The organism is Caballeronia sp. LZ034LL, assembly GCF_031451215.1.
Lineage (GTDB): Bacteria > Pseudomonadota > Gammaproteobacteria > Burkholderiales > Burkholderiaceae > Caballeronia.
Map to the genome: position 1 here is coordinate 1,096,562 of NZ_JARUXR010000001.1, position 54,673 is coordinate 1,151,234.

Annotated in this window: 59 protein-coding genes and 2 tRNA genes (2 of these 61 cut by a window edge); 35 read left to right on the plus strand and 26 right to left on the minus strand. The window is 65.9% G+C overall.

Annotated features, from left to right (window positions below; all coding sequences use genetic code 11):
• From acs to QCE83_RS05005, 4 genes are all read left to right on the plus strand, one after another.
• On the plus strand, positions 1-778 hold the 3' portion of the coding sequence (gene acs / locus QCE83_RS04990) for an acetate--CoA ligase (protein WP_309807955.1). Its footprint begins 1,205 nt before the window's first position; the window shows 778 of its 1,983 coding nt (coding positions 1,206-1,983); the start codon falls outside the window, past its left edge; its stop codon occupies positions 776-778.
• Positions 779-871: 93 nt separating this feature from the next.
• Positions 872-1,210 carry a DUF4212 domain-containing protein gene (locus tag QCE83_RS04995; RefSeq protein WP_309807956.1) on the plus strand — a complete coding sequence of 113 codons (339 nt, stop codon included), beginning with the start codon at positions 872-874 and terminating at the stop codon, positions 1,208-1,210.
• Positions 1,207-3,231, plus strand: coding sequence for a sodium:solute symporter family protein (locus tag QCE83_RS05000; protein WP_309807957.1), 2,025 nt, complete (start codon positions 1,207-1,209; stop codon positions 3,229-3,231). Before QCE83_RS04995 ends, QCE83_RS05000 begins: the two co-directional genes overlap by 4 nt.
• A gap of 43 nt (positions 3,232-3,274) precedes the next feature.
• Positions 3,275-3,364: transfer RNA gene (locus tag QCE83_RS05005), tRNA-Ser, on the plus strand.
• A 160-nt stretch (positions 3,365-3,524) separates the two neighbouring features.
• Here the strand turns inward: QCE83_RS05005 and QCE83_RS05010 are convergent.
• From QCE83_RS05010 to QCE83_RS05020, 3 genes are all read right to left on the minus strand, one after another.
• Positions 3,525-4,073: a hypothetical protein gene (locus QCE83_RS05010; RefSeq protein WP_309807958.1), complete on the minus strand. Its 549-nt coding sequence runs from the start codon at positions 4,071-4,073 to the stop codon at positions 3,525-3,527.
• Between the two features lie 151 nt (positions 4,074-4,224).
• Complete coding sequence (locus tag QCE83_RS05015; RefSeq protein WP_309807959.1) at positions 4,225-4,557, minus strand: hypothetical protein; 333 nt, start codon at positions 4,555-4,557, stop codon at positions 4,225-4,227.
• 155 nt (positions 4,558-4,712) lie between these two features.
• Complete coding sequence (locus tag QCE83_RS05020; RefSeq protein WP_309807960.1) at positions 4,713-4,937, minus strand: hypothetical protein; 225 nt, start codon at positions 4,935-4,937, stop codon at positions 4,713-4,715.
• Between the two features lie 84 nt (positions 4,938-5,021).
• On the opposite strand from QCE83_RS05020, the gene QCE83_RS05025 reads away from it, so the two are divergent.
• Positions 5,022-5,264 (plus strand): hypothetical protein, encoded by a 243-nt coding sequence (locus QCE83_RS05025; RefSeq protein ID WP_309807961.1) that lies wholly within the window; start codon positions 5,022-5,024, stop codon positions 5,262-5,264.
• Positions 5,265-5,297: 33 nt separating this feature from the next.
• On the opposite strand, the gene QCE83_RS05030 is transcribed toward QCE83_RS05025, so the two are convergent.
• A complete protein-coding gene (locus QCE83_RS05030; RefSeq protein WP_309807963.1) occupies positions 5,298-5,804 on the minus strand; it encodes a PRC-barrel domain-containing protein in 507 nt (168 codons plus the stop codon).
• A gap of 165 nt (positions 5,805-5,969) precedes the next feature.
• Between QCE83_RS05030 and QCE83_RS05035 the strand changes: the two genes are divergently transcribed.
• Positions 5,970-6,650, plus strand: a complete 681-nt coding sequence (locus tag QCE83_RS05035) for a ribonuclease HI family protein (RefSeq protein WP_309807964.1) — start codon at positions 5,970-5,972, stop codon at positions 6,648-6,650.
• 16 nt (positions 6,651-6,666) lie between these two features.
• On the opposite strand, the gene QCE83_RS05040 is transcribed toward QCE83_RS05035, so the two are convergent.
• The gene (locus QCE83_RS05040) at positions 6,667-7,422 is read right to left on the minus strand and encodes an SDR family oxidoreductase (RefSeq protein ID WP_309807965.1); all 756 of its coding nucleotides are present in this window, start codon (positions 7,420-7,422) and stop codon (positions 6,667-6,669) included.
• A gap of 87 nt (positions 7,423-7,509) precedes the next feature.
• Positions 7,510-7,740, minus strand: coding sequence for a hypothetical protein (locus QCE83_RS05045; RefSeq protein ID WP_309807966.1), 231 nt, complete (start codon positions 7,738-7,740; stop codon positions 7,510-7,512).
• Here QCE83_RS05045 and QCE83_RS05050 point away from each other — a divergent pair.
• Positions 7,739-8,833 carry a porin gene (locus tag QCE83_RS05050; RefSeq protein ID WP_309807967.1) on the plus strand — a complete coding sequence of 365 codons (1,095 nt, stop codon included), beginning with the start codon at positions 7,739-7,741 and terminating at the stop codon, positions 8,831-8,833. The genes QCE83_RS05045 and QCE83_RS05050 overlap by 2 nt on opposite strands.
• A gap of 64 nt (positions 8,834-8,897) precedes the next feature.
• On the plus strand, positions 8,898-9,590 hold the full coding sequence (locus QCE83_RS05055; protein WP_309807968.1) for a LysE family translocator: 693 nt from the start codon (positions 8,898-8,900) through the stop codon (positions 9,588-9,590).
• 96 nt (positions 9,591-9,686) lie between these two features.
• Here QCE83_RS05055 and QCE83_RS05060 read toward each other — a convergent pair whose 3' ends face one another.
• Entirely contained in the window at positions 9,687-9,992 is a 306-nt protein-coding gene (locus tag QCE83_RS05060; RefSeq protein WP_309807969.1) for a hypothetical protein, read from the minus strand.
• Positions 9,993-10,072: 80 nt separating this feature from the next.
• On the opposite strand from QCE83_RS05060, the gene QCE83_RS05065 reads away from it, so the two are divergent.
• A complete protein-coding gene (locus QCE83_RS05065) occupies positions 10,073-11,611 on the plus strand; it encodes an oligopeptide:H+ symporter (protein ID WP_309807970.1) in 1,539 nt (512 codons plus the stop codon).
• 39 nt (positions 11,612-11,650) lie between these two features.
• Positions 11,651-11,727, plus strand: a tRNA-Met gene (locus QCE83_RS05070).
• A 340-nt stretch (positions 11,728-12,067) separates the two neighbouring features.
• Here QCE83_RS05070 and rpsU read toward each other — a convergent pair.
• The 4 genes from rpsU to QCE83_RS05090 form a co-directional block, all read right to left on the minus strand.
• Positions 12,068-12,280, minus strand: coding sequence for a 30S ribosomal protein S21 (gene rpsU, locus QCE83_RS05075; RefSeq protein ID WP_006999077.1), 213 nt, complete (start codon positions 12,278-12,280; stop codon positions 12,068-12,070).
• A 163-nt stretch (positions 12,281-12,443) separates the two neighbouring features.
• Positions 12,444-12,746, minus strand: a complete 303-nt coding sequence (locus tag QCE83_RS05080; protein ID WP_309811464.1) for a 2Fe-2S iron-sulfur cluster-binding protein — start codon at positions 12,744-12,746, stop codon at positions 12,444-12,446.
• 38 nt (positions 12,747-12,784) lie between these two features.
• Positions 12,785-13,378 (minus strand): YigZ family protein, encoded by a 594-nt coding sequence (locus QCE83_RS05085; RefSeq protein WP_309807971.1) that lies wholly within the window; start codon positions 13,376-13,378, stop codon positions 12,785-12,787.
• A gap of 33 nt (positions 13,379-13,411) precedes the next feature.
• Positions 13,412-13,972, minus strand: a complete 561-nt coding sequence (locus tag QCE83_RS05090; protein WP_309807972.1) for an N-acetyltransferase family protein — start codon at positions 13,970-13,972, stop codon at positions 13,412-13,414.
• A 304-nt stretch (positions 13,973-14,276) separates the two neighbouring features.
• Between QCE83_RS05090 and QCE83_RS05095 the strand changes: the two genes are divergently transcribed.
• From QCE83_RS05095 to astE, 12 genes are all read left to right on the plus strand, one after another.
• Positions 14,277-15,884 (plus strand): EAL domain-containing protein, encoded by a 1,608-nt coding sequence (locus QCE83_RS05095; RefSeq protein ID WP_309807973.1) that lies wholly within the window; start codon positions 14,277-14,279, stop codon positions 15,882-15,884.
• A 95-nt stretch (positions 15,885-15,979) separates the two neighbouring features.
• Positions 15,980-16,378, plus strand: a complete 399-nt coding sequence (locus QCE83_RS05100; protein ID WP_404984729.1) for a hypothetical protein — start codon at positions 15,980-15,982, stop codon at positions 16,376-16,378.
• Positions 16,379-16,619: 241 nt separating this feature from the next.
• On the plus strand, positions 16,620-17,309 hold the full coding sequence (locus tag QCE83_RS05105; RefSeq protein ID WP_309807975.1) for a histidine ABC transporter permease HisQ: 690 nt from the start codon (positions 16,620-16,622) through the stop codon (positions 17,307-17,309).
• 45 nt (positions 17,310-17,354) lie between these two features.
• A complete protein-coding gene (locus QCE83_RS05110; protein ID WP_309807977.1) occupies positions 17,355-18,086 on the plus strand; it encodes an ABC transporter permease in 732 nt (243 codons plus the stop codon).
• 41 nt (positions 18,087-18,127) lie between these two features.
• Positions 18,128-18,955, plus strand: coding sequence for an ABC transporter ATP-binding protein (locus QCE83_RS05115; RefSeq protein ID WP_309807978.1), 828 nt, complete (start codon positions 18,128-18,130; stop codon positions 18,953-18,955).
• A gap of 61 nt (positions 18,956-19,016) precedes the next feature.
• Positions 19,017-19,985, plus strand: a complete 969-nt coding sequence (locus QCE83_RS05120; RefSeq protein ID WP_309811466.1) for a GlxA family transcriptional regulator — start codon at positions 19,017-19,019, stop codon at positions 19,983-19,985.
• A 108-nt stretch (positions 19,986-20,093) separates the two neighbouring features.
• Complete coding sequence (locus QCE83_RS05125; RefSeq protein WP_309807979.1) at positions 20,094-21,320, plus strand: aspartate aminotransferase family protein; 1,227 nt, start codon at positions 20,094-20,096, stop codon at positions 21,318-21,320.
• A gap of 16 nt (positions 21,321-21,336) precedes the next feature.
• Entirely contained in the window at positions 21,337-22,389 is a 1,053-nt protein-coding gene (aruF, locus tag QCE83_RS05130; protein ID WP_309811468.1) for an arginine/ornithine succinyltransferase subunit alpha, read from the plus strand.
• Positions 22,386-23,417, plus strand: a complete 1,032-nt coding sequence (astA, locus tag QCE83_RS05135; RefSeq protein WP_309807981.1) for an arginine N-succinyltransferase — start codon at positions 22,386-22,388, stop codon at positions 23,415-23,417. The genes aruF and astA overlap by 4 nt, the downstream gene beginning before the upstream one ends.
• Positions 23,418-23,429: 12 nt before the next feature.
• Positions 23,430-24,902, plus strand: coding sequence for a succinylglutamate-semialdehyde dehydrogenase (gene astD, locus QCE83_RS05140; protein ID WP_309807982.1), 1,473 nt, complete (start codon positions 23,430-23,432; stop codon positions 24,900-24,902).
• Positions 24,903-24,966: 64 nt separating this feature from the next.
• On the plus strand, positions 24,967-26,331 hold the full coding sequence (astB, locus tag QCE83_RS05145; RefSeq protein WP_309807983.1) for an N-succinylarginine dihydrolase: 1,365 nt from the start codon (positions 24,967-24,969) through the stop codon (positions 26,329-26,331).
• Positions 26,315-27,355: a succinylglutamate desuccinylase gene (gene astE / locus QCE83_RS05150; protein ID WP_309807984.1), complete on the plus strand. Its 1,041-nt coding sequence runs from the start codon at positions 26,315-26,317 to the stop codon at positions 27,353-27,355. The genes astB and astE overlap by 17 nt, the downstream gene beginning before the upstream one ends.
• A 30-nt stretch (positions 27,356-27,385) precedes the next feature.
• Here astE and QCE83_RS05155 read toward each other — a convergent pair whose 3' ends face one another.
• The 5 genes from QCE83_RS05155 to QCE83_RS05175 all read right to left on the minus strand — a co-directional run bounded on the left by QCE83_RS05155 (position 27,386) and on the right by QCE83_RS05175 (position 32,518).
• Entirely contained in the window at positions 27,386-27,631 is a 246-nt protein-coding gene (locus QCE83_RS05155) for a hypothetical protein (RefSeq protein WP_309807985.1), read from the minus strand.
• Between the two features lie 93 nt (positions 27,632-27,724).
• Positions 27,725-28,588 carry an HlyD family secretion protein gene (locus QCE83_RS05160; RefSeq protein WP_309807986.1) on the minus strand — a complete coding sequence of 288 codons (864 nt, stop codon included), beginning with the start codon at positions 28,586-28,588 and terminating at the stop codon, positions 27,725-27,727.
• A gap of 43 nt (positions 28,589-28,631) precedes the next feature.
• Positions 28,632-28,835: a DUF1656 domain-containing protein gene (locus QCE83_RS05165; protein ID WP_309807987.1), complete on the minus strand. Its 204-nt coding sequence runs from the start codon at positions 28,833-28,835 to the stop codon at positions 28,632-28,634.
• Complete coding sequence (locus QCE83_RS05170) at positions 28,822-30,984, minus strand: FUSC family protein (protein WP_309807989.1); 2,163 nt, start codon at positions 30,982-30,984, stop codon at positions 28,822-28,824. The genes QCE83_RS05165 and QCE83_RS05170 overlap by 14 nt, the downstream gene beginning before the upstream one ends.
• 10 nt (positions 30,985-30,994) lie before the next feature.
• On the minus strand, positions 30,995-32,518 hold the full coding sequence (locus QCE83_RS05175; protein ID WP_309807990.1) for an efflux transporter outer membrane subunit: 1,524 nt from the start codon (positions 32,516-32,518) through the stop codon (positions 30,995-30,997).
• 168 nt (positions 32,519-32,686) lie between these two features.
• Between QCE83_RS05175 and QCE83_RS05180 the strand changes: the two genes are divergently transcribed.
• Together QCE83_RS05180 and QCE83_RS05185 are read left to right on the plus strand one after the other, a co-directional pair.
• Positions 32,687-33,625 (plus strand): LysR family transcriptional regulator, encoded by a 939-nt coding sequence (locus QCE83_RS05180; RefSeq protein ID WP_309807991.1) that lies wholly within the window; start codon positions 32,687-32,689, stop codon positions 33,623-33,625.
• A 128-nt stretch (positions 33,626-33,753) separates the two neighbouring features.
• Positions 33,754-33,918: a hypothetical protein gene (locus tag QCE83_RS05185; RefSeq protein WP_309807992.1), complete on the plus strand. Its 165-nt coding sequence runs from the start codon at positions 33,754-33,756 to the stop codon at positions 33,916-33,918.
• Between the two features lie 14 nt (positions 33,919-33,932).
• On the opposite strand, the gene QCE83_RS05190 is transcribed toward QCE83_RS05185, so the two are convergent.
• From QCE83_RS05190 to wrbA, 5 genes are all read right to left on the minus strand, one after another.
• Complete coding sequence (locus QCE83_RS05190; RefSeq protein WP_309807993.1) at positions 33,933-34,643, minus strand: SOS response-associated peptidase; 711 nt, start codon at positions 34,641-34,643, stop codon at positions 33,933-33,935.
• Between the two features lie 68 nt (positions 34,644-34,711).
• Positions 34,712-35,515: a metallophosphoesterase family protein gene (locus QCE83_RS05195; RefSeq protein ID WP_309807994.1), complete on the minus strand. Its 804-nt coding sequence runs from the start codon at positions 35,513-35,515 to the stop codon at positions 34,712-34,714.
• Positions 35,512-36,966, minus strand: coding sequence for an FAD-binding oxidoreductase (locus QCE83_RS05200; protein WP_309807995.1), 1,455 nt, complete (start codon positions 36,964-36,966; stop codon positions 35,512-35,514). Before QCE83_RS05200 ends, QCE83_RS05195 begins: the two co-directional genes overlap by 4 nt.
• Before the next feature lie 160 nt (positions 36,967-37,126).
• Positions 37,127-37,522 (minus strand): DUF2069 domain-containing protein, encoded by a 396-nt coding sequence (locus QCE83_RS05205; protein WP_309807996.1) that lies wholly within the window; start codon positions 37,520-37,522, stop codon positions 37,127-37,129.
• Between the two features lie 8 nt (positions 37,523-37,530).
• Entirely contained in the window at positions 37,531-38,148 is a 618-nt protein-coding gene (gene wrbA / locus QCE83_RS05210) for an NAD(P)H:quinone oxidoreductase (RefSeq protein WP_309807997.1), read from the minus strand.
• 140 nt (positions 38,149-38,288) lie between these two features.
• Here wrbA and QCE83_RS05215 point away from each other — a divergent pair, with 140 nt between their 5' ends.
• Entirely contained in the window at positions 38,289-39,596 is a 1,308-nt protein-coding gene (locus QCE83_RS05215; RefSeq protein WP_404984147.1) for a YihY family inner membrane protein, read from the plus strand.
• Positions 39,597-39,609: 13 nt separating this feature from the next.
• Here the strand turns inward: QCE83_RS05215 and QCE83_RS05220 are convergent, their stop codons facing one another.
• The 3 genes from QCE83_RS05220 to QCE83_RS05230 all read right to left on the minus strand — a co-directional run bounded on the left by QCE83_RS05220 (position 39,610) and on the right by QCE83_RS05230 (position 42,225).
• Positions 39,610-39,930, minus strand: coding sequence for an Mpo1-like protein (locus tag QCE83_RS05220; protein WP_309807999.1), 321 nt, complete (start codon positions 39,928-39,930; stop codon positions 39,610-39,612).
• 124 nt (positions 39,931-40,054) lie between these two features.
• The gene (locus QCE83_RS05225) at positions 40,055-40,897 is read right to left on the minus strand and encodes an alpha/beta hydrolase (protein WP_309808000.1); all 843 of its coding nucleotides are present in this window, start codon (positions 40,895-40,897) and stop codon (positions 40,055-40,057) included.
• Positions 40,894-42,225, minus strand: a complete 1,332-nt coding sequence (locus QCE83_RS05230) for an O-acetylhomoserine aminocarboxypropyltransferase (RefSeq protein WP_309808002.1) — start codon at positions 42,223-42,225, stop codon at positions 40,894-40,896. The genes QCE83_RS05225 and QCE83_RS05230 overlap by 4 nt, the downstream gene beginning before the upstream one ends.
• Before the next feature lie 350 nt (positions 42,226-42,575).
• On the opposite strand from QCE83_RS05230, the gene QCE83_RS05235 reads away from it, so the two are divergent.
• From QCE83_RS05235 to aroC, 3 genes are all read left to right on the plus strand, one after another.
• Positions 42,576-43,028, plus strand: a complete 453-nt coding sequence (locus QCE83_RS05235; RefSeq protein ID WP_309808003.1) for a CBS domain-containing protein — start codon at positions 42,576-42,578, stop codon at positions 43,026-43,028.
• A gap of 198 nt (positions 43,029-43,226) precedes the next feature.
• The gene (locus tag QCE83_RS05240) at positions 43,227-45,167 is read left to right on the plus strand and encodes an MFS transporter (RefSeq protein ID WP_309808005.1); all 1,941 of its coding nucleotides are present in this window, start codon (positions 43,227-43,229) and stop codon (positions 45,165-45,167) included.
• 77 nt (positions 45,168-45,244) lie between these two features.
• Complete coding sequence (gene aroC / locus QCE83_RS05245; protein ID WP_309808006.1) at positions 45,245-46,351, plus strand: chorismate synthase; 1,107 nt, start codon at positions 45,245-45,247, stop codon at positions 46,349-46,351.
• 91 nt (positions 46,352-46,442) lie between these two features.
• On the opposite strand, the gene QCE83_RS05250 is transcribed toward aroC, so the two are convergent.
• Positions 46,443-48,116: an electron transfer flavoprotein-ubiquinone oxidoreductase gene (locus QCE83_RS05250; protein ID WP_309808007.1), complete on the minus strand. Its 1,674-nt coding sequence runs from the start codon at positions 48,114-48,116 to the stop codon at positions 46,443-46,445.
• Positions 48,117-48,324: 208 nt separating this feature from the next.
• Between QCE83_RS05250 and QCE83_RS05255 the strand changes: the two genes are divergently transcribed.
• Together QCE83_RS05255 and QCE83_RS05260 are read left to right on the plus strand one after the other, a co-directional pair.
• Positions 48,325-49,098, plus strand: a complete 774-nt coding sequence (locus QCE83_RS05255; RefSeq protein ID WP_309808008.1) for an SDR family oxidoreductase — start codon at positions 48,325-48,327, stop codon at positions 49,096-49,098.
• A gap of 59 nt (positions 49,099-49,157) precedes the next feature.
• Positions 49,158-49,595: a thioesterase family protein gene (locus QCE83_RS05260; RefSeq protein ID WP_309808009.1), complete on the plus strand. Its 438-nt coding sequence runs from the start codon at positions 49,158-49,160 to the stop codon at positions 49,593-49,595.
• A 9-nt stretch (positions 49,596-49,604) separates the two neighbouring features.
• Here QCE83_RS05260 and QCE83_RS05265 read toward each other — a convergent pair whose 3' ends face one another.
• Positions 49,605-50,150 carry a LuxR C-terminal-related transcriptional regulator gene (locus QCE83_RS05265; RefSeq protein WP_309808010.1) on the minus strand — a complete coding sequence of 182 codons (546 nt, stop codon included), beginning with the start codon at positions 50,148-50,150 and terminating at the stop codon, positions 49,605-49,607.
• Positions 50,151-50,444: 294 nt separating this feature from the next.
• Here QCE83_RS05265 and QCE83_RS05270 point away from each other — a divergent pair, with 294 nt between their 5' ends.
• From QCE83_RS05270 to QCE83_RS05290, 5 genes are all read left to right on the plus strand, one after another.
• Positions 50,445-51,149: a CoA transferase subunit A gene (locus tag QCE83_RS05270; RefSeq protein WP_309808011.1), complete on the plus strand. Its 705-nt coding sequence runs from the start codon at positions 50,445-50,447 to the stop codon at positions 51,147-51,149.
• A 2-nt stretch (positions 51,150-51,151) separates the two neighbouring features.
• Positions 51,152-51,793 (plus strand): CoA transferase subunit B, encoded by a 642-nt coding sequence (locus QCE83_RS05275; RefSeq protein ID WP_309808012.1) that lies wholly within the window; start codon positions 51,152-51,154, stop codon positions 51,791-51,793.
• Between the two features lie 197 nt (positions 51,794-51,990).
• A complete protein-coding gene (locus QCE83_RS05280; RefSeq protein ID WP_309808013.1) occupies positions 51,991-52,911 on the plus strand; it encodes an alpha/beta hydrolase in 921 nt (306 codons plus the stop codon).
• A gap of 71 nt (positions 52,912-52,982) precedes the next feature.
• Positions 52,983-53,336, plus strand: coding sequence for a RidA family protein (locus QCE83_RS05285; protein ID WP_309808014.1), 354 nt, complete (start codon positions 52,983-52,985; stop codon positions 53,334-53,336).
• A 35-nt stretch (positions 53,337-53,371) separates the two neighbouring features.
• Positions 53,372-54,673: the 5' portion of a bifunctional (p)ppGpp synthetase/guanosine-3',5'-bis(diphosphate) 3'-pyrophosphohydrolase gene (locus tag QCE83_RS05290; RefSeq protein WP_309808015.1), read on the plus strand. Its footprint extends 942 nt past the window's final position; the window shows 1,302 of its 2,244 coding nt (coding positions 1-1,302); its start codon is at positions 53,372-53,374; the stop codon falls past the right edge of the window.

The window sequence follows — 54,673 nt, forward strand, 5'->3', positions numbered from 1 at the left end:
GGAAGCGTGGGTTTGGTATCACGAGAATGTCGGGCGCGGGCAGTGTCCGATCGTCGATACGTGGTGGCAGACCGAGACCGGCGGCCACATGATCACGCCGCTGCCGGGCGCGACGCCGCTGGTGCCGGGTTCCTGCACGCTGCCGCTGCCGGGCATCATGGCCGCGGTCGTCGACGAGACCGGTCAGGACGTGCCGAACGGGCAGGGCGGCATCCTGGTCGTGAAGCGTCCGTGGCCGTCGATGCTGCGCAACGTCTGGGGCGACCCGAAGCGTTACCAGACCAGCTACTTCCCCGAGGAACTCGGCGGCAAGCTGTATCTGGCCGGCGACGGCGCGGTGCGCGACAAGACCACCGGCTATTTCACGATCATGGGCCGCATCGACGACGTGCTGAACGTCTCGGGGCACCGTCTGGGCACGATGGAGATCGAGTCGGCGCTGGTGGCGAATCCGCTCGTCGCGGAAGCGGCGGTGGTCGGCCGTCCGGACGACACGACCGGCGAAGCAGTGGTGGCGTTCGTCGTGCTGAAGCGCGCGCGTCCCGAAGGCGACGAAGCGAAGCAGATCGCGACTGAACTGCGCAACTGGGTCGGCAAGGAGATCGGTCCGATCGCCAAGCCGAAGGACATCCGCTTCGGCGAGAATCTGCCGAAGACGCGTTCCGGGAAGATCATGCGGCGCTTGCTGCGCTCGCTCGCGAAGGGCGAGGCGATCACGCAGGACGTGTCCACGCTTGAAAACCCCGCGATCCTTGATCAGCTCGGCGAAGCGCGTTGATGCATTGACGCTCGCGGCGGCTCATAGAGCGATGCACTGAGCGCCGCGGTCGATCCTGATTGCCGATGCCATGCGGTTTTGTTAAAAAACCGCATGGCCACCCCTCCCGCCGATTCCTCCAGCCAGCCGCCTGCTTCCCCGCCGCCCGTCTCGGCCGCGATGGCGCGTGCGCATCGCACGTACTGGCGCTTCAACCTCGCACTCATTGCCGTGCTGATGACGATCGGCTTCGTCGTCTCGTTCGGCTTGCCGCTGGTGGCGCAACGCGTCGATCACGTGCGCGTCGCAGGCTTCCCGTTGCCGTTCTATTTCGGCGCGCAGGGCGCGATCCTGGTGTATGTCGGGTTGATCGTCGTGTACATCGTGCTGATGCAGGTCGCCGATGCGCGTCTGCTGCGCGTCGCCCGCGCGGAACAGGGCGAGGGCGCATGAAGCTCACGAACCGGCTGATCGTCTACTACGCGCTCTATACGCTCGGCTTCCTGCTGTTCATCTTCCTGATGGAGCGCGTCGAGCGCACGACGGGATCCGGCACGTGGATCGGCTATGTGTTCCTGTTCGTGCCGATCGCGGTCTATGCGGTGATCGGCCTGCTGTCGCGCACGTCGGACCTGGTTGAGTATTACGTGGCCGGGCGCCGCGTGCCGTCGGCGTTCAACGGCATGGCAACGGCCGCCGACTGGCTGTCGGCGGCGTCGTTCATCGGGCTCGCGGGTTCCATCTATGCGAGCGGCTACGACGGCCTCGCCTACGTGATGGGCTGGACGGGCGGCTATTGTCTCGTCGCGTTCCTGCTTGCGCCGTACGTGCGCAAGCTCGCCCGCTACACGATTCCCGACTTTCTCGGCACACGCTTCTCGAGCAACCTGGTGCGCGCGCTGGCGGCCGTCGCGGCGATTCTCTGTTCCTTCGTGTATCTCGTTGCGCAGATCCAGGGCATCGGGCTGATTGCTTCGCGCTTCATCGGCATCGAGTTTTCGATCGGCATCTTCTGCGGGCTCGCGGGCATCCTGGTGTGCTCGTTTCTCGGCGGCATGCGCGCAGTGACGTGGACGCAGGTGGCGCAGTACATCATCCTGATCAGCGCGATGCTGATTCCCGTGTCGATGATCGCGCATCGTGAAGGTCTCGGCTGGTTCCCGCAACTGAACTATGGCCGCGTGATGGAGCGGGTCGAGGCGCTCGAGCGGGCGGTGGCGGTGTCGCCGGACGAAGCGCGCGTTCGTGCCGACTTTCAACGGCAGGCGACGCGGGTGCAGGAGCGCATCGACGCGTTACCCCAGTCGTTCCATGTCGAGCATGCGCGGCTGACGGCGGAGATTGCCGAGTTGCGGCGGCATAACGGGCCGCTGCGCGAGATCAACGAGCGGGAACGGGAACTGGCCGCTTTTCCGCGCGATTCCGCCGATGCGCAGGTCAAGTGGACGCGCGAGCGCGATGCGCTGAGCGAACGCGTGGCCGCTCCCGTGCCGATGGCCGAAGCCTTCGCGCCGGGTTCCGCCGGCGACGAAAGCCCGCGCGTGCATCAGGTGAACTTTCTCTCGTTGCTGCTGTGTCTGTCGATCGGCACGGCGAGCCTGCCGCACATTCTCACGCGCTACAACACGACGACGTCGGTGGCGTCGGCGCGGCGTTCGGTCGGCTGGACGCTGTTCTTCGTCGCGCTGTTCTATCTGACGGTGCCGGTGCTCGCGGTGCTGATCAAGCACGAGATCCTGACGGGACTGGTGGGGCATCGGTTCGCGGATCTGCCGCAATGGGTCACGCAGTGGCGGCGCGTGGAACCGTATCTGATCCGGATCAGCGACGTGAACGGCGACGGCATCGTGCGTTGGGCCGGCATTCAGATGCAGCCGGACATGGTGGTGTTGGCCGCGCCGGAGATTGCCGGGCTGCCGTACGTGATCTCGGGGCTGATTGCGGCGGGTGCGCTGGCGGCGGCGCTATCGACGGCCGATGGCCTGCTGCTGACGATCGCCAATGCGCTCTCGCACGATGTCTATTACTGCATGGTGGATCGCGGCGCGAGCAGTCAGCGGCGCGTGACCATCTCGAAGATCCTGCTGCTGGGCGTGGCGCTGCTGGCGTCGTATGTGGCCTCGCTGAATGCGGGCAACATCCTGTTCCTGGTGGGCGCGGCGTTTTCGCTGGCGGCGTCGAGTCTGTTTCCGGCGCTGGTGCTCGGCGTGTTCTGGAAGCGCACGACGCAGCGCGGGGTCGTCGCGGGGATGATCGCGGGGCTGGTGGTGTGCGTGTACTACATCGTGTCGACGTATCCGTTCTTCGTGCAGCTCACCGGGTTCGCGGGGGCGCGCTGGTTTGGCATCGAGCCGATCAGTTCAGGGGTGTTCGGCGTGCCGGCAGGGTTTGCGGTGGCGATCGTGGTGAGTCTGCTGGACCGCAAGCCGGACGCTTATACGCGCGCGCTGGTGGATTACATTCGCCATCCATAGGGGCTGGCGCAGTGGCGGGAACTTGGTATAATCGCGGTCTTCCGGAGAGATGGATGAGTGGTTTAAGTCGCACGCCTGGAAAGCGTGTATAGGGTAAAACCTATCGGGGGTTCGAATCCCCCTCTCTCCGCCAGGACAGACATCAGATCCCGCATGGTCATCGGCCATGTGGGATTTTTGTTTGCGCCGCTGGTTTATCTCGAAGTCTTGAGCACGCCGGCCGCGCTAACCATCCGGTCACTCGCGGTTACTCGCGGCGACGGCGTCGTCCCAGACCAGTCCATCGATGCAGTTCAAACGTTCGACGGCCGCCCCGTCTTCACCGTCTCGAGCGCCTTGATCGCTGCGATCAACTTTTTCTCCGGCGCGGCGTCGAGCATCGCGATTGCGGCGCGCAGCAGTTCGCTCTTCTTCACGCGCACACCGCCTTTCTGGCACTTGTCCTTCAGCGCGGCGATCTTTGCGTAGCCCGACTTCGGCATCGTGAAACTGTCGCGCACGACTTTTTCCTTTTTCACGCGCTTCGGTTTTGCCTGGGTCTTCGACGAAGCCTTCACGGCGTTCTGCTTCGTGTCTGCTTCGACGGCGGGCGTTTGCTTTGGCGTCGCTGCGGGTGTCTTTTTAGCGGCAGTCTTCTTGACGGTCTTCGCCGATGCAGCTTGCGCTACCGGTTTCTTCCTGGTCGAGGTCTTCGGAGTCGTTGCGGGTTGGACTTCAGCGGTCGTGCCATCGACGGCTTCGGTCTTTGCTTCGGTCTTTGCTTTCGCCTGCGCCTTGCCGGCGGTGCTCTTCGGGAAGTGGAAGGCTTTCTTCGTAGGCGCCTTGACTTGCGGTGTGCTCATCCGTTCTCTCCTGGTCATGAGGAGAAAACAGTATATACGGTTTATGCATACGGTCCTGCGCGAAGCATGATCGGTTCAGGCGAACCCGAAATCTTGATTGATGCGGTCACGTGGCGTCGCATGCTTCATCGACGCCACGCGCATGCACCACTTACTGCTTGATGGTGCCGGTCGATTGCGGCGGGTTGGTGGGCGCATCGGACGACATGCCGTGTTCGCGTTGCTGCATCAATGTTCCGCTTCCCGAGGTACCCGAAGGTACGCCGCCGCGCGAGGCATCGCCGGTGCGAGGCGTCGGCACGGAATCATGCTTGCCGGGCTGCATTTGCTGAGGCTTCTGCATAAGTTGATCGCGCGACATGTCCTGGGCAAACGCCGTTGCGCTGCAGAGCGCGAGGAGGGCGCCGCCGATGGTGAGAGTGGCTTTCATGACCGTCTCCTTGAAAGTCGACGCGAGTGCGCCGCTTAACAAAGATGGCAGCATCGACCATGCCGCACCGGCGGACGATGCTTGCCTTTCGGACGCGCTCTGATAATCATAATATTCATTGGGTATCCGTACGATTTGGCGAAGACTGCGTGAAACGATTCGTACGAAGTAAGACTATTTACATCGCGTAGAATGCGTGGTTCGAGCAGCTAAGTGATTCGTTCGGCATACTCCGCGCCAAGTCGTGAAATATAGCTGCTCAGGCCGCGCCCGCTTAGGGCCAGGCGTTTCATTGCTTCTACGTGCATCCGTCCGGGCACGTGATAGTCATACAAATAGGTCCCGCCGCTGACGAAACGCACCATGATGCCGGTGCGCAGGATGTCGAATGCTTCGACACCCGAATTTCCGGCAAGGTTCAGATAGGTTTGCATGTGAATCAGGGCATTCCCTCACGCAAACGATTGCGTATCGCGTGCCCCTCTCAAGTTTCGTCGGTGAGGACCGTAATAGGTGCCATGAACAAAGACCAACTCCCTTTCATCGATTCGGACGACCCGCACTTCCAGCACGCACGCGCGTTGAGTCTCTCGGTAGGAGCGATTCGCCGGGCGCAAGGGAAGAGCAATCCGAACGACTTCGCCGTCGGCACGATCGAGTGGCACCTCGCCATCGAAGATTTCGCGTCCGATGTTCTCCGCGCCCTGACCGATGAAACGGAAGGCACCAACATGCAGGTCGGCGAGCGGCCGCTCGACTGATCTCGCGGCCGCTCGACGCTGTCGGTTACCTCGTCAGAGCTTGACGCCACCGGCCTCGGGCGCATCGACGCCTTCGGGCGGAATGGCCCCTGACGGGCTCACGTCTCTCGCACGATCCGTCGCCCAGTACGGCTCGCGCCCGTAGTGCTGATGCACCGTGCTGGCCCAGACGTGATCGGCCATCGAAGGCCACGCGTCCTTGTCGAAACCCGGTGAATTCCGGACCTGTTCAGCCGTCGCATCGAGACGGAAGCAGCGGTTGTCGGTGTCGAGCGTGAGCGCGCTCCATGGAATGGCGAGCAATTTATTGCCGATTCCAAGAAAACCCCCGCTCGACAGCACCGCATACGCGATATGCCCATTGCTCACATCGAGCATGATGTCCTTCAGCGAACCGACATCGTGGCCATCGCTGCTGATCACCGAATTGCCATCGAGCGTGCTGGCTGCCATCACATCCGGTCCCGGTCCCGCGGCGGTCGCCGCGCCCTTGCCGACGATCTTCGCGCCGCCGGAAGACGATCCCATCGAATCACTCATGTTCTGCTCCTTGGCTCAGTTGCGGACAGACCTCCCGCGTCTTCTGGACTGCGCGTGACGGTCCTGCATTGAACCAGCAACAGCCGTACCCATACGGACGGGCGGCGCACGGTTGCGTCTTCCTGGTCTGCTAAGCTCGGCGTTCGCTTATTTCGCCCGGGTCTCATGATCGAATTCGACGAACTGCTGGCCGTTGCCTACAAACGAGAACGCATGCAAAGCCGCAGGCTCGCCCGGGGCGCGGCCATCAGCGAACATGCGGCGTTGTACAGGACGCTGGCCAAGGCCGCTGCCGGACAGACCGTGCAAGCGCTCGTCGATGCGCGCCGCGCGACCCAACGCAAGGATGAAGCGGCGCGGCGCCAGCGCGAGACGCGCCGCGCCGAACGAGCGAGTGCGGCGCAGCAACATCAGCGGGATTCCGGTACAGGCGGGTGGCGCGGATGGTTCGACGGATCCGCGCTGCCGAATCCGGGCCGGCTCGGGATCGGCGGCGTGCTGGTCGGGCCATGTGGCCGCACGGTGGAGATCAGCGCCGCGTGCGGCCATGGCGACAGCAGCGTGGCGGAATATCGTGCGCTCATCGCGGTGCTCGAAGCCGCGCTGCGCGAGCGGGCGCAGGGCATCGTGATTCACGGCGACAGCCGCGTCGTGGTCGATGACGTGAACGCGCCCGAACACACGGGCATTCGCGCGCTGGCGGCTTATGCGCAGCATGCGCGCGCGCTCATCGCGCAACTCGGCGATGCGCGCATCCAGTGGCTTCCCCGCGCCCGCAATCAGCGCGCGGACGCGCTTTCGCGCACCGCGTTCGAGCTGCCTCCCGCGGCCGGCGCGGCCGCCTGAGAGGGCGCTTCCGCAGTCAGGGCAACTCGCGGACATCGGCGGTCGGATGACTGCCGAACGTATCGCTCAGGAGATATTGAACGAGCTTGCGCGCCGCTTCTTCCGGCGTCGCGAGTTGGCCATCGCGCTTCAGGGCGTCGAAGCGTTCCCGCAGCGGAAAGTGCTCGAGACCGGTGCCGCGGATCTCCGCCTGCATGTCGGTATCGATGACGCCCGGCGCCACGCTGCCGATAAGCAGCGACGGGCTGCCGTCCAGCGCGACTGCACGGGCGTGCTGATCGAGCGCGGCCTTGGTCGCGCAGTAGATGCTCCATCCGGGATAGGCATTGCGCGCGGCGCCGCTCGACACATGGACGATGCGCGTATCCGGCGCCTGTCCGCCGGCACGCGCGGCGCACTCTGCGAGGGCCGCCGCAAGCATCAACGGCGCAGCGACGTTCACGTTCACCGCGCGCGCGACCTGGGCGGGCGGCTGGGCCGCAAGGCCGCCGACCGGCGCAAGCACGCCGGCATTGTTCACGAGCAGCACCTGCTGCGCACCGTCCATGAAGCGGATCAAGGTGTCGCCCGCGAGCCAGTCGGCGAGCGCGGACAAGTCGGCGAGATCCAGTTCGACCTGGCTCAGCTTTCCGGAATGGCGGGCGGCAAGCCCGGCATTGGCTGTGCGCGAGAGGCCGAGCACCTCGATATCCTGAGCCAGCAGTTGAGCGGCGATCGCGGCGCCGAGTCCGCGTGTGTGGCCCGTGAGGATGGCGCGAGTCGGGTAGGGCATGGTGGCTTTGTAGGAGTGGCTAATTGAGGTAAGGGCCCGTCGATTCTAGCGGCAAGCCGGAAGCGGCGTCGGCGAGGCTCGATAGGCTCAAGCGCAACGAATCGGCAAGACAAAAAAAAGCGCTGAACGACTGTTCGTTGGTTCCAGGACACAGACGCCGGCACGGCGGAATTTTTTCTGACAAGCCTCTTCACAAAACTGACAATCTTTCTCAAACGCAGAAACAACGGAGACTGTCATGCCGACCCGACCAAGCCCGCCTCCCTCTGTGTCGTCGTGCTCTGAAACAGATGCTCCACTCGTGCCGATGGTGGCCATGCGGGCCTTGTCCATCGCGGTGGCCGCTGCCCTGTTCGGCGTGCCCCACGCCGCATCGGCACAAAGTTCCGTGCAACTGTATGGCGAGCTGGATGCAGGACTGGCCTGGACCAACAATGTCGCCGGCCATTCGCAGTATCGGCTGACCACGGGCACCATCGACGGCAGCTACTGGGGCCTGCAGGGCTCGGAAGACCTCGGCGGGGGCGCCCGGGCAATCTTCCGTCTCGAACGCGGCTTGTCGGTCGCGACCGGCGAAAGCCTCAACGATCACCCGATTTACGTCGGCATCGGCTCGGACCGGCTCGGTACGGTCACTTTCGGCCGCCAGTACGATTCCATCCACGATTATTTCCAGACTTTCACGCTGACCGGCAACATCGGCGGCACGGCCTTCGCGCACCTGCTCGACAACGACAACGCCAATAACTCGTTCCTGGCATCGAATTCGGTCAAGTACACGAGCGCCAGCTATGGCGGTTTCAGCTTCGGCGGCCTGTACGCGTTTTCCAACGAAGCGGGCGCGTTCTCGGACAACCGCGCGTACAGCGTCGGCGCGAATTATTCGCTCGGCTCGTTCAATGCCGGCGCGGCCTATCTGCACAACAACGGCCGCGGCAACACGACGACCGGCGCCTATGAAGCCCTCGCGCTGCCCGGCACGACACAGGGCAGCGTTTTCACAGCCAACGTGCAGCAGCAGAACACCTTCGGCGTCGGCATGAGTTACGAGCTGGGCGAATTCACGCTGAGCGGGGCGTTCTCGCGCGCGATCAACTCCGGCGTCATCGATGCCGACAGCGGCGATCTGGTCCCGTCGCTCGGGCTCAACAACTACGAGATCAACGGCATCTACAAGCTGACGCCGGCCATCATGCTGGCCGGCATGTACGTCTACACGAATGGCGGCGGCGCGCACTGGCACGAAGGCGCGCTGCAGGTCGACTATCTGCTCTCCAAGCGCACGGACGTGTATCTGGAGTCGATCTATCAACGCGCATCGTCGAATGCGCCGGCGGTGATCAACACCAACGATCCGTCCAGCGGGCGCAATCAACTGATGATCGGGACGGGCATCCGGCATCGTTTCTGACGCTTTCGCGGGCGGGATGCGCGTGCTAGCTTGACGGTTTCTCTCTGCCGTCGCGCGGTGTCCCATGTCGCTGCAAAGCTTCTTCATCTTCCTGCCCGCCTGCTTCGCGATCAACATGGCCTTCGGGCCGAACAACGTGCTGTCGCTGTCGAACGGCGCCCGCGATGGCGTGCGCACGTCGGTGCGGGCATCGTTTGGACGGCTCGCCGCCTTTGCGATCATGATCGCCATCGCCGGACTGGGGCTCGGTGCGCTGCTGCTTGCCTCGCAGACGCTGTTCACGGCGATCAAGTTCGCGGGAGCGGGCTATCTCGTGTGGATCGGCGTGAAACTGATCCGTTCGGGACCGGCGCTGATCGTTTCGGAGCCGGGGAGCGGATCGGGCACGGCCAGCATCGCGCGGCTGACGAAGCAGGAGTTCTGGGTGGCCGCGGGCAATCCGAAGGCCATTCTCGTCTTCACCGCCTTCTTCCCGCAGTTCGTCGACCGCAGCGCCTACGCGGCCAGCTTCGCCATCCTCGGCGCCACCTTCCTGTTGCTCGAACTCGTGGCCATCGTCATTTACGCGCTGCTGGGGGCGCGGCTCGGCTCGATGTCGCGGGGCGCGCGCGGCTTCGCGTGGTTCAACCGGATCAGCGGTGCGCTGATGATCGGTTTCGGCGTCATGCTGGCATTCGTTCGACGGCCGGGCCGCCTGATTATGTCTCTTTATTACGATTGCAGCTTTTCGATTATCACATCCGGTTATTGCGAATAAGCGCAGGTTTATGAGTCAGGGCAATTCCCGAGTGACCGCATATGCGAACCACTGGAAAATCCGGCACTCGTCAGTCGCAATAAGCTTGCGATTGACTTAAATCAACTGACGCACCCGAAAGCGATCCTTTTGAGTGTGTCGAGAGCCGAGATCATCGTTGTGCGATAAGTTCGTAAAACGATGTGGCAATGGACGGTCGATGAATACTCCCTCTCCGCACGTCCGGCGCGCCTGCGCCGTGCGCTGCTCACGCATCAATCCCCGATTTTCTCTGTTACGCCCTTTGCGGATTGTCATTCTTCCGGCGGCGGCTACCATCCGTGATTTGCGATAATCACGGGTTCTGCTTCTGCGCTGAATCTTTTGTTGCGCATTCATGCTCGCCGTGAAAGCGGTGCTCACGCATTGCTGTCATTTCTGCCGAAGAGGCGACTCTCATCCGGCCGTCTCATCCCCTCGCTGTTCGAAGGATTTTCTTGCTCATGATTAACTCATCGCCTGGCCCGTCGCAGACACGTTCATTCACCACGGTTTCATTGATCGAAATGTGGGAGCGGTTTGGCTATTACGGCATGGCCGCGTTGCTCGTGCTGTTCATGATCGACAAGATCGGTTTCGCCGACGATCACGCCAACCTGACCTGGGGCGCCTTCACCGCGCTGGTGTTCTCGGCGCCGTCGATCGGCGGCTGGATCGGCGACAAGGTGCTCGGCGCGCGCCGCACGATGATCGCGGGCGCGATCGTGCTCGCGTGCGGCTATCTGATGCTGGCGCTGCCGGTAGACACGCTCGGCTTCATGTACGCGTCGCTGGGCGTGATCGTGGTCGGCAACGGGCTGTTCAAGTCGAACGCGGCGAATCTGGTGCGCCGCATCTTCGAAGGCGATGATGCGCGCATCGACAGCGCCTTCACCATCTACTACATGGCGGTCAATATCGGCTCGACGTTCTCGATGCTCGCCACGCCGTGGATCAAGGATCACTGGGGCTGGCATGCCGCATTCGCCGTGTGCTGCGGCGGCATGCTGCTCGGACTGCTCAATTTCGCGCTGCTGCGCCGGTCGCTTGCACACGTCGGCTCCGCGCCGGACGACGAGCCGCTGCGCGTGTCGCGCGTGTTCGCGGTGATTGCGGGTTCGATTGCGCTGGCGGCGTCGACCGTCTTCATCCTGCAGCACAAGCAGGTCGCGGTGGCCTGCGTGTATGCGGCGGGCATCGCGATCCTGGCGATCTTCGGTTTCATGCTCAAGACCTGCGACCGCAGCGAGCGCGCCGGCCTGATCGCCGCGCTGATTTTGACGCTCCAAGTGATCCTCTTCTTCGTCTTCTACCAGCAGATGTCGACGTCGCTCACGCTGTTCGCGCTGCGCAACGTCGACCCGGCGTTCTCTATCGGCGGCATCGAACTGTTCACCTGGAGCGCCGCCCAGTTCCAGGCGCTCAACCCGATCTGGATCATGGTGCTGAGCCCGCTGCTCGCCTTCGTGTATGCGCGTCAGGCCCGGCGCGGACGCGACATGCCGGTGGCCGCGAAGTACGCGCTGGGCTTCGTGGTGGTGGCGATCGGCTTTTTCGTATTCGGCCTGAGCGGGCGCCACGCGGTGGAAGGGCGGGTCTCGTCGTGGTTCATGGTGGCCGGCTACGGGCTGTACTCGTTCGGCGAACTGCTGGTCTCGGGCCTGGGGCTCGCGATGATCGCCCGGTACGTGCCGGCGCGCATGGGCGGCTTCATGATGGGCGCGTTTTTCGTCGCGACCGGCGTGTCGCAGTATCTCGGCAGCGTCGTTGCCAACTTCGCGCGCATGCCGGCCGGCAATCTCGATGCGGCGCAATCGCTGCCGCTCTATACGCACTTGTTCTTCGGGCTGGGATGGCTGGCGGCGGGCGGAGCGGTGGTGGCCATTGCGCTGCTGCCGTTGCTGGGCAAGCTCTCGAGGGCGCATCAGCGCGCGACGCAGGCGGCGAGCCGACACGAATCGCTGGCGCCTGCTCCGATATCGCTGAACGCAAAGAATGTTTGACTCCGATCCTCGCTTCAGTCTATAATTTAATTCTTCAGACGCGGGGTGGAGCAGTCTGGCAGCTCGTCGGGCTCATAACCCGAAGGTCGTAGGTTCAAATCCTACCCCCGCAACCAAATCGTCAAGCAAAGAGCCCGGTTCAGCCGGGCTCTTTGCTTTTGTGCGTTCGGATATCGTGTTTAATCCCCGTCCAGCTTCGACCCCGCGCCTTGCTTGCGCAGCCGAGCACACCTTCTCTCGAAAACACCCGCCCCGGAAACACGAAAAGCCTGCATGAGCATTCACTCATGCAGGCTTTGAGCAATCTTGCTCACCTTTATCGACCAGGGCGCACCAGGCTGTGCGTCACTCCGCGAGCTTTCGCGCGACCTTCTCCGCGCGAATCCGCGACCCGATCGAACTCAGGCGGCGATGCCGAACTGATCTGAACCGATGCGGGCAGGGCCCCGCAATCGATCAATAGAACTTCTTCGGCAGTTGTGCGCGGCGGATCTGCTTGCGCAGACGAGCAACAGCAGCAGCTTTCTTGCGCTTGCGCTCGGTGGTGGGCTTTTCATAAGCCATGCGCGACTTGAGTTCCTGGATCAGGCCCGTACGCTCGACGGTACGGCGGAAACGGCGCATTGCAACATCAAACGGTTCGTTTTCTTTCAGCAGAACTTTAGTCATTGAAATCTCGGTTGATCTGGCCCTGCCAGAATTTTGGGCAAAGCGCAATTGTACACTTTTTGAGAGCCGTTCTGCACGCCCTTTGCATGGATTGTTCCATTGCCGGCTCCGGGAATCCAATCGTAGATCGTTGATTCAAGACGACAATACCGACAAACCCGGGTCAGAAGCCGCGCGGGCGCACGGGCCGCGTATCCGCGACGGCTTCGCGCGTGTCGGGCTGATGGATCGTCACGTCGCCGTGCGGCAGCGCCACGCAGGGCAGAATCCAGCCCTGCGCCTTTTCTTCCTTCGTCAGCCCCGGCCAGTCGACGCGATACGACACCGCGCCCTCGACCATCCGGCACAGGCAAGCGCGGCACGTGCCGTTGCGGCACGAGCGCGGCAGCGACAAGCCAGCGCGCAGTGCGGCTTCGAGCAGGCTCTCGTTCTCCCTGACGGCGACCAGGTGTCCATCCGGCTCGATGACAAGGGCAAAGGCGCGTGGCTCCGCGGCCGGCTCCGTCACGTCCGCACCTCGATGCCCGCGCGCCCGTTGGTCAGATCGCGCAGTTCGAGCGCCGCCGGTTCGCGCGCCGCGGCGGCCATGCGCACGACGAGGCGCACCGTCATGCCATAGGCGCTCTCGACGAGTTCCGCCTCATGCTGCTCGATCCAGCGCCGCACCCGCGCTTCGTCGGCGTAATCGAGCTCGATGCCGATCAGCCCGCGCTCGACCCGCTCCACGCGCTCGGCCTGCTGCATCACGGTGGCGATGGCGTCGGTGTAAGCGCGCACGAGGCCGCCCGCACCCAGCTTGATGCCGCCGTAGTAACGCACGACTGCGGCCAGCACGCCGTCCACTTCGTGATGGCGCAGCACTTCGAGAATCGGGCGGCCGGCGGTGCCGGAGGGTTCGCCGTCGTCGGACATGCCGGACTGGCCGCCGGCCAGCAAGGCCCAGCAGACATGCGTCGCGCCGGGATGCGCGGCCCGCAGGCTGTCGAGTTCGCGCATGGCTTCATCGCGATTGGCCACCGGAATGGCGCACGCGATGAAGCGGCTCTTGCGGATGTCGATTTCCGCGCTGACGGATGAGGCGAGGGTGTAAGTCGGCAAGGCTGGAATCGCGCGGGACGTAAAGTCCGAATCTTAGCTGCTGTGCGCGGGCGGTTGCGCGGCGGGCTGCAGAAGCGGATCGAGCGCGCGCTGCATCAGCACGGTATCGACCCATTGGCCATGCTTGAAGCCGACCTTGCGCAACACGCCCGCATGCTCGAAGCCGAGCCGCGCATGCAGCGCGATGGAACCGGCATTGCCGCTGTTGCCGATCACCGCGATCATCTGCCGCCACGGTCCACGTTCGCAGCGTTCGACGAGCGCCTCGAGCAGCGCCCGGCCGACGCCGCGCCCATGAAAGCCATCGGCCACATAGACCGAATCCTCGACGGTATGCCGGTACGCCGAGCGCGCCCGGTAGGCCGATGCGTAGGCATAGCCGGCGACCACGCCGTCGAGTTCGGCGATCAGATACGGCATGCCGGCGGCCACGATGGCCGCGTGGCGCGTGCGCATTTCGTCGGCGGAGGGCGGCACTTCCTCGAAGGTCGCGAGCGCGTGCTCGACGTAATGCGCATAAATCCGGGCGATGCCGTCGAAGTCGGCGGTTGCGGCGTCGCGCACGAGCGGAGAGGAGGGTGGGTCTTGAGCCATGGCGGGCAAAGATCAGCGCAAAAAATCAGCGCAAGAAATCAGCGCAAAAAAGGAGAAATTCGCAGCGGCGATTCTCGCATGGCATGACCACGGCAAAAAAAGGGCCGGGGAGCCGTGCGGAAGCCCACTAAAACGACGTGCTTTCAGGCAAAGAAATCGTTGAACGCGGCCGGGCGCGCCCCCTACACTAAGTCGTTTGTCCGAGACTGCGCGGTGACGGCGTGCGATGCGCCGTTTCACTGACGTCGGGGAACGAGAAAACGCGCGCGAGTCGCCTGCCTCGCGCCGCGGACCATAACACGCAATGAACAACACTCAACGTGGGGCGCTGGCGGCGCTTCTGATCGTCATCGTGGTGATTGCGGCGCTGGCGCCGGCGGGCATCGGCTTTCTGTTCGCCCAGCGCAGCCAGCGGCTCGAGGAAACCGAGCGTCTCAACCTGTTCGCCGATGCCACGCTGCGGCGCGCCGAGGATCTCACCCAGCACCTCTCCGGCGCGCTCGGCGAGATCGGCCAGGTGTCGGCGGCGCCGTGCTCGCGGCCTTACCTGACCGAACTGCGGCGCATCGCGCTCACGCATGCGCAGGTGCGCGACGCCGGCGCCTACGACCAGAACGGCCGCTGGCAATGTTCGTCGCTGCTGGGCGCGGTGTCGGTGGGCGCGCTCGACGGCGTCACCGGCGGCCTCATGCTGCCGCCGCCGGACTGGCGTTCGCGCGACGGCATGCTGGCGTGGTACGGCCTCGCCCGGCTGCCGGGCGGAAAGGCGTCGCTCGTCATGGGGCGCAACGGCTTCTACATCGCCGCCGATCCCGCGCTCTACGTGGACAGCCACGGCGCGCCCGCCGCGCCGGTGGAAGGCGTCGCGGTCATCAATACGGAGGTGAGCCGCGTGATCGCCAGCGCGCCCGCCGCCGATGCCGCCGCCACCGCCGCCGTCCTCGCCGTCTACCGGACCGCGCCGCCCGTGCGCGACTGTTCGCCCTACGTGGTGCGGCGTTCGGCCTCGATGCCGCTGGCGGTCGTCGTCAGCGCGCCGCATCAGCCGTGGCGCCAGCGCGTGCGCACGCTGCCGTGGGGCTGGCTGCTGGGCGGCGTGGCGGCGGGCTTGCTGGTGGCCGGCTGGGCGGCGTATTTCATCCTCCGCAGGCTCTCGCCGCGCGGCCAGCTGAGCGACGCCGTGCGGCGCCATCAGTTCATCGTCGCGTATCAGCCGATCGTCGAACTCGCCACGCGCCGCTGTGTCGGGGCGGAGGCGCTGGTGCGCTGGAAGTATCACGACCGCATCGTGCGGCCGGACGATTTCATTCCGCTCGCCGAACATCGCGGGCTGATCCAGGCCATCACGGACCAGGTGCTCGATACCGTGCTGCTCGAACTCGGCGACTTTCTGCGTCGCTATCGCGAGTACTACGTGTCGGTGAATCTCTCCGCGCCCGACCTGACGACGCACCGTTTCCTCGACGTGCTCGGCCCGGCGCTCGCCCAGCAGGGCGTGCGGCCGGGGCAGATCCGCATCGAAGCGACCGAGCGCAGCTTTCTCGACGCCGATGCCGCCAAGGAAGTCATCGGCGCCTTCCGTCACGCGGGCCATGCGGTCTATCTTGACGATTTCGGCACCGGCTATTCGAGCCTGTCGCACCTGCAGAACTTCCGCGTCGACGGCTTGAAGATCGACAAGTCTTTCGTCGATACGGTCGGGCAGGATGCGGCGTCGAGCAGCGTGGCCTCGCACATCATCGACATGGCGGCGACGCTCGAGGTGCAGGTGATCGCCGAGGGCATCGAGCGCGAGGAACAGGCCGCCTATCTGCATGCGCGCGGCGCGCAGTTCGGGCAGGGCTGGCTGTTTTCGGCGCCGCTGACCGCGGCCGAATTCATCCGCTACGCGGGCCGCACGCGGGGTGCTTGATCGCGGGCAAAACGGCCTTACTTAGGGAGCTTCCAGAAACGCAACTGAAACGCAACTGAAGCGCAACTCCTACGACGAGGCCCGCCATGACCGCCATCACCGACCAAGCCGCCACCGCTTTTCTGCGCGACGTGCGCCATCCGCTGCTCGCGCTTCATCGCAGCGTGCTCGCGCATCTGCGCGCGCGGCACGAGGCCGAGTTCGGCGCGGTGTCGCCGGGCGAGTTCCTGCAGATTGTGATCAATGGTTCGGCGTATCGCTGGCTCGCGCCGTTCTCGACGCTGATCGCCGCCATCGACGATGTCCTCGACGACAGCGAGGCCACGCCGGACATGCGCATCGCGCATGCGAAGGCCGTGCTCGGCATGTTCCGGGCCGGTACGCGCGATCCGGCCTTCGCGGAGCAGTTTCTGCCCTTGCTGCAGGACAGCCCGGAAATCGCCGTGGCCAACGGTGAAGTCGCGCAGCATCTGCGCGCCCTGGTCGGCAAGTAAGCCTGAGCCGCGCGCCGTCCGCTATCGGAAATGCGACCTGAAAAGCGCATTTTTCGTCGGCGGCGGCGCTGCGGGTTTTCCTGTCTGTCGCGACAGAGCCATGCGTTTCGACAAGGGCGTGCGGCCGCAGCCCGCCCCGGGCGTCGCATGTTGCGTCGCAGCACGCAACCGCTGCCGCCTTGAGCAAATAAAGCCGTCCTGAGAGCATCGCCGCCATTCCAGTCAACGAAGGAGGCGGCTCGTGGTCCTGCATGGTTTCGGTCCGCTCCTGTGGGCGGGCGCAAAAGAGACACTGGCGCTTGCGCTGCTCTCCCTGACAGTGGCCGTGCTGCTCGGCCTCGTGGGCGCGGCGGCGAAGCTTTCCCGGCATGGGCCGATGCGCGGCATCGCGACCGCCTACACGACGCTGATCCGCGCGGTGCCCGACCTCGTGCTGATGCTGCTGCTGTTCTACGGCATCCAGATCGCGCTGAACCATCTGACCGACGCGCTGGGCTGGGACCAGCTCGATATCGATCCCTTCACGGCCGGCGTCGTGACGCTCGGCTTCATCTACGGCGCGTATTTCGCGGAGACCTTCCGCGGCGCGTTTCTCGCCGTGCCGCGCGGCCAGCTGGAGGCGGGCAGCGCCTACGGCATGAACGGCCTGCGCGTGTTCGGCCGGATCCTGTTTCCGCAGATGATGCGCTTCGCGTTGCCGGGCATCGGCAACAACTGGCAGGTGCTGGTGAAAGCGACGGCGCTGGTGTCGATCATCGGTCTCGCGGACATCGTCAAGGCCGCGCAGGATGCCGGCAAGAGCACCTTCCACATGTTCTTCTTCATCCTGGTGGCGGCGCTGATCTATCTCGCGATCACGAGCGCGTCGAACGTCGTGCTGACGCTGCTCGAGCGGCGCTATTCGACCGGCGTGCGTCACGCCGAACTCTGAACCCGCCGATCCCCGATCCCCGATCCCCTCCGCGAGCGCCAAGCCATGATCCAGATCTTCGCCGAATACTGGCGCCCCTTCCTCTATTCCGACGGCCTGCGCGCGTCGGGTCTCGTCGTGACGCTGTGGCTGCTGGCGGCGTCGCTGGCATTGGGTTTCTGCGCGGCGGTGCCGCTGGCGTGCGCGCGGGTATCGCGTAACCGCTGGCTGGCGACGCCGGTGCGCCTCTACACCTTCGTGTTTCGCGGCACGCCGCTCTATGTGCAATTGCTGCTGCTCTACACCGGCATGTACAGCCTGGAGTTCGTGCGGACGCAGTCGCTGCTGGAGGCGTTCTTCCGCAGCGGCTTCAATTGCGCGATCCTGGCGTTCGCGCTCAACACCTGCGCCTATACGACCGAGATCTTCGCCGGTGCGATCCGCGCGATTCCGCACGCCGAAGTCGAAGCCGCGCGCGCCTATGGCATGAGCACCTTCACGATGTACCGGCGCGTGATCCTGCCGTCCGCTTTGCGCCGCGCGTTGCCGCTGTACAGCAACGAAGTGATCCTGATGCTGCATGCAACGACGGTTGCCTTCACCGCGACCGTGCCGGACATCCTGAAGGTCGCCCGCGACGCCAATTCCGCCACCTATCAGTCATTCGAATCGTTCGGCGTGGCGGCGCTGCTCTACGTGGCGATTTCGTTTGCGCTGGTGGCGGCGTTCCGGCACGCGGAGCGGCGCTGGCTCGCGTATCTGCGGCCGGCCGGCGCGGTGAGGACACGCCGCGCATGAGCGGCCACATCAGCGCAGAGCGGGCGGTAGAATCCGATCCCATGCACCACACCCTGTCATCACTCGAGGAGAACGCGTTGGAGCCCACCGTCAAGGACGTTGCGACCAAGCTCGTCGCCGAGGACATTCACAAGCGCTACGGCGACAACGAAGTGCTGAAGGGCGTCTCGCTCGCCGCGAAAGCCGGGGACGTGATTAGCATCATCGGCGCGAGCGGCTCGGGCAAGAGCACGTTCCTGCGCTGCATCAACTTTCTCGAACGGCCGAACGCGGGGCGCATCATCGTCGATGGCGAAGCGGTGCGCACGAAAGCCGACAAGACCGGCAATCTCGAAGTCGCGGATCACAAGCAGTTGCAGCGCGTGCGCACCAAGCTCGCGATGGTCTTCCAGCATTTCAACCTGTGGTCGCACATGACGGCCATCGAGAACGTGATGGAAGCGCCTATCCACGTACTCGGCGTGTCGAAGAAGGAAGCGGAAGAGCGTGCGCGCGAGTATCTGGAAAAGGTGGGACTGCCGCCGCGCGTCGAGAAACAATATCCGTCGCATCTGTCGGGCGGGCAGCAGCAGCGCGTCGCGATCGCACGCGCGCTGGCAATGCATCCCGATGTCATGCTGTTCGACGAACCCACGTCCGCGCTGGATCCGGAACTCGTCGGCGAAGTGCTGAAGGTGATGCAGCGGCTAGCGGAAGAGGGCCGCACGATGATCGTCGTCACGCATGAAATGGGTTTTGCCCGCAACGTGTCGAATCACGTGATGTTCCTGCATCAGGGCCGCACCGAAGAGGAAGGCGCGCCCGCAGACGTGCTCACGGCGCCGAAGAGCGAGCGCCTGCGCCAGTTCCTGTCGGGCAGCCTCAAATAACGTGGCGAATGGGGCCGGCGCGCCGCGGCAGGTGACCATCGTTGCGCTAGCGCCGGTCTCGATGAGCGGCATCGCGCCGATCATCGACAGTCTTGCGCTCGCCAACGAGATCGACGGGCATCGCCTCTACGAGTGGCGCATCTGTTCCTGGGACGGCCGTCCGGTGCCGCTGTCGGGCGGCGCGCACCTGCCCGCCGACGGCGCCTTCAACGACACCGTCCGCTGCGACTGGCTGATCGTCGTCACGGAGCGCTATCAGCAGTTCGCCGACTACCGGCTGTTTCTCGCCAGCCTCGCGCGGGTGGCGCCGCGCACGCCGCTCGTGAGCGGCATTCATCATGGCGTATGGTGGCTCGCGATGGCCGGACAGCTCGCGCAGTATCGCGTCGCGGTGAACTGGGAAACCTACCAGCAGTTCACCGAGCAGTTCGAGCGCGCCATCGTCAGCCAGCAGATTTTCGAAATCGACCGGGACCGCGCCACGTGCGCGGGCGGACAGGCCAGCATCGACTTCATGCTGGCGATGATCGCGCGCGATCACGGCCCGGACCTCGCGGAACGCATCGCGGATTCGCTGGGCATCGGCGTGTTGCGCGCGGGCACCGAGCGCCAGCGCATTCCCTTCGTCACCGCGCCCGGCGAACGGCATCCGCGCCTCAACGACGCGCTCCAGCTGATGGAGGCCAACATCGAGGATCCGCTCACCACTGACGAGATCGCGAGTCTCGCCGGCATCTCGCGGCGGCAGCTGGAGCGGCTGTTTCGTCAATACCTCGGCGCGATGCCGTCGAAGTACTACCTCAATCTGCGGCTCACGAAGGCACGCACGCAATTGCAGCGCACGAACAAATCGGTGGTGCAGATCAGCCTGGCGTGCGGATTTTCGTCGGCGGCGCATTTCTCGAACGCCTACCGCGACCGTTTCGGCGTGACGCCGCGCGAGGAGCGCCGCAACTGGATCGAAAAACAGCGCGGCACGCCCGACGAACCGCGCGGCGGCGCATTGATCGAGCCGCCCGACGCCGCGTGAGCGGACGGGCAAAGCGGTGGAAGCATGTCGCGAACGCGCAAGACGGAACCCGCGCGATTGCCTAATATCGAACCTGATACCGATGCGGAACCTGAAAAGGAGTGGCTCATGACCGAGATCAATGTGAATCGCGCGACCTTCGACGAGGTCATGGTGCCGGTGTTCGCGCCCGCCAACTTCGTGCCCGACCGGGGGCGCGGCTCGCGCGTGTGGGATACGGACGGACGCGACTATGTGGATTTTGCCGGCGGCATCGCGGTGACGGCGCTGGGACACGGCCATCCGGAACTGCTCAAGGTGCTGCACGAACAGGGCGACAAGCTCTGGCACATCGGCAACGGCTACACCAACGCGCCGGTGCTGCGTCTCGCGAAACGCCTGACCGACCTGACCTTCGCGGATCGCGCGTTCTTCGCCAACTCGGGCGCCGAAGCCAACGAAGCGGCGCTCAAGCTGGCGCGGCGTTATGCCATCGACCAGCACGGCGACGACAAGATCGAGATCATCTCGTTCACGCAGTCGTTTCACGGGCGCACGTTCTTCACGGTGAGCGTCGGCGGCCAGCCGAAGTACGCCGAAGGCTTCGGCCCGCAGCCGCAGGGCATCCGCCATCTGCCTTATAACGATCTGTCGGCCGCACTCGCGGCGATCGGCCCGAAGACCTGTGCGGTGATCGTCGAGCCGGTGCAGGGCGAAGGCGGCGTACTTCCGGCCGATCCCACCTTCATGCAAGGCCTGCGCGACGCGTGCGACCAGCACGGCGCGCTGCTGATCTTCGACGAGGTGCAGACCGGCGTCGGCCGCACAGGCAGCTTCTATGCGTACATGCAGTACGGCGTGACGCCGGACATCCTCACGAGCGCGAAGGCGCTGGGCAATGGCTTCCCGATCGGCGTGATGCTGACGACCGACGCCATCGCCGCGCACTTCAAGGTGGGCGTGCACGGCACGACCTACGGCGGCAATCCGCTGGGCGCGGCGATCGCGGAAAAGGTGGTCGAGCTGATCAGCGATCCCCAACTGCTCGAAGGCGTGCACGAACGCAGCCGCGCGATCAAGGCGCATCTGGCGCGCCTCAACGAACGCTTCGGCCTCTTCAAGGAGATTCGCGGGCGCGGCCTGCTGATCGGCGCGGAACTGAACGATGCCTATCGCGACCGCGCGAAGGACGTGCTGAACGCGGCCGCTGCGAACGGCGTCATCATGCTGATCGCCGGGCCGAACGTGCTGCGCTTCGCGCCCTCGCTCATCATGCCGATGGCTGATCTCGACGAAGGTTTCGCGCGCATCGGCCGGGCGTTGGAGCAGGTGGTCGGTGCGGCGGCGGTCAAGTGAACCCCGGGACCCGATGATGCTCTTCGTCCGTCCCGCCAGACTCGCCGATCTCGACGAACTCGAACGCATGGCGCGCGCCGCGCAGCCGGTGCTGCACTCGCTGCCGCGCGAGCGGCGCGCGCTGGAGCCGCGCGTCGCGCTTTCGGAAGATTCGTTCCGCGCCGAAGTCGAGTTTCCCGGCGAGGAGTTCTATCTCTTCGTGCTCGAGGATACCGAAACGAAGCGGCTGCTCGGTACGTCGAGCATCGTCGCATCGGCGGGTTATGCCGAGCCATTTCATGCTTTTCGAAACGATGCGCTGATCCATGCGTCGCGCGAACTCAAGGTGAACCGCAAGATCCATGCGCTCACCATGTCGCACGAACTGACGGGCAAGAGCCGCCTGACCGGCTTTTACATCGATCCATCGTTGCGCGACGAAGACAACGCCGCGGCCGCGCATCTGCTGTCGCGGGCGCGCATGATCTATATCGCCGCGAATCCGCGGCGCTTCTCGACTGAAGTGTTTTCGCTGATGCTGGGCGTCACCGACGAGGCGGGCGCGTCGCCGTTCTGGGATGCGGTCGGCCGCAAGTTCTTCGGACGCGACTTCGAACAGGTGGAAGCGGAATCGGGCGGACGCAGCCGCACGTTCATCGCCGAAGTGATGCCGAGCTATCCGCTCTATGTGCCGCTGCTGCCCGCCGACGCCCAGCGCGTGCTGGGCGAACCCAACGAACATACGCTGCTCGCCTACGACATCCATCTCGAGGAAGGTTTCGAGCCGGACCGCTACGTCGATATCTTCGACGCGGGCCCGGTGCTGACCATCGCCGTCGACAAGAGCGCGTCGGCGAGTTCCGGCGAACTGCGCGCGGTGCGTGAGCGTGGCGCGGAAGATGGCGCGGGCGCGCCGTATCTCGTCGCGGCGGGCGGCGCGCATGCGTTTCGCTGCGTGATCGCCCGGCTGAGCGGCACGCGCGCCGACGGCGCCGCGCTGACCGAGGCGGCGCGCGCGGCGCTCGGCGTCAGCGACGGCGACACGGTGCGCTGCGTGCCCTTGCATCAGGCCTCGGGAGAATTGCCATGATCGTCGTGCGTTGCACGCAGCCGGGCGACGTCGACGCATTGCTCGCGCTCGCCCAGGAAACGGGCCCCGGGCTGACCACCTTCAAGCCGGACCGCGCGGCGCTGGCGGCGCGCGTCGAACGCGCGCGCCGCACGCTGGACGGCTCGGCCGCGCCCTTCGAAGCGGGCTACTTCTTCGTGATGGAAGACACCGCGACGGGCGACGTGGCGGGCGTATGCGGCATCGAAACGGAAGTCGGGCTGGAGCAGCCGTTCTACAACTATCGCGTGTCGACGGTCGTGCATGCCAGCAAGGACATGGGCGTGTGGACGCGCATGGCGCTGCTCAACATGTCTCACGACCTGACCGGTTATGCGGAGGTGTGCTCGCTGTTCCTGAGCCCGCGTTATCGGACGGCGGGCGTGGGCGGGTTGCTGTCGCGCTCGCGCTTCATGTTCATCGCGCAGTTCACGGAGCGCTTTCCGCAGCGTCTGTGCGCGGAGTTGCGCGGCCATTTCGACGAAAACGGCGAGTCGCCGTTCTGGAACGCGGTGGGCTCGCACTTCTACCAGATCGATTTCAACGAAGCGGACTACCTCAGTTCGCACGGCAAGAAGTCGTTCGTGGCGGAACTGATGCCGCGCTATCCGGTGTATCTCGACCTGCTGCCCGACGCCGCGCAGCGTGCGGTCGGCGTGACGCACAAGGACACGGCGCCCGCGCGCAAGATGCTGGAGGCGGAAGGCCTGCGCTATGAGAATCACGTCGATATCTTCGACGCCGGTCCGGTGCTCGAATGCCATATCGGCGACTTGCGCACGGTGCGTGAAAGCGTGCTGGCGAGCGTGCGTATCGGCACGCGCTCGGACACGGACAGCGATGTGAAGAGCCTCGTGTCCAACACGCTGCTCGATGACTTCCGCTGCGGCGCGACCGTCGGCGTGGTGCAGGGTGGCACGTTCCTGCTGACGGCGGACGAAGCAGGAGCCTTGCGCGTGAAGGAAGGCGACGCGGTGCGCGTGCTGAGTTCGCCTTCGCGACCCCGATGACAGAGACAGGACATGGATATTTCGAACCAGTTGTATATCGACGGTGACTGGCAGGAAGGCCGGGGCGCAGCGTTCGGCTCGCGCAATCCGGGCAATGGCGAAACCGTCTGGCAGGGCAACAGTGCGTCGGCGGACGATGTCGAGCGCGCGGTGTCGTCGGCGCGGCGCGCGTTTCCCGCGTGGGCCGCGCGCGCATTCGACGAACGCGTGGCGATCGCGAAGCGCTTCGCCGCGCTGCTCAACGAGAACAAGGACGCGCTGGCGCACGCGATCGGCCGTGAAACCGGCAAGCCCTTGTGGGAAGCGCGCACGGAGGTTGCGTCGATGGCGGCCAAGGTCGATATCTCGGTGCAGGCCTATCACGAGCGCACCGGCGAAAAGCGCGCGCCGATGGCCGAGGGCGTCGCGGTGCTGCGGCATCGGCCGCATGGCGTCGTTGCCGTGTTCGGACCGTACAACTTTCCGGGGCATCTGCCGAACGGTCATATCGTGCCGGCGCTGATCGCGGGCAACGCGGTGGTCTTCAAGCCGTCGGAACTCGCGCCCGGCGTCGCGGCCGCGACCGTCGCGCTGTGGATCCAGGCGGGGTTGCCCGCAGGCGTGCTCAATCTCGTGCAAGGCGAGAAGGACACGGGCGTGGCGCTCGCCAATCACCGGCAGATCGACGGGCTGTTCTTCACCGGCAGTTCGGACACCGGGACGCTGCTGCACAAGCAGTTCGGCGGCCGGCCCGAGATCGTGCTCGCGCTCGAAATGGGCGGCAACAATCCGCTCGTCGTCGCGCCGGTGGAAGACATCGACGCGGCCGTGCATCACACGATTCAATCGGCGTTCCTGTCGGCGGGCCAGCGCTGCACCTGCGCGCGGCGTCTGTTCGTGCCCGACGATGCCTTCGGCGAACGCTTCCTGCGCCGCTTCACCGAGGTGAGCGCGAACCTGCGCGTCGGCGCCTATGACGAGGAGCCGCAGCCGTTCATGGGCGCGGTGATCTCGGCGCGCGCGGCGGCGCGGCTCGTCGGGGCCCAGCGGCAACTCGTCGAGGCGGGCGCCGTGCCGGTGCTGTCGATGCAGCAACGCGACGCGCATCTCGGCTTCGTCACGCCCGCGATTCTCGATGTCACGCAGGCGCGCGACGTGCCCGACGAGGAGCACTTCGGACCGATGGTTCAGGTCACGCGCTACTGCAGCTTCGACGAAGCCATCGAGCGCGCCAACGACACCGCCTACGGTCTCTCCGCCGGCCTGCTCGCCGATGACGAACACGCCTGGACGCACTTCCAGCGCACGATTCGCGCGGGCATCGTCAACTGGAACCGGCCGACCAATGGGGCATCGTCGGCGGCGCCGTTCGGCGGCATCGGACGGTCGGGCAATCAGCGGCCGAGCGCGTATTACGCGGCGGACTACTGCTCGTATCCGATGGCATCGGTCGAGAGCGCGCAGCTCCAGATGCCCGCGAGCCTGTCGCCGGGAATGCGGTTTTGAGTTTTGTGTCACGCGCCATGTCGCGCGAAGTTCCAGCACTGCAAGCAGTCATCGCTAAGGATTCATGATGCAGGCATCGAAAACAGCACCGACAGCCTACGAAGCGAATTTCGACGGGCTGGTCGGCCCGACGCACAACTACGCCGGACTGTCCTTCGGCAACGTCGCGTCGCGCAGCAACGAGAAGTCGGTGGCCAATCCGAAGGCCGCAGCCAGCCAGGGTCTGCGCAAGATGAAGCGCCTCGCGGACGCGGGCTTCCGGCAAGGCGTGCTGCCGCCGCTCGAACGGCCTTCGGTGCGGCTGTTGCGCTCCCTGGGCTTCTCGGGCGACGACGCCGGCGTGATCGCCCGAGCGGCGCGCGAAGCGCCCGAACTGCTGGCGGCGGCAAGCTCGGCATCGGCGATGTGGACCGCGAACGCCGCGACCGTGAGTCCGTCCGCCGACACCGCCGATGGCCGCGTGCATTTCACGCCGGCCAATCTGGCGGCGAAGCTGCATCGCGCGATCGAGCATGACGAGACGCGCCGTTCGCTCGGCGCGATCTTCGCCGACGAAGCGCACTTCCAGATTCATCACGCGCTGCCTGGCACGCCCGCGCTCGGCGACGAGGGCGCGGCGAACCATACGCGCTTCGCCAGGGCGTACGGCGACCCGGGCGTCGAGTTCTTCGTGTATGGCCGCAGCGAATATGGCGCGGGCCCGCAGCCACGGCGATATCCGGCGCGGCAGACGCTGGAAGCGAGCCGCGCCGTGGCGCGCCTGCATGGTCTGGACGCCGACGCGGCCGTGTTCGCGCAACAATCGCCCGATGTGATCGATGCCGGCGTGTTTCACAACGACGTGATCGCGGTGGGCAATCTCACGACGCTGTTCTGCCACGAGCAGGCCTTCGTCGATCAACAAGCGGTGTATGACGCGCTGCGTACGCGTCTCGAGGCACGCGGCGCCGCGTTCACCGCGCTCGAAGTGCCGGCGGACGAAGTGAGCGTCGAGGACGCGGTGACGTCGTACTTGTTCAACAGCCAGTTGCTGTCGGCGGCGGATGGACGGCAAGTGCTGGTGGTGCCGCAGGAATGCCGCGAGAACGCGCGCGTGGCCGCGTATCTGGACGGACTCGCGGCGCGCTCGACGCCCATCGACGAGGTGCTCGTCTTCGACCTGCGCGAGAGCATGAAGAACGGCGGCGGCCCGGCGTGCCTGCGCTTGCGGGTCGTGCTGAACGAGGCCGAACGCGCGGCCGTGAACCCGCACGCGTGGATGACCGACGCGCTGTTCGCGCGCCTTGACGCGTGGATCGAACGGCATTATCGCGATCGCCTCGCGCCGGCCGATCTCGCCGATCCACAGTTGCTCGTCGAGTCGCGCACGGCGCTCGACGAACTGACGACTATCCTCGGACTGGGTGCTCTCTATGATTTCCAGCGCTGATCCTTCGCGCATGCTCGACGATTTTCTCGGCTTCACCCTCGGCAACGGCGCGCCCGCAACGCACGCCGGCACGACGGCCTCGGGCGTGCGCTGGACGTGGATGGGAGACGGCGTGCTGCGCCTCGAACCGGAGTACTCGCCTTCGCATAGCGTGCTTGCCTCGGCGGGCATTCACGGCGACGAAACCGCGCCGATCGAACTGCTGACGCGGCTCGTCGCGGATGTCGCAAGCGGCCGGGCGCCGCTGGCTGCGCGGCTGCTGGTGATTCTAGGCAACATCGGCGCGATGCGCGCGGGCGAGCGTTATGCCGACGACGATCTGAACCGGCTCTTCGGCGGCCGTCACGCGCAGTTCGGCGCCAGCCGTGAAGCGCCGCGCGCCGTGGAACTGGAACAGGCGGCGCTGGCCTTCTTCGCGGACGCCGCCCACGACAAGTGGCACATCGACATGCATACGGCGATCCGCGCGTCGGTGTTCGAGCAGTTCGCGCTGCTGCCGTACACGGGCGCGCCGCCCGCGCGCGCGATGTTCGACTGGCTGCGCGACGCGCGTCTTCAGGCGGTGCTGCTGCATCGCGAGAAGGGTCACACGTTCACGCAGTTCACCGCGCAGCATGCGGGCGCGCTGGCCTGCACGCTGGAACTCGGCAAGGTACGGCCGTTCGGCCAGAACGACCTGACGCGCTTCACGGCGGCGGATGCCGCGCTGCGCCGCTTGCTGGCGGGCGCGCCGGCAGCGGCTTCAGCGGCTCCAGCGGCAGGGGAGGCGTCGTTGCACGTGTTCAGCGTGGTCGCGCAGATCGACAAGCGCAGCGAGCATTTCGTGCTGAACGTAGCCGGCGATGTGCCGAACTTCACCGCGTTCGCGGCGGGCACGGAGCTGGCCCGTGACGGCGACTATCGCTACCGGGTTTCGCACGACGAAGAGCGCATCGTGTTTCCGAATCCGAAGGTGAAGCCGGGATTGCGCGCGGGCCTGATGGTCGTCGATACGACCGACGCCACGCTCGCCGCGCTGGCCTGACACGGACTCAACGGGCGGGATCGTCGCCGGTCATTGTTCCGGCGGCGCGGGATCGTCCTTGACGAAGAGCATCGAGATATACAGCACGGTCGACACCGCGATGATCCCGACGCCCGTGAACACCTTGGTCCGGTTGAACTCCAGTCCGCCATTGATCGCCATGCCGATGCCGAAACACGCCGCCAGCGTGCCGGCCGCGGCCAGCGCCACGTGCGCGCGGCTCAGGAACATGCGGCGCCGTCTCCTGCCTGCTTCGCTGAACGGTCCTCGTTTCATCGCATCCTCCGCCTGAGTCTGCCGTGTCCGGGCAGCTCATCACCAATATCACAATCGGCAGGGCGGTCAGCGAGGACTGCGCACTGCGTCGTCCTACATGGACGGCGCGATCACCACGGTGGCCGTCGTTCCGGCCGAGAGCAGCACGCCGTCCGGGACGTGATCGATCCCCACGCGCACCGGCACGCGCTGTGCGAGCCGCACCCAGTTGAAGGTCGGGTTGACGTCGGCGAGCAGTTCGCGGCTTTGCGGATTGTCGCGGTCATAGATGCCGCGCGAGATGCTCTCCACGTGGCCTTGCAATTCGCCGCCGCTCATCAGGCGGATCGACGCGCGGTCGCCCACGCGCACGTGCGGCAGCTTGGTTTCCTCGAAGTAGCCGTAGACCCAGAACGAGTGACTGTCGACGATCGCGAGCTTCGCCGTGCCCGCCGTCGCATAGTCGCCGCGAAACACGTTCAGGTTCGTCACGTAGCCGTCCACCGGCGACACCACCCGCGTGCGTTCGAGATTGAGCTGCGCGGCATCGAGCGCGGCCTGGGCCTGCTGGAGCTGCGCCGCCGCCGTCGAAGCGGTCTGTTGCGCGTTGTCGCGGGATTCCTTCGAGACGACGAGACTGTCCATGTCGGCGCGGCGCGCGGCGTCCGCGCGGCGCATGCGCAATTCGGCGGCGCGCGCCGCCACGTTCGCCTGCGCCTGCTCGACGGCGATCCGGTAATGCGACGGATCGATCTCCATCAGCAGGTCGCCCTTCTTGACGAACTGGTTGTCGCGCACCGGCAACCGCACGACCGCGCCCGACACGTCCGGCGCCACGTTGACGACATCGGCGCGCACGCGGCCGTCGCGGGTCCACGGCTCATCCATGTAATGGACCCACAGCACGCGCCCGATGACGAGCGCCACCGCGAACATCGCGAGGGTCAGCACGAGGCCGATGATTTTTCTGAGAACCATGATGCAACTCTCTGGACTGGATTGAAGGTTGGAACGGACCGGCTCAGCGATACGCGACGAGCCCGAGCGTGCCGCAAATGCAGACGAGCAGGCTCGCGCGGAACAGCGCCGGATGCCAGACCACGCGATACAGCCCGGTCAGCGCCAGCACGCGGTCGATGAACCACGTCAGCACCGCGCCGGCGATGAAGAGCAGCAGGATCGTCGGCACATAGGCTTCGAGGATCGCGACGTTACGCGGCAGCATGGGGCGCTCCTTCGGGTGTGGCGGGATCAATGGACGCATGTCGTGCGAACGGTGCTTCGGGGTCGAGCAGCGCGGTACGGATCAGATGCAGATGGCTTGTCACGCGCCGCAGCTGGCGCGGGTTGTCGGACGCCGCCTGCACGTCCTGGATCGCACGCGCGGTGGCGGCGAGCGCGGTCTCGAAGCGTTGCGGGCCCGGACGTTCGAACAGCCGCGCGACGGCGTCGAGCGTCGCTTCGACCGAGGGTCGCCACTGCATCGGAGCATCGTTCCCGGGAGCACCGAGTTCGTGCCGCAGGTCGATCACCGCGTTGCCGAATTCGAGCACCGCGAACAGCCATTGCAGCGCGTCGCGCCGCAAGTCGGCACGGCCGGCCGCGATCGCATTGATCTGGGCGAGCAGGTCGCGCGTGCGGCTCTCGAAGTGCGTCTTGATGCGCGGCAGGCGGCCACGGCGCGCGTGCGCCACTTCACGGCGCAGGTCGGCGAGCAGCAACGTGCGCAGCCACGGCGCATCGGTGGGCAGCAGCACGGCGAAGGCGATCGCGGCGACGATCATCGACAGCACCAGCGCGAGGGCGTCGTTCATGAAGCCGGTCGGATCGTAGTGGACGAGATTGTCCGGGCCCGCAAGAAAACAGAAGAAGATGCAGTAGCCGATGCCCGCGCCCGCGAACCGCGGCCGCGTGCTCAGATACGCGCCGAACATCAGCGCGGGGGCGAGCGCGGCGCACATCATCGGAAAGCCGTCCACATGCGGGAACACGCCGAAGACGACCACCATGCCGGCGAGCGCGGCGAGGATCGTGCCGGCCGCCATCTGCGCCGACATCAGCGCGGGCCGCGGCGACGACGACGCCAGCGCGCACACGGCGGCCGCGTTGAGGACCATCGTGCCGCCGCTCGGCCACGCGGTGCCGATCCAGAACGCCGACAGCGCGAACATGACGACCGCCCCGCGCAGCCCCGACACGGCCGCCGCAAACAGGTTGGTGCGCGGCACATAGCGGGCGACCCAGCGCTCGCGTTCGTGCGACGGCGCGCTCAGTGACGCATAGGTTTCGGCGTAGGCGAGCATGTCGTCGACGAAGCGATGGAGCAGTTCGGTGGCCGTGTCGAATTCGAGCGGCACGAAGTCCGGATGCGTTTCGACTCCGGCGCGCGCCGCGCGCACGCGTGGCGGCAACGCGGCCCCGTAGGCGCGCAACTGCGTGGCGGCCTGCGCGGCGTCGGCGGCGTTGCGCACCGGCTCGCCGGCGATCGAGAACAGCGGCGGCACTTCGCGAAAGAACGGTTCGAGCGCGGCGATGGTGGTCACCGATGCGTTCTCGCGCAGCCGGTTCATCAGCTGATGCAGCGCGTGGAAGCGCGTCGACGCGTTCATGAACTCGCTGTTCAGCCGCGCGAGCCGGCCGCCGCGCCTGCGCGATTCCGGGTTCTCGAACACCGCGACGCTGCGCGCCGCCTCGAAGCCGACGATATCCGCGACGAACGCCAGGTTGGTGCGCTCGATCTGCGCGCGCGGCATGGCGCCGGACATCGCGCGGCATACGTAATCGACGAATTGCATGAAGCGGCGGCGTACGGTGGTGCGGACCTGCTCGCCCGCGTGCTGCGGAAAGATCAGCGCGCTCACCGCTCCCGAGCAGACGATGCCGAGCGTCACTTCGCCGACCCGCGTCAGCGCCGACAGATACGCGCCGTCCGGATGCTGCGCGGCCGGGATGCCGATCAGCGCCGCCGTGTAGCCGGCGAGCACGAAGCCGTACGAGCGGAAGTTGCGGTTGCGCGCCGCGCCCGCCGTGCAGATGCCGACCCACAGCGCGGTGGCCGACAGGAACAGCACCGGCTGCTGCGCGAACAGGCTGATGAAGACCATCATCACGACGAGCCCGACCATCGTGCCGCAGAAGCGATAGAAGCTTTTCGCGAGCACCATGCCGCTTTGCGGCTGCATCACGACGAACACCGTGGTCATCGCGGTGCGCGGCTGCTGCATGTCGAGGCGCATCGCGAGCCACAGCGCGAGTAAAGCGGCGAGCACGGCCTTGAAGATGTATATCCACGCGAGCCCGTCGGTGCGCGCCCAGTCGGCGAGCGCCTGCATGAACGCGTGGCGGGCGCCTGCTGGATGAGTGGAGGAGGTCATGGGCGCCGCCTCACTTCGGTGCGTGCGCGCTCAGCCGCCCGAGCGTGCTGATGTGCCGGGACGGTGCGAGCGCGGTCTGCTCCGGCCCGTTCGACGGATCGTCGAGGCCGCCGCCGAGCGCCGAGGTGAGGGTCGCATAGGCCGCGAGCCGTGCCGCGCGCACGCGCGCCTGGCCATCCTGCGCCTTGAGCAACTGCGTCTGCGCGACGAGCACGTTCAGGTAATCGGTGAGACCGCGCCGGTAGCCTTCGTTCGCGAGGTCGTAGCTCTTGCGCGCGGCGGCGACCGAGCGGCCCGAAGCGTCGAGCTGGGTGTCGAGCGAATGCACGCGCACGACCTGATCCGCGATGTCCTTCAGCGCCGCAACCAGCGTCGCGTTGTAGTGATCGACGGCTTCGTCGTATTGCGCCGATGCCGCGCCCAGTTGCGCGCGCAGGCGTCCGCCTTCGAAGATCGGCAGCGAGATGGCCGGGCCGAAGCTGTAGCCCGACGCCTTGCTCGTGAGGAAGCTCAGCAGCGCACCGCCCGCGAAGGCCTGGGTCAGCGATGCGGCCAGGTTGATGTTCGGATAGAAGCCGGCCTTCGCGACGTCGATGCCGCGCGCCTGCGCCGCCACCATCCAGCGGGCCGCGACGATATCGGGCCGGTGGCCGACGAGTTCGGCCGGCAGCGCGGAAGGCAGCGGCAAGGGCCTGGCGAGCGACAGCGCGGGGCGCGTCAGCGCTTCTCCGGCGCCCGGCCCTGCGCCCGCGAGCGCGGCCAGCTGATGACGCGCGAGTGCGATCTCTTCCTGATAGATGTCGACCTGACGCTCGTACTCGGGCAGCGGCGCTTCGGCCTGGCTGAGTTCGAGCTGCGTGCCGATGCCGCCGTTCAGACGGCGGCGCGCATGGTCGGCGATATGTTGCTGCTGTTCGAGTGTTTGCTGCGCGATGTCCAGCAGCGCGAAAGCCTGCGAGAAGCCGATGTAGGCGCGCACCACGTTGGTTTCGAGATCGAGCTGCGCGGCGCGGGCGTCGGCGGCGCGGACGTGGGCGACATCGAGCGCGCGCTCGGCGTTGTTCTCGTCGCGGCCCCACAGGTCGAGGTTGTAGGACAGCGTCAGCCCCGCCGTGTCGTCCCAGGTGGTCGTGTCCGCGTAAGGGCCGGGGCCATAGAAGTCGTTGTTGGGCCAGTTCTTGCGCGCGACGCTCATGGCGGCATCGACGTGCGGATACAGGTCCGAGCGCGCAATGCCGGCTGCTTCATGCGCCTCGCGCACGCGCGCCGCGGCCATCGCGAGCGTCGGATTGCCGCTCGTCGCGCGTTCGATCCACTGGTCGAGTTGCGGGTCCTGATAGGCGCGCCACCATTGTTCGGCGGGCCATTGGGCATCGGCGTTGGCTTGCCGGATCGCGCTGCCGGCGTCGAGCGTCGCGGCGTCGTTCAGCGAATCGTGAGGCGCGATGTTGCCGGTGCTGGCGCACCCGGAGATGATCAAGATAGTTGCAAGAACTGTGGCTGAAGCAGTCTTGCGGAATACTCGCCCTCGCACGATTCACTCCCAAATTTGATTCAAACGCTTGGAAGTGATTATATTTTTGCAGTATTTGTCGAATAACCCGCGAGGGCGCAAAGCATTTTTACGGATTATGTGATAATCGGTCTTGCGAGAAGTGCAACAATTCGTCACGTTACCAGTTTCATTGAGTCGGAAAGCGCTATGGACACGCTGCAGAACATGCGCGTATTTGTGCGGGTCGTGGAGGCGGGCAGCTTCACGGCGGCCGCGCAGCATCTCAACACGACGACCGCGTATGCGTCGCGGGCCGTTTCGGATCTCGAGGCGCATCTGCGTGCGCGTCTGTTGAATCGCACGACGCGCCGCATCGCGCTCACCGAGGCCGGCGAGCGCTACCTGCAACGCTGCGAGCAGATCCTGGCGTACGTGGACCAGGCGGAAGCCGAGGCGGGCGACGCCCATGCGCGGCCCTCCGGCAAGCTCAAGGTGCATTCGATGACGAGCTTCGGCCAGCACTACATCGTGCCGATGATCTCGCGCTACCAGGAGCGGCATCCGGCGGTGCAGGTCGATCTGACGCTGGCGCAGCGCGTGCCGGACCTGCTCGACGAAGGCTACGACGTGTCAGTCGTGCTCGCCTCCGAATTGCCCGATTCGGCGCTGGTGTCGGCGCGGCTGGGTTCGGTCTTCAACATCGCGTGCGCGTCGCCGGCCTATGTGGAGAAGCATGGCGCGCCGCATGTGCTGTCGGACCTCGTGCGCCATACCTGCCTGCATCTGATGACGCCGGTCTCGCCGCCGGACCGCTGGCTGTTCGACGGTCCGAACGGGCAGGAAACCGTGAGCCTGGGACCGTCGGTGTTCACGGTGAACGTGGCGGACGCGATGGTCGTGGCGCTGCGCGAGGGCATGGGTGTGGGCGTGCTGCCGACGTCATCCGCGCTGCCGGCCTTGCGCGCGGGCACGCTGGTGCGGGTGCTGCCGCAGTACACGATGCAGGAGTTGAACGTGTACGCGCTGTACCCGTCGCGCCAGTATCTCGACGCGAAGATCCGCACCTGGGTGGAATTCCTGCGCGAGGTCATGCCGGACACGCTCGCGGCCGATACCGATTCCCTGAAGGAGTTCGTGGTTAGCTGAGCAGAGGCGCGGCTGTTACGAAATTAGATGCGGCGCAACACTTGCTTACTCACGAAGCGTCCGCAGCTTGGTACTGTCAGCCTTTGACCACTCGCACCTTCACTCGCACCTTTTACGGGGACTCTCACATGAGTACGCCACTTCTGCTCGCCCTTGCGGCTTTGCTGCTGCTGATCGCGATTCCGGCTTCGCGCGATCTGTTCAATGCGATGCGTGCTCAATCGGAACGCAATGCACGACGCCGCCTCGTGCCGATCCGCATCGACGACGACCGCGACCCGCGCAGGCGCTGAACGGCGCTGCCCGCTCAGAGCAGCGTTTCCAGCGGCTCGATCAGGCGCGGTTCGTCGTTAGTGGCGCGGTTGACGTCGGTGGACACGCGGTGCCACGTGAAATGCGACGCCGGCACGCCATCGGTTTTGACCAGCGCGGCGAGATCCTCGGGCGTGGCGTCCGGATCCAGCCAGCGTCGCGCGGCGGCGGGCGCGAATACGAGCGGCCGGCGGTCATGGACGTCGACGAGACCTTCGTCGGCGGCCGCCGTCACGATCACGAAGCCCGCGCCCGGGACGGCGGCGTCTTCATCGCGCATGATGCTCGTGAGCGCGGCGAGGTACATGGGCTCGCCGTCGGCACGCTGGATGTAGTACGGCTGCTTGGCAGGCTTCGCGGCCGGATTGTCCGGACGCGGCTCGATGCGCCACTCGAACCAGCCATCGGCCGGGATGAGGATGCGGGCTTTCTTCCACAGATGCTTGAAATAAGCGCTCGTCGCCGCGGTTTCGACGCGCGCGTTGATGGTCTGCGGCAGCTTCTTCTGCAGCGCCCACGGCGGGCAGTATCCCCAGTGAACGGCACGGATGGACTCGTCCGGATACACGCCCAGCGGATGCGTACCCGGCGAGAGGTTATAGCCCGGACGCCGGTCGGCGGCATCCACGAGCACGAACGGATTTTTCAGATGCAGGCGTTGCGCGTAATGCATCGGCAGTCGGTACTGGCTGATTCGGCCGCACATGGCGTTCCTCCGCAGGGTCCAACAGGGTTCCGTGCTGCTTGTTGCGTTGCTGTCCTATCCGTGCCTGTTCAGATCTCGACGACCTTGTCCCACGCAAACTGCTCGTTCTCCCAGCGGCCGCTGCGCCTGCTGAAGTAGCCGCGCGGATTGCACACCACGCGCGTGCCGTCCGCTTCGTAATCGAACGAGGTATGCGTATGGCCGTGAATCCATAGCGCAACCGGCGCGCACGCGAGCGTGGGCAAGTGGTTGACGAACCCCGCCGAAACGATGTCTTCCGCGTACTGCGGCGCGAGGCTCTCGCGCCGGGGCGCATGATGCGTGACGACGATCGTCTGGCCCGCGAAGGGCTTCGCGAGCTCGGCTTCGAGCCAGCCGCGTGCCTGCTCGTGCAGCGCCAGTGAGTCGTCGGGTGCGAACGCGCGCGGCTCGCCGTCCGGCTCGGGCCACGCGAGCTGGATCGCCCCCTTATAGTCGAGCATGACTTTCGTACACGCCTCGTAGGCGCGCCCGATGTCGCTCTCGCCCGATCCGAACAGCTCGAAGTCCGTCCACAGTGTCGTGCCGAGCACGCGCCACGCGCCCCGGCGATCCACTAGCGACGCGTTGTTCAGGTAATGCACGTTGTCGACGCTGCGGGCGGCGTCCTGCATGGCCACTTCCATCGCGCCGAATTCGGCGTCGTAATACTCGTGATTGCCGGGCACGTAGATGACCGGGACATCGGAAGCGAAATTCTCGGCGGCCCAGCGCAGCCCTTCGGCGTGATTGTGGATGTCGCCGGCGAGCACGACGAGATCCGCCTGCGCGTAGGGAATGGCCAGTGGCTCGTCGCACTCCAGATGCAGGTCCGACAGCACGCGAATCTTCATGCGCCGTTCTCCTGGGCAGGCGCCGCGCCGGAGTGCACGACCTTGCCGGGATTCATCAGGTTGTCGGGATCGAGCGCGGCCTTGAGCGCCTGCATGAGGCGCACCTCGACCGGCGACTTGTAATGCATGGCTTCCTCGGCTTTCAGCTGGCCGAGACCGTGCTCGGCGCTGATGCTGCCGCGATGGGCATGCACCTGATCGTAGACGAGCGCGTTGATCTGCGTTTCGCATTCGGCCAGGAAGGTCTTTTCGTCGACGCCTTCGGGCGCCTGCACGTTGTAGTGCAGATTGCCGTCGCCGAGGTGCCCGAAGGTCACCATGCGCGCGCCGGGTACGGCTTTCGCGATGATCGCGTCGGTTTCCTCGATGAAGCGGCCGATGCCCGAGATGGGCACCGCGATGTCATGCTTGATGTTCAGGCCTTCCTCGGCCTGTGCAAGCGGAATGTGTTCACGCAGCGACCAGAACGCCTGCGACTGCGCGAGGTTCTCGGCCACCACCGCATCTTCCACGATGCCTTGCTCCAGCGCTTCTTCCATCAGCCGCTCGAAGAGGGCGCGGGCGTGCGCTTCGCTTTCGCTGTCCGAGAATTCGAGCAGCACCGTCTGTGCATGTGTGGCCTCGAACGGATAGCGCAGCTGCGGGAAATGCCGGCCGACCAGGCGCATGCAGAAGTCCGACATGAGTTCGAAGCCGGTCAGCAGCGCGCCCGCGTGATGCTGCGCCAGCGAGAGGAAGTCGAGCGCGGCCTGCGCGGACGCCAGACCGGCGAGAGCCGTGACCTTCGCGACCGGCGCGGGGTGCAGCTTCATGACGGCGGCCGTGATGATGCCGAGCGTGCCTTCCGCACCGATGTAGAGATCGCGCAGGTCGTAGCCGGTGTTGTCCTTGCGCAGCCCGCGCAGGCCGTCCCAGATCTCGCCCTGCGGCGTGACCACTTCGAGCCCGAGGCACAGTTCGCGCGTGTTGCCGTAGCGCAGCACGCCGGTGCCGCCGGCATTGGTCGCAAGATTGCCGCCGATCGTGCAGCTGCCCTCGGCGGCCAGACTCAACGGGAACAGACGCTGCGCCGCTTGCGCGCGCGCCTGGATGTCGGCGAGCACGACGCCTGCTTCGACGGTGATCGTGTTGTTGTGCGGGTCGATGCCGCGCACGCGGTTCAGCCGCTTCAGGCTCAGCACGGCCTGTGCGCCGCTGTTGTCCGGCGTGGCGCCGCCGGCCAGGCCGGTGTTGCCGCCTTGCGGGACGATGGCGATGCGGTATTCACGCGCCAGCCGCACGACGCCGGCCACCTGTTCGGTGTTCGCGGGCAGCAGCACGGCGCACGCGTCGCCGCGATAGCGCTTGCGCCAGTCGACGAGATACGGCTCGGTGTCGTGGGTCTCGGTCAGGACGTGCGAGTTGCCGAGCAGTTCGGCGCAGGCAGAAACGAAAGCTTGGGTGGCGGTCATGAACGATTGGGCAGGAAAGGGGTTCAGGCGTAGTGCAGAGTATCGCGCAGGGCGGCGCCGCGCGAACCTCGGCCGAATGGCATAGGCACGCACAGTGCGCCGGGAATCGTGCTACAAAGCATCACGTCGAAGCGATGCAGGCGTGGGAAAAGCGCACGGCTCAGCGTTTCTTCGCACGCGCATCCAGCTTCGCCGCACGCTTGAATGGCGCGACATACGCCAGCGCGAAGCCGAAAAAGGCGGCTGCAAGCAGCGCTTCGAGCCAGCCCAGCGACGCGGACAGGCCCGCATCCGTCATGCCGCGCACCACGCCCTCGGCGAGATAGAGCAGGACGAGCATCGCGGCCCACTGCAGCGTGTAGAGGCTCTTGCGCGCCACGCCCGGCAGCGCGCACGCGAGCGGCACGGCTTTCAGCGCGAGCGCCCAGGCGCCTGGCCGCACCGGTGCGAGCCAGAGTTCCCAGAGCAGCGCCAGCACGATCAGCGCAAGCAGGCTCGCAAGCGCACCGCGGGCGTAGGCAGGGTGGGGGCGGCAAACGGCGGCGGGTGCGTTCATCGTCTGCGTCAGGCTGCTTGCGCGCCGCGTTGGACATTGAGCGCCGTGCGGGCGAGCCGTGCGCCGAGCGCGATGGCGAGCGCCTTTTCGTCGGCGGTGATGCCGTGGCTGGCGGAGTCGCTGCCGAGGCGCGCGTGATGCGACGCGCCATAAGGCGTGCCGCCGCTCTGGGTCGTGGAGAGACGCGACTCCGTGTACGGAATGCCCAGGATCAGCATGCCGTGATGCAGCAGCGGCAGCATCATCGAAAGCAGGGTGCTTTCCTGGCCGCCGTGCAGGCTGCCGGTCGAGGTGAACACGCAGGCAGGTTTGTCCGCGAGCGCGCCCGAGAGCCATTGCGGCGTGGTGCCGTCGAGAAAATACTTGAGCGGCGCGGCCATGTTGCCGAAGCGCGTCGGCGAACCCAGCGCCAGGCCCGCGCATTCTTCGAGATCGCGCAATTCGGCGTAGGGCGGACCGTCGGCGGGAATGTCGGGCTGGGTCGCTTCGCAGACCGCGGATACCGGCGGCACCGTGCGCACGCGCGCCTGCATGCCGGGAACGCTGTCGACGCCCTGGGCGATGGCGAGCGCAAGCTCGCGGGTCGCGCCATGGCGGCTGTAATAAAGCACGAGGATGTCGTTCATAAGGCTTTTTAGTGAACGGCTATTATAGGTTTTGAGCTGGTTTCCGGGGCGTGCGCCCTTTCGGTCATGCGGGCATGGGGCAAGGCGGGCATGGCCCGCCGCAATTGCGTACGCCGGAAATCACGACGAGGAGAATGCCTTTGCAGTCACTTTCCATCGATCTCGCCGCGGTCAGGCGTCTCGCCAGCTTCGTGGCGCGCCGCATCGGCGAAGACCGCGTCGCGCAGGTGGCGGGCAGCCTGACGTTCACGAGCGTGCTGTCGCTGGTGCCGCTCGCCACGGTCGCGTTCGCGCTGTTCACCGCGTTTCCGATCTTCGGCTCGTTCCAGGCTTCGTTGCAGGACTTCCTGGCGGTCCACCTGATGCCGCCGCAGATCAACGACCAGATCTTCAAATACCTGAACCAGTTCGCGGCGAAGGCGAAGGGGCTCACGACCGTCGGCATGATCATCCTGTTCGTGACCGCCGTGATGACGATGATGACCGTCGAATCCGCGTTCAACGTCATCTGGCGCGTGCGCAAGGCGCGTCCCTTTGCGCAGCGCGTGCTGGTCTACTGGTCGATCATCACGCTCGGCCCCATCCTGTTCGGCTGCAGCCTGTCCATCTCGTCCTATGTGTTCGCGCATTCGGTCGCCTTCGCGGGCTCGCACAACCTGATGCCGCCGGTCATCGAATGGGCGCTGACCGGCGTGTCGCTGCCGCTGACGGTGGTCGCGTTCACGCTCATCTACGTGTTCATGCCGAACTGCAAGGTGGAATGGCGCGATGCGCTGGTCGGCGGGCTGATCGCGGCGGTGGCGTTCGAGCTCGGCAAGCGCGGTTTCGGCTCCTACGTGCGGCGCATTCCCACTTACACCGCCGTCTACGGCGCCTTCGCCGCGTTGCCGGTGTTCCTGCTGTGGGTCTATCTGTGCTGGATGATCGCGCTGGTCGGCGCCATGGTGACGTCCGCGCTGCCCGCCATTCGCACCGGGCAATATCACCGGCGCGATTTTCCCGGCAGCGACCTGCTGGACGCGCTCGAGATCCTGGCGCGACTGGTGGAGGCGCGCGTCGAAGGCAAGCCCGGCTACACGGCGCTGCAACTTTCGACGATGGCGCGCTGCGACCTCGATACCTCGAACCGGCTCATCGCCCGGCTCGACGCGCTTGGCTGGATCGGCCGGCTGGAGGACGCACGTCAGCCGCGTTACGTGCTCATCGCGAATCCGAACCAGATGACCGTGACGATGCTGTTCGACCAGTTCGTGATCGATCGCGCGGAACTCGAATATCAGCTGAAGCTCGATGCCGCGCAGGTGGATTGCGCCGCGCTCATGAACGCGCTCGAAAACGACGGGCTGGACATCACGGTGGGCTCGCTGATCGCCGCGCGCGCCTCGGCGCTCACCGACGCGCGCCTGCGCGAGCCGCCGCCTTCCGCGCTGCCCCGGCAGACGGCATGAATTGCATGAGCCGTCAGAGCGAAATCCTGCCGATGCAGATGTCCTTGAACATCACCCAGTCGCCCATCAGGCTGTAGATCGGGTGGCGAAACGTGGCCGGCCGGTTTTTTTCGAAGAAGAAGTGGCCGATCCACGCGAAGCCATAGCCGCAGACCACGGCGGCCGGCAGCCAGAGCCAGTCGCCGGTGGCGATCGCCATGGCGAGACAGCCGATCACGCCGAGCGAACCGATGAAATGCAGCCGGCGCGAAACGAGATTGCGATGCTCCTCGATATAGAACGGATAGAACTGGGCGAAGTTCGCGAAATGATCCCCGTGTGCGGCGTGCGCCATGACGGCCTCCCTGTCATGCTTGGCTGATGTGCTGAGGCGCGTGGCGCGCCGGCTTTCCGACACCAGCAAGATTCATTCTGCGGCGGCGGCAGGCGCGGCGCAAGCGGGGGTTCCGGGGGGCGTTTCAAGCGGGCGGGCGAGCGCCGCGTGCGCAATCGAGCGCGAATGCAAACAGGGCGTCGAGCGTCGCGTCCGGCTGTTCGGTCATCATGGCGTGACCCGCGTCCAGTTCCACTGTCTGCACCGTCGCGCCAGCCTTTCTCAAGGCCTCGACGACCGGACGCGACGCACGCGGCGGCGTCATGACGTCGCGGCGGCCGCTCAGCACGCACACCGGACAGCGCACTGCGGCGGCGCGTTCGAGCGCCTCCGCGTAGGCATTGCAGGCGCTGAAGTCGGTATGGAAGAGCAAGGGCTCGCCCAGCAGGCTCACGCGTTCCATCAGCCGCCGGTTCGCGCCGTGCAGCCAGAAGCCGGGCGCGGGGCTCGAAGGCTTCGCGGCAAGCGTCGAATGCGACCACTGGTTGACCATCTCGATGGCCTCCGGCTCGTGCTCGCGGGCCGCGTCGAGCAGTGTCGCGGAGACGGTCATCGGCGCGGCGGTCGCGAGCAGCGCGAGACCCAGCGCACGCTCGGGATGGCGCGCGGCGGCGTCGAGCGCGATCAGCGACCCCATGCTGTGGCCGGCGAAGACCGCCTGCCGTACGCCGGCCGCGTCGAGCAGGCCGATCACCCAGTCGGCCAGCGCGCCAATGCTGGACAGCGGCGCGCCGGCGCTGCGTCCATGTCCCGGAAGATCGAGCGCGAGCACGCCGAAGCCGTGATGCGCGAAATAGCGCGTCTGCAACGCCCACACGCTGTGATCGTGCTCCGCGCCGTGGATGAACACGACGGTAGGGCGCGCGGCGTCGAACGCTTTGCCGCCGGTATAGGCGTAGGCGGCGCGGCCGTGATGATCGAGCATCATGCGCGGCTCCCGAGCGGCGCGGCGGCGCCGTTGCTGACGTGCTCGGCGGCCTTTTGCGCCGCCTTGAGCCCGCGCTTCAGGTCATCGATCAGGTCGTCTGGATCCTCCAGGCCGATCGACAGGCGGATGCGCCCCGGCCCGATGCCCGCCGCGGCGAGCGCGGCGGCGTCCATGCGGAAATGGGTGGTGGAGGCGGGATGGATGACGAGCGAGCGTGCATCGCCGACATTCGCGAGATGCGAGAACAGCGTGAGCGTCTCGATGAAGCTGCGCGCCGCCGGCACGCCGCCCTTGAGGTCGAAGCTGAACACCGCGCCCGCGCCGCGCGGCAGCAGGCGCTGGGCGAGCGCGTGGTCGCGGTGGGTCGGCAGTTCGGGATAGGCCACGCCCTCGACCGCCGCGGAACCCAGCAGGAATTCGATTACCTTGCGCGTGTTCGCGACATGCCGGTCCATGCGCAACGGCAAGGTTTCGATGCCTTGCAACAGTTGCCACGCGGCTTGCGGATGCAGACAGGCGCCAAAGTCGCGTAGACCTTCGCGGCGGGCGCGCAGCAGAAACGGCGCGACGGTGCTTTCCTCGGCGAACACCATGCCGTGAAAGCCGTCGTAAGGCTCGGTGAATTCGGGGAAGCGGCCGTTGGCGAAGTCGAAGGTGCCGCCGTCGACCAGCACGCCGCCGATGGTCGTCCCGTGGCCGCCGAGGAACTTGGTCGCCGAGTGGTAGACGAGGTCCGCGCCGTGCTCGAAAGGTCGCAGCAAATACGGCGTCGTGAAAGTGGAATCGACCAGCAGCGGCGCGCCATGCGCATGGGCGATGTCCGCGACGCCCGCGATATCGAGCACGTCGAGGCCCGGATTGCCGAGCGTCTCGCCGAAGAACAGGCGTGTTTCGGGCCGCGCGGCCGCGCGCCAGGCGTCGAGATCGTGCGGCGCGACGAAGGTGGTGTCGATGCCGAAACGCCGCAACGTGTAATGCAGCAGATTGTGCGAGCCGCCGTAGAGCGCACTCGACGCGACCACATGCGAGCCCGCGCCCATCAGCGTGGCGATCGCGAGATGCAGCGCGGCCTGGCCGCTCGCGGTGCCGATCGCGCCGACACCGCCTTCGAGCGCCGCGACCCTTTCCTCGAACACCGCGACGGTCGGGTTCGAGATGCGCGAGTAGACGTGCCCGGAGCGCTCCATGTTGAAGAGCGCGGCGGCGTGATCGCTGTCGCGGAAGGTGAACGAGGTGGTCTGATAAATGGGCGTCGCGCGGGCGCCGGTGGCGGGGTCGGGCGCGGCGCCCGCGTGCAGCGCGAGCGTGTCGAAACGGTTGGCTGGCATCGTGGACGGCCGGCGCGCAGGGTGCCGGCGGGCGGCGAACAAGGGCCGATCATCGTAACATCGAGGCTGGGCGTTCAAACTTAGGGCGAACATCAGGGCTAAGGTCAGCATTAAGCCACGCCAGAATGCATGCTCCGAAGCAGGCACTCGAAACCGCGCAAAGCCTTGTCCATCCGGCCAGTGCGGGCGTTTCCCGGGCCGTTCGCCTTTTCTTTTGCGAGCCTTTCCGATAGCATCGATCCATCTTTGCCACCCCGTTCGCGCCGCGGCTGCACGCCGCGGGCAACGCCGGCGGCGTCAACGTTTCAGGCTGCAACCGGCATCGTGCGGCCATTCGCGAGGAGACAACCATGCGAGTCAGCGACATTCTCAAGGTGAAGGGCAACACCCTTTTCACCGTCACACCGGACACCCCGCTCGGCGAGGCCGTCGACACCATGGCGGCGCATGACATCGGCTCGCTGGTGGTCATGGAGTACGGCGACCTGGTCGGCATGCTGACCTTCCGCGAAATCATCGTGACCTTGCGCGACAACGGCGGCTCGGTGGGCACGTCCACCATCCGCAAGATCATGGACGACCATCCGCTCACCTGCACGCCGGAAACCGACGTGAACGAAGTACGCCGCATGATGCTCGAGCATCACGTGCGCTATCTCCCGGTCATGGAAAAGCGTCAGCTGATGGGCGTGATCTCGTTCTATGACGTCGCGAAGGCGGTGGTGGAGGAGCAGGGCTTCGAGAACCGCATGCTGAAGGCCTATATCCGCGACTGGCCCGAGCAGCAGGAAGAGGCGCGCTGAGCGCGTCATATTCATTGCCGCGGAGCTTCGCAATCGAACATGATCTGGCTCGGGCTGTTTGAGCAGCTTGCCTGAAGCCCGCGCCCCCCGAAGCGCGCCCGACCGGCGCGCTTTTTTTCGCCTGGCCCGGCAATCCGTCTGGCTTCAACGACTTCCATTCGGGCGCGCCCGACACCCAATCTCACCCTCCCGCAAGACATGAGCGACCATCCGCCGCGCGCCCGAGAGCGCGACTCCCGACGTGCGCATGCAGCCGGCGAAAGCCAGTTCCGCCTGCTGCGCGAGCGCCGTTTCGCACCGTTTTTCTGGACGCAGTTCCTGGGCGCGATGAACGACAACGTCTTCAAGGTCGGCTTCACGTCGCTCGTGACCTTCCAGGCGGCGCGCTTTTCCGGCGTCGATCCGAAGACGGCCGCGTTCCTGATTTCCGCCATCTTCATCGTGCCGTTCGTGCTGTTCTCGGCCACCTCCGGCCAGATCGCCGACAAGTACGACAAGGCCGTGCTCGCGCGCCTCGTGAAGAGCTTTGAGATCGTCGTGATGCTGATCGGCGGCGCGGGCTTCCTGTGGCACAGCGCGCCGCTGCTGTACACCTGTACCTTCCTCATGGGCGTGCATTCCACCGTGTTCGGTCCGGTGAAATACGCCTATCTGCCGCAGCATCTCGACGCGCATGAACTGGTCGGCGGCAACGGGCTGGTCGAGATGGGCACCTTCGTCGCCATCCTGTTCGGCACGATCATCGGCGGCGCGGCAGCGGGCGCGTCCGAACACGGCGCGCTGCTGCTCGCCTGCGCCTGCTTTGCGTTCGCGCTGATCGGACGAGTGGCGGCCGCGTTCGTGCCGGCATCGGCGCCGTCGCAATCCGGGCTGCGCATCAACTGGAATCCGTTCTCGGAAACCTGGCGCAACCTGCGGCTCGCGAAATCCGACCGCACCGTGTTCCTGAGCCTGCTCGGCATCTCCTGGCTGTGGTTCGTCGGCGCGACCTTCCTGACCTCGTTCTTCAATTTCGCCAAGGACGTGCTGTCCGCCGATCCCGATGTCGTGACCGTCCTGCTCGCGACGTTTTCCCTGGGCATCGGCACGGGTTCGCTGCTGTGCGAGCGCCTGTCGAAACGGCGCGTGGAGATCGGACTCGTGCCGCTCGGGTCCATCGGCATCAGCGTCTTCGCGGTCGACCTGTTCTTCGCCAGCCACCGGATGATGCCGGCGGAACATCTGCTCGGCGTCGGCGAGTTCCTGCTCGCGCTGCCGCACTGGCGGATTCTCGCGGACCTGTTCCTGCTCGCGATGTTCGGCGGCTTCTACAGCGTGCCGCTCTACGCGCTGATCCAGGCGCGCAGTCAGCCGACGCACCGCGCGCGCATCATTGCGGCCAATAACATCCTCAATTCGTTCTTCATGATCGTGTCGGCGCTGATGGCGCTTGCGCTCACGTCTTTCGGCGTCGGCATTCCGGGGCTGTTCCTGGCCACGGCGCTGCTGAATGTGGTTGTCGCCGTGTACATCTATTCGCTCGTGCCGGAGTTCCTGCTGCGCTTCATCGCGTGGCTGCTGGTGCATACGTTCTATCGCATTCGTCTGGTCGATGCAGAGCGCATTCCCGCCCATGGTGCGGCCGTGCTGGTGTGCAACCACGTGAGTTTCGTGGACGCCGTGGTGATCATGGCCGAAAGTCCCCGGCCGATCCGCTTCGTCATGGACCATCGCATCTTCCGCACGCCGCTGTTCGGCTGGATGTTCCGCCACGTGAAGGCCATTCCGATCGCGCCCGCTCACGAGGATGCCGCCATGCTCGAACGCGCCTACGATGCATGCGCCCAGGCGCTGGAAGAGGGCGATCTGGTCTGCATCTTCCCGGAAGGCAAGCTCACGCGCACCGGCGAGCTGAATCCGTTCCGGCATGGCATCGCCGAAATCCTGCGGCGCCATCCGGCGCCGGTCGTGCCGATGGCGCTGCGCGGCCTGTGGGGCAGCGTGTTCTCGCGTCACGAAGACGCGCAATGGCCGCGGCCGATCCGGCGCGGCGCGATGACGCGGCTGACGCTCGCGGTGGGCGAGCCCATCGCGCCCGAGGATGCGACGCCGCAACATCTGCAGGAGGTGGTGTCCGCCTTGCGCGGGGCGCGCCGCTAGGGCGCGCCTGCGGGTGGCACTGGGCGGCGCTGGCATAATAGCGGTTTCCCCCGACACTTTTTTCTCAGGTCGCGCTCATGTCCGGCAATACCCTTGGCACGCTCTTCACCGTCACGAACTTCGGCGAGTCGCATGGTCCGGCGATCGGCTGCGTGATCGACGGCTGCCCGCCCGGCATGGCGCTCACCGAAGCCGACATCCAGATCGAACTCGATCGCCGCCGTCCCGGCACGTCGCGGCACGTGACGCAGCGTCAGGAGGCGGATCGGGTCGAGATTCTCTCCGGCGTGTTCGAGGGCGTGACCACGGGCACGCCCATCGCGCTTCTGATCCGCAATACCGACCAGCGCAGCAAGGACTACGGCAATATCGCGCAGAGCTTCCGTCCCGGTCATGCGGACTACACGTACCTGCAGAAATACGGCGTGCGCGACTATCGGGGCGGCGGCCGTTCGTCGGCGCGTCTGACCGCGCCGACCGTGGCCGCGGGCGCGGTCGCGAAGAAATGGCTGCGCGAGAAATTCGGTCTCGAAACGCGCGGCTGCATGAGCGCGCTGGGCGAAGTGGCGATTCCGTTCGAAAGCTGGGACCACGTGCGGGAGAACCCGTTTTTCTCGCCGAACGCGCAGATCGTGCCGCAGCTCGAGGAATACATGGACAACCTGCGTCGCGACGGCGATTCGGTCGGCGCGCGCATCGAGGTGGTGGCGAGCGGCGTGCCAGTGGGTCTCGGCGAGCCGTTGTACGACCGGCTCGACGCGGACATCGCCCACGCGATGATGGGCCTCAATGCCGTGAAGGCCGTGGAGATCGGCGCGGGCTTCGCGAGCGTCGCGCAACGCGGCTCGCAGCACGGCGACGAGATGTCGCCCGAAGGCTTCGCCACCAACAACGCCGGCGGCATTCTCGGCGGGATTTCGAGCGGGCAGGACATCACGGTGTCCATCGCGATCAAGCCGACGTCGAGCATCCGCACGCCGCGCCAGTCCATCGACACGGACGGCGCGCCCGCCACCGTCGAAACCTTCGGCCGTCATGATCCGTGCGTCGGCATCCGCGCCACGCCGATCGCCGAAGCGCTGCTCGCGCTGGTGCTGATGGACCACGCACTGCGGCATCGCGCGCAATGCGGCGACGTCGTCGTGGGCACGCCGAAGATCGCGGCCCAGGCGCCGTCGAAGTAGGCGGCGCGCGCCAACCTGAAATGAGAAACGGGCGCCATGGCGCCCGTTTTTTATCGCTCGGACGATGCCGCCGGAACCCGGCCGCACGCCCTCACATGTTCGGATAGTTCGGGCCGCCGCCGCCTTCCGGCGTGACCCACACGATGTTCTGCGTCGGATCCTTGATGTCGCACGTCTTGCAGTGCACGCAGTTCTGCGCGTTGATCTGCAGGCGCTCGTTGCCGTCGTCGCCCTTCACGAATTCATACACGGCCGCCGGACAGTAGCGGCTTTCCGGGCCCGCATAGGTGCGCAGGTTGACATCGACCGGCACCTTCGGGTCCTTGAGCGTCAGGTGCGCCGGCTGGTTTTCCTCGTGATTCGTGTTCGAGATGAACACGGACGAGAGCCGGTCGAAGGTGAGCTTGCCGTCGGGTTTCGGATAGACGATCGGCTTGCACTGCGAAGCCGGCTTCAGCATCTCGTGATCCCAGTGCTGATGGTGCAGCGTCCAGGGCACGTTGCCGCCCATCACCTTCTGCTCCAGGCCCACCATGAAGGTGCCGAGGTACAGGCCCTTGCTCATCCACTGCTTGAAATTGCGCGCTCGATACAGCTCCGTCTTGAGCCACGAGCTGTCGAACGCTTCCGGATAGGCCGTGAGCTCGTCGTTCTGGCGGCCGGCCTGCACGGCGTCGAACGCGGCTTCGGCGGCCATCTTGCCGGACTTGATCGCCGCGTGGCTGCCCTTGATGCGCGAGGCGTTCAGGAAGCCGGCGTCGTCGCCCGCCAGCGCGCCGCCCGGGAAGCTCAGCTTCGGCAGCGACATCAGCCCGCCCGCCGTGATCGCGCGCGCGCCGTAGGAAATGCGCTTGCCGCCTTCGAGGAACGCGCGGATCGACGGATGCGTCTTGTAGCGCTGGAATTCCTCGAACGGCGACAGATACGGATTCGAATACCCCAGCCCGACGACGAAGCCCACCACCACCTGGTTGTTGTCCATGTGATAGAGGAACGAGCCGCCGTACGTATCAGGCTCGAGCGGCCAGCCGGCCGTGTGGATCACCAGGCCGGGCTTGTGCTTGACCGGATCGATCTCCCACAGCTCCTTGATGCCGATGCCGTACACCTGCGGATCGGCATTGCGGTTCAGCTTGTACTTGTCGATCAGCTGGCGGCCGAGGTGCCCGCGCGCGCCTTCGCAGAACAGCGTGTACTTCGCGTGCAACTCCATGCCGAGCTGGAAGTTTTCGGTCGGCTGGCCGTCCTTGCCGACGCCCATGTTGCCCGTGACCACGCCGCGCACCGAACCGTCTTCCGCATACAGCACTTCGGCTGCCGGAAAGCCCGGGAAAATCTCGACGCCCAGCGCCTCGGCCTGCTGGCCCAGCCAGCGCGTGACGTTGGCGAGCGAAATCACATAGTTGCCGTGATTCTTGAAGTTGTCGGGAAGCAGCCAGTTCGGCACCTGCTTCGCGTCGCTCTGCGACAGGAACAGGAAGCGGTCCTCGGTCACCTCGACGTCGAGCGGCGCGCCTTTTTCCTTCCAGTCGGGAATCAGTTCAGAGAGTCCGCGCGGGTCCATCACCGCGCCCGACAGGATGTGCGCGCCGACCTCGGAGCCTTTCTCCAGCACGCACACGCCGATCTCGACGCCTTTTTCTTCCGCCAGTTGCTTCAACCGGATGGCCGCCGACAAACCGGCTGGCCCACCGCCGACGATCACGACGTCGTATTCCATCGATTCGCGGGGACCGTACTGCTCGATGAGGCTCGCCGGGGTCATCAATGCTCCTCTGTACTTTAGAATGCCCTTTCGGGTTCGGGGATCGCGTATTGTCGGGGAAGCTCAGGCAGCCCGCAACCGATGCTCGTCATATTCGCACGAACGTACTATTATGGCGGCGCCTGTGCCATCGGTGCCGACGCTGATGGCTTGCGGCGCGCGCCCGGTGCGCCGTCGAGGCTGAATCCACCCTGGAAAAGGAAGCACAATGGGCCGTTCGATCAACCTGGAAGGCAAGGTCGCGCTGATTACCGGCGCGTCCAGTGGTTTGGGCAAACGTTTCGCGCAGGTGCTGTCGCAGGCGGGCGCCAAGGTGGTGCTCGCGAGCCGCCGCACGGAGCGGCTGAAGGAATTGCGCGCGGAGATCGAGGCGTCGGGCGGCGCGGCCCACGTGGTCTCGCTCGACGTGACGGATTACCAAAGCGTCAAGTCCGCCGTGGCGCATGCCGAGACGGAAGCCGGCACCATCGACATCCTGGTGAACAACTCGGGCGTCTCCACTACGCAGAAACTCACCGACGTCACGCCCGCCGACTTCGAATTCGTGTTCGGCACGAATGTGCGCGGCGCGTTCTTCGTCGCGCAGGAAGTGGCCAAGCGCATGATCATGCGCGGCAACGGCGCCGCGAAACCGGCTTACCGGATCATCAACATCGCCTCGGTGGCGGGGCTGCGGGTGTTTCCGCAGATCGGCGTCTACTCGATGAGCAAGGCCGCTGTCGTGCAGATGACGAAGTCGATGGCGCTCGAATGGGGCCGCCACGGCATCAACGTCAACGCCATCTGCCCGGGTTATATCGACACCGAGATCAACCACCACCACTGGAAGACCGAGCAGGGGCAAAAGCTCATGTCGATGCTGCCGCGCCGGCGCGTCGGCACGCCGAACGATCTCGACGGCCTGCTGCTCCTGCTGGCCGCCGACGAATCGCAGTTCATGAACGGCGCCGTGATTTCGGCGGACGACGGTTTTTCGGTCTGAGCGCGGCGCTTCCACTTTCAGTCATACACGCCGTCATACGGCAACAGGTAACGCAGTCAATGAGCAGCGAGCAGACCTTCCACACCGTCATCGAATTACCCATGCCGATCCGCTGGGGCGACATGGACGCCTTCGGGCACGTCAACAACACCGTCTATTTCCGCTACATGGAGCAGGTGCGGATTTCCTGGTTCGAGCAGCTCGGCATCGTGGGCGGCCACGGCGCGGGGCAGGGGCCGGTGATCGTGAACGCATCGATGGAATTTCTCAGGCAGCTGCACTATCCCGGCGACGTGATCGGCCGGATGTCGGTCGGCCAGCCGGGACGCAGCAGCTTCGACACGCATTTCGAGCTGGTGCGCGCCGATGCGCCCGACACGCTGGTCGCGCGCGGCGCGGCGAAGATCGTGTGGATCGAATACGCCGCGGGCAAGTCGGCGCCGCTGCCGGACGCGCTGCGCCGCGTGATCGAGACGGGCGCGTCCGTCGCGCTGTGAGTCCGTGGGTCAGGTGCCGAGCAGCCGCTGCAGCAGTTCGGTGGCGTTGCCGGTGTCGTATTTGCGCATGAGGCGCGCGCGATAGATGTCGACGGTGCGCGGGCTGATGTCGAGCACGCGGCCGATCTGCTTGCTGGTCTTGCCCGTCACGAGCTGCGCGGCGATTTCGCGCTCGCGCGGCGTCAGTTCGATGGCGACCCGCCGCGTCGCGCTCAGGTCCTCGAAGGTCCAGACGCCTGCTGCGTGCGGCGTGGCGCGGTCGAGCGCGCGGCCGGTCACGTGGCACCAGAAGAGTTCGCCATTGTTGCGCTTCATGATGCGGTCGTCGCTGTAGGTGCCTTCCTTGCTGATGTGCGCGGCGATCCGCTCGCCGATCCGCGCGAACTCGTCCGGCGACGGATACAGCACCTCGAACGACTGGCCGATGAGCGCCTCGCGCGCAAAGCCGAAGATCGCGCAGAGCTGCACGTTGCAGTCCTCGATCGCGCGCTCGCGCGAGAGCACGAGCCCGACGGGCGCGAGATGAAACGCGGTTTGATAGTCCAGTGCAGGCATGTGATCCGGGCGCCCGGGCGCTTGGCGCGGCGCGGCTGACGGGGCCGGGAACCAAACGCGCGCGGGCAATGACTTATGTATTTTTGCGTATTGTGCCGGATCAGCCGGGCAGCGTACTCTTTCGCCACGCTTCTGCCTCGCCAGCAGGCCGTCCGCGCGTCGATGACAGCGTCGTGACGGTTCACAAGCCGACGGATCAAGGCCGGTGCAAAACCGCTCATCACAAAACCGCTCATCACAAAACCGCTCAACAGCCGATTCTCAGTTGGTTTCACACATGGAAGGGACACACAGATGAACAAGGTCTATCCCAGCGCGAAAGCCGCGCTCGAGGACATCGTCAAGGACGGGCAGACATTCGCCGTCGGCGGTTTCGGGCTGTGCGGCATTCCCGAGGCGCTGATCGCCGCATTGCGCGACACCGGCGTGAAGGGCATCACCTGCATCAGCAATAACGCGGGCGTCGACGGCTTCGGTCTCGGGCAGCTGCTCGAAACGCGCCAGGTCAAGAAGATGATTTCTTCCTACGTCGGCGAGAACAAGGAGTTCGAACGGCAATACCTGGCCGGCGAACTCGAACTCGAATTCACGCCGCAGGGCACGCTGGCCGAAAAGCTGCGCGCGGGCGGCGCGGGCATCCCGGCCTTCTTCACCAATACCGGTTTCGGCACCGTGATCGCCGACGGCAAGGAAACGCGCCAGTTCGGCGAGAACCACTACGTGCTCGAACATTCGCTGACGGCGGATGTCGCGCTCGTGAAGGCGTGGAAGGCCGACAAGTCCGGCAACCTGATCTACCGCCGCACGGCGCGCAACTTCAACCCGATGTGCGCGATGGCCGGCAAGACCACGGTGGTGGAAGTGGAAGAGATCGTCGAGGTGGGCGAGCTCGATCCGGACGCCATCCATACGCCCGGCATCTTCGTGCAGCGCCTCGTGCTGAACGCACAGCCCGAGAAGCGCATCGAACAACGCATCGTCCGCGCGAAAGGAGAGTAATCATGGCTTGGACTCGTGACCAGATGGCCGCGCGCGCGGCGCAGGAACTGCAGGACGGCTTTTACGTGAACCTGGGTATCGGCTTGCCGACGCTCGTCGCCAATCACGTGCCGGACGGCATGGAAGTGTGGCTGCAATCGGAGAACGGCTTGCTGGGCATCGGCCCGTCGCCGTACGAAGACGAAGTGGACGCCGATCTCATCAACGCCGGCAAGCAGACCGTGACCACGTTGCCGGGCTCGTCGATTTTTTCGTCGGCGGATTCGTTCGCGATGATTCGCGGCGGCCACATCAACCTGGCGATCCTGGGCGCCATGCAGATCAGCAAGAAGGGCGACCTGGCCAACTGGATGATCCCCGGCAAGATGATCAAGGGCATGGGCGGCGCGATGGACCTGGTCGCCGGCGTCAAGAAGGTGGTCGTGCTGATGGAGCACGTCGCCAAGGGCGACCAGCACAAGATCCTCGAAGAATGCTCGTTGCCGCTGACGGGCGTGGGCGTCGTGGACCGCATCATCACGGATCTCGGCGTGATCGACGTCACGGAGAACGGACTGCGGCTGGTCGAGCTGGCGGACGGCGTGTCGGCCGAGGAAATCCAGCAGAAGACGGGTGCGCCGCTGGATGTCTCGGGCGTGAAGTGACGCTCGGGCACGCGGTTTAAGCGCCGGATCTCGAACGGGCGCGGCTTTCGGGCTGCGCCCGTTTTGCTTTTTGCTCTTCGCGCCGATGGTTCTTCCAGGGTCGTCCGTTCGGCCAGCGGAATTCCGGCGGGCGCCACGCGCCGTACAATCGTTGCAATCCAAGTCACCAACTGCAATCTCATCGCGAGGACCGCTTCATGACCGCACCGATCGTCGTCGAACCCGTTCACCCGGAGCTGAGCGAGCCGCGCCAGCGCTTCGTGCAATGCGCGAGTCCGGGCGGGCTGCATCGCGTGGCGTACACGGAATGGGGCGACCCGTCGAACCCCCGCGTGCTGCTCTGCGTGCATGGCCTCACGCGCTCGGGACGCGACTTCGACAAGCTCGCGAAGGCGTTCGCCCACGAGTATCGGGTCGTGTGTCCGGATGTCGCCGGGCGCGGGCTCTCGGGCTGGCTGGCGGACCCGCGTTACTACGGCGTGCCGCAATACGTCGCGGACATGGTCACGCTGATCGCGCGGCTCAATGTGGAAACGGTGGACTGGTTCGGCACGTCGATGGGCGGACTGATCGGCATGGCGCTCGGCGGACTGCCGGACTCGCCCATCCGCAAGCTGCTCCTGAACGATGTCGGACCGCATATCGAGCCGGTCGCGCTCGGGCGTATCGGCGAATATCTGGGCAAGCCGGCGCGCTTTGCTTCGCTCGAAGAGGGCGTGCGGCGTGCGGCGGAACTCGCGGCGAGCTTCGGGCCGCTCAGCGACGCGGAATGGGCCAGCATCAACACGCCGCTGCTGCGCGAGCGCGACGGCGCGTGGACCTTCCACTATGACCCGGCCATCGCCACGCCGTTTGCGTCGGTGACCGAGGAGCAGGCCGCCGCGTATGAGGCGTTCCTGTGGCATTCGGTAGCGTCCATCGCGTCGCCGGTGCTGGTCGTGCGCGGCGAGACGTCCGATCTGCTCTCGCGCGAAACCGTCGAACGGATGGTGAAAACGGGGCAGTCGGTGACGAGCGTCGAGATTCCTGGCGTGGGCCACGCGCCGGCGTTTCTTGCCGAAGATCAAATCGCCATTGCCAAAGGGTTCTTTCTGGGCGACGGCAGCAGCGGGGCATAATATCGGGCTTGGCTTGAGCCGCCCGGCTTCATCGATCGTTTCTTTCCATCAATCAACGTCAGGAATCCATCATGGCAGTCATTCGTCATCACGTCGGCCCGCGTTTGTCCGAAACCGCCATTCATAACGGTACGGTCTATCTCGCTGGCCAGATCGCCGAGGACACGGACCAGGACATCACCGGCCAGACGCGTGAGGTGCTCGGCCACATCGACCGTCTGCTGGAAGAGGCGAACAGCGACAAGGCGCATTTGCTGTCGGTGCAGATCTATATCTCCGATCTCGTGCATTTCTCCGGCATGAACGCGGTGTGGGATGCATGGGTCGCCGACGGCAACGCGCCGCCGCGTGCCACCGTCGAGGCCAAGCTGGCGAATCCGGCCTGCCTCGTCGAAGTCGTCGTGGTCGCGGCGCAGCGCACCTGAACTTTCGTATCGGCTGAAGCAGTCGCATTTCCCGCATGAGCGAGACCGCCGTTCCCACCGAGACCTGGCCCGAGCCGTCCATCGACGACGCGCTCGCGTTCGTGCACGAGCACGCGCGGGACGCCCGGCTGTCCACGGGCGAACTGCTCGCGGAGCACGCGGTGGGCACTGCACGCATCATGCAGACGCTCAATGTCGATGCGCACGCGGTCGCGGCGGCGGCGTTGTTTGCGCTGGCGCCGCATCTGGACGATCCCGAAAAGCTCATCACCGAGCGCTTCGGTCCGGAAGTGCAGCGTCTCGTCGGCGATGTGCGCAAGCTGTTGAGGCTCGGTTCGGTCAGTTCGCGCGCGACCTTGGCCGAGTTTCCCGATACCCGCGACGCGCAGGCCGCCCGTCGCGCGCAGGTCGAGTCGCTGCGCAAGATGCTGCTGGCGTTCGCGCAGGACATTCGCGTGGTGCTGATCCGGCTGGCGTCGCGGGTGCAGACCTTGCGCTTTCACGCCGCGCACAAGATCGATCCGCCGCCGGACGTGCCGCGCGAAACCCTCGAGATCTACGCGCCGCTCGCCAACCGGCTCGGCATCTGGCAACTGAAGTGGGAGCTGGAGGACCTCTCGTTCCGCTTCCAGGATCCGGTCACGTACAAGCGCATCGCCAAGCTGCTCGACGAAAAGCGCGTCGAACGCGAAAGCTATGTGACCGAGGCGATCGCGCGCCTGCAGCGCGAGCTGGACACGGCGCACATCAAGGCCGAAGTGAGCGGCCGGCCGAAGCACATCTACAGCATCTGGAAGAAGATGCGCGGCAAGCATCTCGACTTCTCGGAGCTGAACGACGTGCGCGCGTTTCGCGTGATCGTCGGCGACATCAAGGATTGCTACACCGTGCTCGGCATCGTGCACAACCTGTGGCAGCCGGTTCCACGCGAGTTCGACGACTACATATCCCGGCCCAAGCCGAACGGCTACAAGTCGCTGCACACGGTCGTGATCGGCGACGACGGGCGCGCGTTCGAAGTGCAGATCCGCACGCAGGAGATGCATCAGTTCGCCGAGTACGGCGTGGCGGCGCACTGGCGCTACAAGGAAGCGGGCGCGCGCGGTTACGCGGGCCAGGTGACCGCGAGCGAGAAATACGACGAGAAGATCGCGTGGCTGCGTCAGCTGCTGGCCTGGAAGGACGACGTGGAAGGCGACGGCGAGGGCGATGCGGAGCCGGAAAAGCGCGGCTGGCAGCATCTGCGCGACGCCACGCTCGACGACGACCACATTTACGTGCTGACGCCGCAGGCTCGCGTGATCGCGCTGCCGCACGGCGCGACGCCGGTCGATTTC

What these genes read in the sequence shown, in the direction of transcription:
- QCE83_RS04995 (WP_309807956.1), top strand. Translation starts at nt 872, where the DNA reads ATGGCCACCCCTCCCGCCGATTCCTCCAGCCAGCCGCCTGCTTCCCCG.
- QCE83_RS05000 (WP_309807957.1), top strand. Translation starts at nt 1,207, where the DNA reads ATGAAGCTCACGAACCGGCTGATCGTCTACTACGCGCTCTATACGCTC.
- QCE83_RS05010 (WP_309807958.1), bottom strand. Translation starts at nt 4,073, where the DNA reads ATGAGCACACCGCAAGTCAAGGCGCCTACGAAGAAAGCCTTCCACTTC.
- QCE83_RS05015 (WP_309807959.1), bottom strand. Translation starts at nt 4,557, where the DNA reads ATGCTGCCATCTTTGTTAAGCGGCGCACTCGCGTCGACTTTCAAGGAG.
- QCE83_RS05020 (WP_309807960.1), bottom strand. Translation starts at nt 4,937, where the DNA reads ATGCAAACCTATCTGAACCTTGCCGGAAATTCGGGTGTCGAAGCATTC.
- QCE83_RS05025 (WP_309807961.1), top strand. Translation starts at nt 5,022, where the DNA reads ATGAACAAAGACCAACTCCCTTTCATCGATTCGGACGACCCGCACTTC.
- QCE83_RS05030 (WP_309807963.1), bottom strand. Translation starts at nt 5,804, where the DNA reads ATGAGTGATTCGATGGGATCGTCTTCCGGCGGCGCGAAGATCGTCGGC.
- QCE83_RS05035 (WP_309807964.1), top strand. Translation starts at nt 5,970, where the DNA reads ATGATCGAATTCGACGAACTGCTGGCCGTTGCCTACAAACGAGAACGC.
- QCE83_RS05040 (WP_309807965.1), bottom strand. Translation starts at nt 7,422, where the DNA reads ATGCCCTACCCGACTCGCGCCATCCTCACGGGCCACACACGCGGACTC.
- QCE83_RS05050 (WP_309807967.1), top strand. Translation starts at nt 7,739, where the DNA reads ATGCGGGCCTTGTCCATCGCGGTGGCCGCTGCCCTGTTCGGCGTGCCC.
- QCE83_RS05045 (WP_309807966.1), bottom strand. Translation starts at nt 7,740, where the DNA reads ATGGCCACCATCGGCACGAGTGGAGCATCTGTTTCAGAGCACGACGAC.
- QCE83_RS05055 (WP_309807968.1), top strand. Translation starts at nt 8,898, where the DNA reads ATGTCGCTGCAAAGCTTCTTCATCTTCCTGCCCGCCTGCTTCGCGATC.
- QCE83_RS05065 (WP_309807970.1), top strand. Translation starts at nt 10,073, where the DNA reads ATGATTAACTCATCGCCTGGCCCGTCGCAGACACGTTCATTCACCACG.
- rpsU (WP_006999077.1), bottom strand. Translation starts at nt 12,280, where the DNA reads ATGACTAAAGTTCTGCTGAAAGAAAACGAACCGTTTGATGTTGCAATG.
- QCE83_RS05090 (WP_309807972.1), bottom strand. Translation starts at nt 13,972, where the DNA reads ATGGCTCAAGACCCACCCTCCTCTCCGCTCGTGCGCGACGCCGCAACC.
- QCE83_RS05095 (WP_309807973.1), top strand. Translation starts at nt 14,277, where the DNA reads ATGAACAACACTCAACGTGGGGCGCTGGCGGCGCTTCTGATCGTCATC.
- QCE83_RS05110 (WP_309807977.1), top strand. Translation starts at nt 17,355, where the DNA reads ATGATCCAGATCTTCGCCGAATACTGGCGCCCCTTCCTCTATTCCGAC.
- QCE83_RS05115 (WP_309807978.1), top strand. Translation starts at nt 18,128, where the DNA reads ATGCACCACACCCTGTCATCACTCGAGGAGAACGCGTTGGAGCCCACC.
- QCE83_RS05120 (WP_309811466.1), top strand. Translation starts at nt 19,017, where the DNA reads ATGAGCGGCATCGCGCCGATCATCGACAGTCTTGCGCTCGCCAACGAG.
- QCE83_RS05125 (WP_309807979.1), top strand. Translation starts at nt 20,094, where the DNA reads ATGACCGAGATCAATGTGAATCGCGCGACCTTCGACGAGGTCATGGTG.
- aruF (WP_309811468.1), top strand. Translation starts at nt 21,337, where the DNA reads ATGCTCTTCGTCCGTCCCGCCAGACTCGCCGATCTCGACGAACTCGAA.
- astA (WP_309807981.1), top strand. Translation starts at nt 22,386, where the DNA reads ATGATCGTCGTGCGTTGCACGCAGCCGGGCGACGTCGACGCATTGCTC.
- astD (WP_309807982.1), top strand. Translation starts at nt 23,430, where the DNA reads ATGGATATTTCGAACCAGTTGTATATCGACGGTGACTGGCAGGAAGGC.
- astB (WP_309807983.1), top strand. Translation starts at nt 24,967, where the DNA reads ATGATGCAGGCATCGAAAACAGCACCGACAGCCTACGAAGCGAATTTC.
- astE (WP_309807984.1), top strand. Translation starts at nt 26,315, where the DNA reads ATGATTTCCAGCGCTGATCCTTCGCGCATGCTCGACGATTTTCTCGGC.
- QCE83_RS05155 (WP_309807985.1), bottom strand. Translation starts at nt 27,631, where the DNA reads ATGAAACGAGGACCGTTCAGCGAAGCAGGCAGGAGACGGCGCCGCATG.
- QCE83_RS05160 (WP_309807986.1), bottom strand. Translation starts at nt 28,588, where the DNA reads ATGGTTCTCAGAAAAATCATCGGCCTCGTGCTGACCCTCGCGATGTTC.
- QCE83_RS05165 (WP_309807987.1), bottom strand. Translation starts at nt 28,835, where the DNA reads ATGCTGCCGCGTAACGTCGCGATCCTCGAAGCCTATGTGCCGACGATC.
- QCE83_RS05170 (WP_309807989.1), bottom strand. Translation starts at nt 30,984, where the DNA reads ATGACCTCCTCCACTCATCCAGCAGGCGCCCGCCACGCGTTCATGCAG.
- QCE83_RS05180 (WP_309807991.1), top strand. Translation starts at nt 32,687, where the DNA reads ATGGACACGCTGCAGAACATGCGCGTATTTGTGCGGGTCGTGGAGGCG.
- QCE83_RS05185 (WP_309807992.1), top strand. Translation starts at nt 33,754, where the DNA reads ATGAGTACGCCACTTCTGCTCGCCCTTGCGGCTTTGCTGCTGCTGATC.
- QCE83_RS05190 (WP_309807993.1), bottom strand. Translation starts at nt 34,643, where the DNA reads ATGTGCGGCCGAATCAGCCAGTACCGACTGCCGATGCATTACGCGCAA.
- QCE83_RS05195 (WP_309807994.1), bottom strand. Translation starts at nt 35,515, where the DNA reads ATGAAGATTCGCGTGCTGTCGGACCTGCATCTGGAGTGCGACGAGCCA.
- QCE83_RS05200 (WP_309807995.1), bottom strand. Translation starts at nt 36,966, where the DNA reads ATGACCGCCACCCAAGCTTTCGTTTCTGCCTGCGCCGAACTGCTCGGC.
- QCE83_RS05205 (WP_309807996.1), bottom strand. Translation starts at nt 37,522, where the DNA reads ATGAACGCACCCGCCGCCGTTTGCCGCCCCCACCCTGCCTACGCCCGC.
- wrbA (WP_309807997.1), bottom strand. Translation starts at nt 38,148, where the DNA reads ATGAACGACATCCTCGTGCTTTATTACAGCCGCCATGGCGCGACCCGC.
- QCE83_RS05220 (WP_309807999.1), bottom strand. Translation starts at nt 39,930, where the DNA reads ATGGCGCACGCCGCACACGGGGATCATTTCGCGAACTTCGCCCAGTTC.
- QCE83_RS05225 (WP_309808000.1), bottom strand. Translation starts at nt 40,897, where the DNA reads ATGATGCTCGATCATCACGGCCGCGCCGCCTACGCCTATACCGGCGGC.
- QCE83_RS05230 (WP_309808002.1), bottom strand. Translation starts at nt 42,225, where the DNA reads ATGCCAGCCAACCGTTTCGACACGCTCGCGCTGCACGCGGGCGCCGCG.
- QCE83_RS05235 (WP_309808003.1), top strand. Translation starts at nt 42,576, where the DNA reads ATGCGAGTCAGCGACATTCTCAAGGTGAAGGGCAACACCCTTTTCACC.
- QCE83_RS05240 (WP_309808005.1), top strand. Translation starts at nt 43,227, where the DNA reads ATGAGCGACCATCCGCCGCGCGCCCGAGAGCGCGACTCCCGACGTGCG.
- aroC (WP_309808006.1), top strand. Translation starts at nt 45,245, where the DNA reads ATGTCCGGCAATACCCTTGGCACGCTCTTCACCGTCACGAACTTCGGC.
- QCE83_RS05250 (WP_309808007.1), bottom strand. Translation starts at nt 48,116, where the DNA reads ATGACCCCGGCGAGCCTCATCGAGCAGTACGGTCCCCGCGAATCGATG.
- QCE83_RS05255 (WP_309808008.1), top strand. Translation starts at nt 48,325, where the DNA reads ATGGGCCGTTCGATCAACCTGGAAGGCAAGGTCGCGCTGATTACCGGC.
- QCE83_RS05260 (WP_309808009.1), top strand. Translation starts at nt 49,158, where the DNA reads ATGAGCAGCGAGCAGACCTTCCACACCGTCATCGAATTACCCATGCCG.
- QCE83_RS05265 (WP_309808010.1), bottom strand. Translation starts at nt 50,150, where the DNA reads ATGCCTGCACTGGACTATCAAACCGCGTTTCATCTCGCGCCCGTCGGG.
- QCE83_RS05270 (WP_309808011.1), top strand. Translation starts at nt 50,445, where the DNA reads ATGAACAAGGTCTATCCCAGCGCGAAAGCCGCGCTCGAGGACATCGTC.
- QCE83_RS05275 (WP_309808012.1), top strand. Translation starts at nt 51,152, where the DNA reads ATGGCTTGGACTCGTGACCAGATGGCCGCGCGCGCGGCGCAGGAACTG.
- QCE83_RS05280 (WP_309808013.1), top strand. Translation starts at nt 51,991, where the DNA reads ATGACCGCACCGATCGTCGTCGAACCCGTTCACCCGGAGCTGAGCGAG.
- QCE83_RS05285 (WP_309808014.1), top strand. Translation starts at nt 52,983, where the DNA reads ATGGCAGTCATTCGTCATCACGTCGGCCCGCGTTTGTCCGAAACCGCC.